At 70.0% G+C, this 52,567-nt stretch carries 67 protein-coding genes, 1 tRNA gene and 1 pseudogene (2 of these 69 only partly in view); 38 read left to right on the top strand and 31 right to left on the bottom strand.

The window, feature by feature from the left end; translation table 11 throughout:
* The 3 genes from Q5762_RS22780 to Q5762_RS22770 all read right to left on the bottom strand — a co-directional run.
* Window positions 1-1,346 carry the 5' portion of a polyamine aminopropyltransferase gene (locus tag Q5762_RS22780; protein WP_399495234.1) on the bottom strand. The gene continues 412 nt to the left of window position 1, outside the view, so 1,346 of the gene's 1,758 nt are visible here — the first part of the coding sequence; the start codon lies at window positions 1,344-1,346; its stop codon lies off the left edge, out of view.
* Between the two features lie 119 nt (window positions 1,347-1,465).
* Entirely contained in the window at window positions 1,466-1,984 is a 519-nt protein-coding gene (locus Q5762_RS22775) for a DUF2617 family protein (protein ID WP_315894055.1), read from the bottom strand.
* 305 nt (window positions 1,985-2,289) lie between these two features.
* Window positions 2,290-2,496 carry a hypothetical protein gene (locus Q5762_RS22770; RefSeq protein WP_315894054.1) on the bottom strand — a complete coding sequence of 69 codons (207 nt, stop codon included), beginning with the start codon at window positions 2,494-2,496 and terminating at the stop codon, window positions 2,290-2,292.
* Between the two features lie 91 nt (window positions 2,497-2,587).
* Between Q5762_RS22770 and Q5762_RS22765 the strand changes: the two genes are divergently transcribed.
* Entirely contained in the window at window positions 2,588-3,769 is a 1,182-nt protein-coding gene (locus tag Q5762_RS22765) for a pyridoxal phosphate-dependent aminotransferase (RefSeq protein ID WP_399495233.1), read from the top strand.
* 133 nt (window positions 3,770-3,902) lie between these two features.
* Complete coding sequence (locus Q5762_RS22760; protein WP_399495239.1) at window positions 3,903-5,081, top strand: glycosyltransferase family 39 protein; 1,179 nt, start codon at window positions 3,903-3,905, stop codon at window positions 5,079-5,081.
* A 48-nt stretch (window positions 5,082-5,129) separates the two neighbouring features.
* On the opposite strand, the gene Q5762_RS22755 is transcribed toward Q5762_RS22760, so the two are convergent.
* A complete protein-coding gene (locus Q5762_RS22755; RefSeq protein WP_315894051.1) occupies window positions 5,130-5,669 on the bottom strand; it encodes a YbjN domain-containing protein in 540 nt (179 codons plus the stop codon).
* A 189-nt stretch (window positions 5,670-5,858) separates the two neighbouring features.
* Between Q5762_RS22755 and Q5762_RS22750 the strand changes: the two genes are divergently transcribed.
* Complete coding sequence (locus Q5762_RS22750; RefSeq protein ID WP_315894050.1) at window positions 5,859-6,242, top strand: hypothetical protein; 384 nt, start codon at window positions 5,859-5,861, stop codon at window positions 6,240-6,242.
* 13 nt (window positions 6,243-6,255) lie between these two features.
* Here Q5762_RS22750 and clpB read toward each other — a convergent pair whose 3' ends face one another.
* Window positions 6,256-8,841 (bottom strand): ATP-dependent chaperone ClpB, encoded by a 2,586-nt coding sequence (gene clpB / locus Q5762_RS22745; RefSeq protein WP_315894049.1) that lies wholly within the window; start codon window positions 8,839-8,841, stop codon window positions 6,256-6,258.
* A 124-nt stretch (window positions 8,842-8,965) separates the two neighbouring features.
* On the opposite strand from clpB, the gene Q5762_RS22740 reads away from it, so the two are divergent.
* On the top strand, window positions 8,966-9,379 hold the full coding sequence (locus Q5762_RS22740; RefSeq protein WP_315894048.1) for a pyridoxamine 5'-phosphate oxidase family protein: 414 nt from the start codon (window positions 8,966-8,968) through the stop codon (window positions 9,377-9,379).
* A gap of 125 nt (window positions 9,380-9,504) precedes the next feature.
* On the opposite strand, the gene Q5762_RS22735 is transcribed toward Q5762_RS22740, so the two are convergent.
* Both Q5762_RS22735 and Q5762_RS22730 read right to left on the bottom strand, forming a co-directional pair.
* On the bottom strand, window positions 9,505-9,822 hold the full coding sequence (locus Q5762_RS22735; protein WP_315894047.1) for a (2Fe-2S)-binding protein: 318 nt from the start codon (window positions 9,820-9,822) through the stop codon (window positions 9,505-9,507).
* A complete protein-coding gene (locus tag Q5762_RS22730; RefSeq protein WP_315894046.1) occupies window positions 9,819-10,043 on the bottom strand; it encodes a hypothetical protein in 225 nt (74 codons plus the stop codon). The genes Q5762_RS22735 and Q5762_RS22730 overlap by 4 nt, the downstream gene beginning before the upstream one ends.
* Window positions 10,044-10,171: 128 nt before the next feature.
* Between Q5762_RS22730 and Q5762_RS22725 the strand changes: the two genes are divergently transcribed.
* The 3 genes from Q5762_RS22725 to Q5762_RS22715 all read left to right on the top strand — a co-directional run bounded on the left by Q5762_RS22725 (window position 10,172) and on the right by Q5762_RS22715 (window position 12,484).
* Window positions 10,172-11,152: a helix-turn-helix transcriptional regulator gene (locus Q5762_RS22725; RefSeq protein ID WP_315894045.1), complete on the top strand. Its 981-nt coding sequence runs from the start codon at window positions 10,172-10,174 to the stop codon at window positions 11,150-11,152.
* Window positions 11,153-11,154: 2 nt separating this feature from the next.
* On the top strand, window positions 11,155-11,664 hold the full coding sequence (locus Q5762_RS22720; RefSeq protein ID WP_315894044.1) for a hypothetical protein: 510 nt from the start codon (window positions 11,155-11,157) through the stop codon (window positions 11,662-11,664).
* 61 nt (window positions 11,665-11,725) lie between these two features.
* Complete coding sequence (locus Q5762_RS22715) at window positions 11,726-12,484, top strand: hypothetical protein (protein ID WP_315894043.1); 759 nt, start codon at window positions 11,726-11,728, stop codon at window positions 12,482-12,484.
* 67 nt (window positions 12,485-12,551) lie between these two features.
* Here the strand turns inward: Q5762_RS22715 and Q5762_RS22710 are convergent, their stop codons facing one another.
* The 4 genes from Q5762_RS22710 to dnaK are packed head-to-tail and all read right to left on the bottom strand — an operon-like array spanning window position 12,552 to window position 16,742.
* Complete coding sequence (locus tag Q5762_RS22710; RefSeq protein ID WP_315894042.1) at window positions 12,552-13,007, bottom strand: heat shock protein transcriptional repressor HspR; 456 nt, start codon at window positions 13,005-13,007, stop codon at window positions 12,552-12,554.
* Between the two features lie 4 nt (window positions 13,008-13,011).
* A complete protein-coding gene (gene dnaJ, locus Q5762_RS22705; protein ID WP_315894041.1) occupies window positions 13,012-14,211 on the bottom strand; it encodes a molecular chaperone DnaJ in 1,200 nt (399 codons plus the stop codon).
* 30 nt (window positions 14,212-14,241) lie between these two features.
* The gene (grpE, locus tag Q5762_RS22700) at window positions 14,242-14,886 is read right to left on the bottom strand and encodes a nucleotide exchange factor GrpE (RefSeq protein WP_315894040.1); all 645 of its coding nucleotides are present in this window, start codon (window positions 14,884-14,886) and stop codon (window positions 14,242-14,244) included.
* The gene (dnaK, locus tag Q5762_RS22695; protein ID WP_315894039.1) at window positions 14,886-16,742 is read right to left on the bottom strand and encodes a molecular chaperone DnaK; all 1,857 of its coding nucleotides are present in this window, start codon (window positions 16,740-16,742) and stop codon (window positions 14,886-14,888) included. Before dnaK ends, grpE begins: the two co-directional genes overlap by 1 nt.
* A gap of 248 nt (window positions 16,743-16,990) precedes the next feature.
* Between dnaK and Q5762_RS22690 the strand changes: the two genes are divergently transcribed.
* Window positions 16,991-17,509 (top strand): sugar transferase, encoded by a 519-nt coding sequence (locus Q5762_RS22690; RefSeq protein WP_315894038.1) that lies wholly within the window; start codon window positions 16,991-16,993, stop codon window positions 17,507-17,509.
* 156 nt (window positions 17,510-17,665) lie between these two features.
* Window positions 17,666-19,918, top strand: coding sequence for a (Fe-S)-binding protein (locus tag Q5762_RS22685; protein WP_315894037.1), 2,253 nt, complete (start codon window positions 17,666-17,668; stop codon window positions 19,916-19,918).
* Between the two features lie 75 nt (window positions 19,919-19,993).
* Here Q5762_RS22685 and Q5762_RS22680 read toward each other — a convergent pair whose 3' ends face one another.
* On the bottom strand, window positions 19,994-20,425 hold the full coding sequence (locus Q5762_RS22680; protein WP_315894036.1) for a hypothetical protein: 432 nt from the start codon (window positions 20,423-20,425) through the stop codon (window positions 19,994-19,996).
* A gap of 186 nt (window positions 20,426-20,611) precedes the next feature.
* Between Q5762_RS22680 and Q5762_RS22675 the strand changes: the two genes are divergently transcribed.
* Complete coding sequence (locus Q5762_RS22675) at window positions 20,612-21,463, top strand: Yip1 family protein (protein WP_315894035.1); 852 nt, start codon at window positions 20,612-20,614, stop codon at window positions 21,461-21,463.
* A 74-nt stretch (window positions 21,464-21,537) separates the two neighbouring features.
* Here the strand turns inward: Q5762_RS22675 and Q5762_RS22670 are convergent, their stop codons facing one another.
* The 3 genes from Q5762_RS22670 to Q5762_RS22660 form a co-directional block, all read right to left on the bottom strand.
* On the bottom strand, window positions 21,538-22,035 hold the full coding sequence (locus tag Q5762_RS22670) for a phosphoribosyltransferase (protein WP_315894034.1): 498 nt from the start codon (window positions 22,033-22,035) through the stop codon (window positions 21,538-21,540).
* 4 nt (window positions 22,036-22,039) lie between these two features.
* A complete protein-coding gene (gene dcd / locus Q5762_RS22665; protein ID WP_315894033.1) occupies window positions 22,040-22,615 on the bottom strand; it encodes a dCTP deaminase in 576 nt (191 codons plus the stop codon).
* Between the two features lie 65 nt (window positions 22,616-22,680).
* A complete protein-coding gene (locus Q5762_RS22660) occupies window positions 22,681-22,866 on the bottom strand; it encodes a hypothetical protein (RefSeq protein ID WP_315894032.1) in 186 nt (61 codons plus the stop codon).
* 153 nt (window positions 22,867-23,019) lie between these two features.
* Between Q5762_RS22660 and Q5762_RS22655 the strand changes: the two genes are divergently transcribed.
* Together Q5762_RS22655 and Q5762_RS40020 are read left to right on the top strand one after the other, a co-directional pair.
* Window positions 23,020-23,090, top strand: a tRNA-Gly gene (locus Q5762_RS22655).
* Window positions 23,091-23,180: 90 nt separating this feature from the next.
* Entirely contained in the window at window positions 23,181-23,459 is a 279-nt protein-coding gene (locus tag Q5762_RS40020) for a YdeI/OmpD-associated family protein (protein WP_399495238.1), read from the top strand.
* Here the strand turns inward: Q5762_RS40020 and Q5762_RS22645 are convergent.
* Window positions 23,345-24,436 (bottom strand): VCBS repeat-containing protein, encoded by a 1,092-nt coding sequence (locus Q5762_RS22645; RefSeq protein WP_315894031.1) that lies wholly within the window; start codon window positions 24,434-24,436, stop codon window positions 23,345-23,347. The genes Q5762_RS40020 and Q5762_RS22645 overlap by 115 nt on opposite strands.
* A 10-nt stretch (window positions 24,437-24,446) precedes the next feature.
* Here Q5762_RS22645 and Q5762_RS22640 point away from each other — a divergent pair, with 10 nt between their 5' ends.
* The 7 genes from Q5762_RS22640 (at window position 24,447) to Q5762_RS22610 (ending at window position 29,474) form a co-directional block, all read left to right on the top strand.
* A complete protein-coding gene (locus Q5762_RS22640; protein ID WP_315894030.1) occupies window positions 24,447-24,623 on the top strand; it encodes a hypothetical protein in 177 nt (58 codons plus the stop codon).
* Between the two features lie 309 nt (window positions 24,624-24,932).
* Window positions 24,933-25,280, top strand: coding sequence for a transcriptional regulator (locus Q5762_RS22635; RefSeq protein ID WP_315894029.1), 348 nt, complete (start codon window positions 24,933-24,935; stop codon window positions 25,278-25,280).
* Window positions 25,277-25,948, top strand: coding sequence for a nucleotidyl transferase AbiEii/AbiGii toxin family protein (locus Q5762_RS22630; RefSeq protein ID WP_315894028.1), 672 nt, complete (start codon window positions 25,277-25,279; stop codon window positions 25,946-25,948). Before Q5762_RS22635 ends, Q5762_RS22630 begins: the two co-directional genes overlap by 4 nt.
* Before the next feature lie 746 nt (window positions 25,949-26,694).
* Complete coding sequence (locus tag Q5762_RS22625; RefSeq protein WP_030323642.1) at window positions 26,695-26,898, top strand: cold-shock protein; 204 nt, start codon at window positions 26,695-26,697, stop codon at window positions 26,896-26,898.
* A gap of 252 nt (window positions 26,899-27,150) precedes the next feature.
* Complete coding sequence (locus Q5762_RS22620; protein WP_315894027.1) at window positions 27,151-28,662, top strand: DEAD/DEAH box helicase; 1,512 nt, start codon at window positions 27,151-27,153, stop codon at window positions 28,660-28,662.
* 46 nt (window positions 28,663-28,708) lie between these two features.
* Window positions 28,709-29,113: a CBS domain-containing protein gene (locus Q5762_RS22615; protein ID WP_315894026.1), complete on the top strand. Its 405-nt coding sequence runs from the start codon at window positions 28,709-28,711 to the stop codon at window positions 29,111-29,113.
* A 49-nt stretch (window positions 29,114-29,162) separates the two neighbouring features.
* Window positions 29,163-29,474 carry an SCO5918 family protein gene (locus tag Q5762_RS22610; protein ID WP_315894025.1) on the top strand — a complete coding sequence of 104 codons (312 nt, stop codon included), beginning with the start codon at window positions 29,163-29,165 and terminating at the stop codon, window positions 29,472-29,474.
* Window positions 29,475-29,586: 112 nt separating this feature from the next.
* Here Q5762_RS22610 and Q5762_RS22605 read toward each other — a convergent pair whose 3' ends face one another.
* The gene (locus Q5762_RS22605; RefSeq protein ID WP_315894024.1) at window positions 29,587-29,946 is read right to left on the bottom strand and encodes a hypothetical protein; all 360 of its coding nucleotides are present in this window, start codon (window positions 29,944-29,946) and stop codon (window positions 29,587-29,589) included.
* A 1,156-nt stretch (window positions 29,947-31,102) separates the two neighbouring features.
* On the opposite strand from Q5762_RS22605, the gene Q5762_RS22600 reads away from it, so the two are divergent.
* Window positions 31,103-31,441, top strand: a complete 339-nt coding sequence (locus tag Q5762_RS22600) for a MerR family transcriptional regulator (RefSeq protein ID WP_266893680.1) — start codon at window positions 31,103-31,105, stop codon at window positions 31,439-31,441.
* Between the two features lie 247 nt (window positions 31,442-31,688).
* Here Q5762_RS22600 and Q5762_RS22595 read toward each other — a convergent pair.
* Window positions 31,689-31,817: pseudogene (locus tag Q5762_RS22595) on the bottom strand (GNAT family N-acetyltransferase); the annotation flags it as partial.
* Between the two features lie 580 nt (window positions 31,818-32,397).
* Here Q5762_RS22595 and Q5762_RS22590 point away from each other — a divergent pair.
* On the top strand, window positions 32,398-33,162 hold the full coding sequence (locus tag Q5762_RS22590) for an alpha/beta hydrolase (RefSeq protein ID WP_315894022.1): 765 nt from the start codon (window positions 32,398-32,400) through the stop codon (window positions 33,160-33,162).
* Between the two features lie 10 nt (window positions 33,163-33,172).
* On the opposite strand, the gene Q5762_RS22585 is transcribed toward Q5762_RS22590, so the two are convergent.
* Entirely contained in the window at window positions 33,173-33,310 is a 138-nt protein-coding gene (locus Q5762_RS22585; RefSeq protein WP_315894021.1) for a hypothetical protein, read from the bottom strand.
* Between the two features lie 325 nt (window positions 33,311-33,635).
* Between Q5762_RS22585 and Q5762_RS22580 the strand changes: the two genes are divergently transcribed.
* Complete coding sequence (locus Q5762_RS22580) at window positions 33,636-34,835, top strand: PP2C family protein-serine/threonine phosphatase (protein WP_315894020.1); 1,200 nt, start codon at window positions 33,636-33,638, stop codon at window positions 34,833-34,835.
* Between the two features lie 63 nt (window positions 34,836-34,898).
* Here the strand turns inward: Q5762_RS22580 and Q5762_RS22575 are convergent, their stop codons facing one another.
* Window positions 34,899-35,393 (bottom strand): DUF5994 family protein, encoded by a 495-nt coding sequence (locus Q5762_RS22575; RefSeq protein ID WP_315894019.1) that lies wholly within the window; start codon window positions 35,391-35,393, stop codon window positions 34,899-34,901.
* Window positions 35,394-35,688: 295 nt separating this feature from the next.
* Between Q5762_RS22575 and Q5762_RS22570 the strand changes: the two genes are divergently transcribed.
* From Q5762_RS22570 to Q5762_RS22555, 4 genes are all read left to right on the top strand, one after another.
* Window positions 35,689-36,243, top strand: coding sequence for a DUF5994 family protein (locus Q5762_RS22570; RefSeq protein WP_315894018.1), 555 nt, complete (start codon window positions 35,689-35,691; stop codon window positions 36,241-36,243).
* A 4-nt stretch (window positions 36,244-36,247) separates the two neighbouring features.
* Window positions 36,248-36,457: a hypothetical protein gene (locus Q5762_RS22565; protein WP_315894017.1), complete on the top strand. Its 210-nt coding sequence runs from the start codon at window positions 36,248-36,250 to the stop codon at window positions 36,455-36,457.
* 107 nt (window positions 36,458-36,564) lie between these two features.
* On the top strand, window positions 36,565-36,720 hold the full coding sequence (locus Q5762_RS22560) for a hypothetical protein (protein WP_315894016.1): 156 nt from the start codon (window positions 36,565-36,567) through the stop codon (window positions 36,718-36,720).
* A 38-nt stretch (window positions 36,721-36,758) separates the two neighbouring features.
* Entirely contained in the window at window positions 36,759-37,031 is a 273-nt protein-coding gene (locus Q5762_RS22555) for a hypothetical protein (RefSeq protein ID WP_315894015.1), read from the top strand.
* 171 nt (window positions 37,032-37,202) lie between these two features.
* Here the strand turns inward: Q5762_RS22555 and Q5762_RS22550 are convergent, their stop codons facing one another.
* Together Q5762_RS22550 and Q5762_RS22545 are read right to left on the bottom strand one after the other, a co-directional pair.
* Entirely contained in the window at window positions 37,203-38,036 is an 834-nt protein-coding gene (locus Q5762_RS22550) for a hypothetical protein (protein ID WP_315894014.1), read from the bottom strand.
* Window positions 38,037-38,471: 435 nt separating this feature from the next.
* The gene (locus Q5762_RS22545; RefSeq protein WP_315894013.1) at window positions 38,472-39,071 is read right to left on the bottom strand and encodes an ABATE domain-containing protein; all 600 of its coding nucleotides are present in this window, start codon (window positions 39,069-39,071) and stop codon (window positions 38,472-38,474) included.
* A gap of 85 nt (window positions 39,072-39,156) precedes the next feature.
* On the opposite strand from Q5762_RS22545, the gene Q5762_RS22540 reads away from it, so the two are divergent.
* Window positions 39,157-39,945 carry an MBL fold metallo-hydrolase gene (locus Q5762_RS22540; RefSeq protein ID WP_315894012.1) on the top strand — a complete coding sequence of 263 codons (789 nt, stop codon included), beginning with the start codon at window positions 39,157-39,159 and terminating at the stop codon, window positions 39,943-39,945.
* A gap of 149 nt (window positions 39,946-40,094) precedes the next feature.
* Here Q5762_RS22540 and Q5762_RS22535 read toward each other — a convergent pair whose 3' ends face one another.
* Complete coding sequence (locus Q5762_RS22535; RefSeq protein ID WP_315894011.1) at window positions 40,095-40,394, bottom strand: hypothetical protein; 300 nt, start codon at window positions 40,392-40,394, stop codon at window positions 40,095-40,097.
* 167 nt (window positions 40,395-40,561) lie between these two features.
* Entirely contained in the window at window positions 40,562-41,086 is a 525-nt protein-coding gene (locus Q5762_RS22530) for a MarR family winged helix-turn-helix transcriptional regulator (RefSeq protein WP_315894010.1), read from the bottom strand.
* Between the two features lie 125 nt (window positions 41,087-41,211).
* Here Q5762_RS22530 and Q5762_RS22525 point away from each other — a divergent pair, with 125 nt between their 5' ends.
* Window positions 41,212-41,787, top strand: coding sequence for an NAD(P)H-dependent oxidoreductase (locus Q5762_RS22525; protein WP_315894009.1), 576 nt, complete (start codon window positions 41,212-41,214; stop codon window positions 41,785-41,787).
* Between the two features lie 212 nt (window positions 41,788-41,999).
* On the opposite strand, the gene Q5762_RS22520 is transcribed toward Q5762_RS22525, so the two are convergent.
* The 3 genes from Q5762_RS22520 to Q5762_RS22510 form a co-directional block, all read right to left on the bottom strand.
* Window positions 42,000-43,481: a UDP-N-acetylmuramoyl-L-alanyl-D-glutamate--2,6-diaminopimelate ligase gene (locus Q5762_RS22520; protein ID WP_315894008.1), complete on the bottom strand. Its 1,482-nt coding sequence runs from the start codon at window positions 43,479-43,481 to the stop codon at window positions 42,000-42,002.
* Window positions 43,482-43,610: 129 nt separating this feature from the next.
* Window positions 43,611-43,763, bottom strand: a complete 153-nt coding sequence (locus Q5762_RS22515; RefSeq protein WP_315894007.1) for a hypothetical protein — start codon at window positions 43,761-43,763, stop codon at window positions 43,611-43,613.
* Window positions 43,764-44,024: 261 nt separating this feature from the next.
* Window positions 44,025-44,519, bottom strand: a complete 495-nt coding sequence (locus Q5762_RS22510) for a DUF5994 family protein (protein ID WP_315894006.1) — start codon at window positions 44,517-44,519, stop codon at window positions 44,025-44,027.
* 296 nt (window positions 44,520-44,815) lie between these two features.
* On the opposite strand from Q5762_RS22510, the gene Q5762_RS22505 reads away from it, so the two are divergent.
* The 5 genes from Q5762_RS22505 to Q5762_RS22485 all read left to right on the top strand — a co-directional run bounded on the left by Q5762_RS22505 (window position 44,816) and on the right by Q5762_RS22485 (window position 47,073).
* Entirely contained in the window at window positions 44,816-45,397 is a 582-nt protein-coding gene (locus tag Q5762_RS22505) for a DUF5994 family protein (protein WP_315894005.1), read from the top strand.
* Window positions 45,398-45,401: 4 nt separating this feature from the next.
* Entirely contained in the window at window positions 45,402-45,611 is a 210-nt protein-coding gene (locus tag Q5762_RS22500; RefSeq protein ID WP_315894004.1) for a hypothetical protein, read from the top strand.
* A 102-nt stretch (window positions 45,612-45,713) separates the two neighbouring features.
* A complete protein-coding gene (locus Q5762_RS22495) occupies window positions 45,714-45,995 on the top strand; it encodes a hypothetical protein (RefSeq protein ID WP_399495232.1) in 282 nt (93 codons plus the stop codon).
* A gap of 37 nt (window positions 45,996-46,032) precedes the next feature.
* Window positions 46,033-46,305, top strand: a complete 273-nt coding sequence (locus tag Q5762_RS22490) for a hypothetical protein (protein WP_315894003.1) — start codon at window positions 46,033-46,035, stop codon at window positions 46,303-46,305.
* Window positions 46,306-46,770: 465 nt separating this feature from the next.
* Window positions 46,771-47,073 (top strand): hypothetical protein, encoded by a 303-nt coding sequence (locus Q5762_RS22485; RefSeq protein ID WP_315894002.1) that lies wholly within the window; start codon window positions 46,771-46,773, stop codon window positions 47,071-47,073.
* A 195-nt stretch (window positions 47,074-47,268) separates the two neighbouring features.
* On the opposite strand, the gene Q5762_RS22480 is transcribed toward Q5762_RS22485, so the two are convergent.
* Both Q5762_RS22480 and Q5762_RS22475 read right to left on the bottom strand, forming a co-directional pair.
* Complete coding sequence (locus Q5762_RS22480; RefSeq protein ID WP_315894001.1) at window positions 47,269-47,727, bottom strand: hypothetical protein; 459 nt, start codon at window positions 47,725-47,727, stop codon at window positions 47,269-47,271.
* A 117-nt stretch (window positions 47,728-47,844) separates the two neighbouring features.
* Entirely contained in the window at window positions 47,845-48,804 is a 960-nt protein-coding gene (locus Q5762_RS22475; protein WP_315894000.1) for a WYL domain-containing protein, read from the bottom strand.
* 93 nt (window positions 48,805-48,897) lie between these two features.
* Here Q5762_RS22475 and Q5762_RS22470 point away from each other — a divergent pair, with 93 nt between their 5' ends.
* The 4 genes from Q5762_RS22470 (at window position 48,898) to Q5762_RS22455 (ending at window position 50,966) form a co-directional block, all read left to right on the top strand.
* Window positions 48,898-49,617, top strand: coding sequence for an NAD(P)-binding domain-containing protein (locus Q5762_RS22470; RefSeq protein ID WP_315893999.1), 720 nt, complete (start codon window positions 48,898-48,900; stop codon window positions 49,615-49,617).
* A gap of 2 nt (window positions 49,618-49,619) precedes the next feature.
* On the top strand, window positions 49,620-50,015 hold the full coding sequence (locus Q5762_RS22465; RefSeq protein ID WP_315893998.1) for a VOC family protein: 396 nt from the start codon (window positions 49,620-49,622) through the stop codon (window positions 50,013-50,015).
* A 122-nt stretch (window positions 50,016-50,137) separates the two neighbouring features.
* A complete protein-coding gene (locus Q5762_RS22460) occupies window positions 50,138-50,626 on the top strand; it encodes a DUF1772 domain-containing protein (RefSeq protein ID WP_315893997.1) in 489 nt (162 codons plus the stop codon).
* An 82-nt stretch (window positions 50,627-50,708) separates the two neighbouring features.
* Window positions 50,709-50,966: a hypothetical protein gene (locus Q5762_RS22455; RefSeq protein ID WP_315893996.1), complete on the top strand. Its 258-nt coding sequence runs from the start codon at window positions 50,709-50,711 to the stop codon at window positions 50,964-50,966.
* Window positions 50,967-51,062: 96 nt separating this feature from the next.
* On the opposite strand, the gene Q5762_RS22450 is transcribed toward Q5762_RS22455, so the two are convergent.
* Together Q5762_RS22450 and Q5762_RS22445 are read right to left on the bottom strand one after the other, a co-directional pair.
* Window positions 51,063-51,275, bottom strand: coding sequence for a hypothetical protein (locus Q5762_RS22450; protein ID WP_315893995.1), 213 nt, complete (start codon window positions 51,273-51,275; stop codon window positions 51,063-51,065).
* Between the two features lie 215 nt (window positions 51,276-51,490).
* Window positions 51,491-51,790, bottom strand: coding sequence for a hypothetical protein (locus Q5762_RS22445; protein WP_315893994.1), 300 nt, complete (start codon window positions 51,788-51,790; stop codon window positions 51,491-51,493).
* Between the two features lie 192 nt (window positions 51,791-51,982).
* Between Q5762_RS22445 and Q5762_RS22440 the strand changes: the two genes are divergently transcribed.
* A protein-coding gene (locus Q5762_RS22440; RefSeq protein ID WP_315893993.1) for a hypothetical protein crosses the window boundary here: on the top strand, window positions 51,983-52,567 show its 5' portion. The gene runs 213 nt beyond the window's last position; the window shows 585 of its 798 coding nt (coding positions 1-585); it begins with the start codon at window positions 51,983-51,985; its stop codon lies off the right edge, out of view.

Below are 52,567 nucleotides of genomic sequence, written 5' to 3'. Positions count from 1 at the left end.
GCGAGGCCGTAGAACTCCTCGGAGTACAGCTTCGCGCCGGTCGAGATCCCCGGGTCGGGGAGGTCCGAGATCATCACGTCGTACCGCTCACGCGGCCCCGCACCCGCACCCTTCGCCCCCGTCCCCTCCAGCCCCGTCGCCGCCGCCCCGCGCAGCCAGCGGAAGGCGTCCGCGTAGGCGATCCGGACGCGTGGGTCGCTCAGCGCGTTGCTGTTGAGCGCGGTGAGTTCGGGGTGGGTCCGGGCGAGCCGTACGACTCCGGGGTCGATCTCCACGACGGTGACCGACCGGACCCCGGGGTGGCGCAGCACCTCCCGCGCGGCGAGGCCGTCGCCGCCGCCGATGATGAGCACGCGCGCGTGCGGCCCGTTCATCGCCGGGTGCACCAGCGATTCGTGGTACCGGGAGGCGTCCTCGCCGCCGGCCCGCAGCCGGCCGTCCACGAAGAGGTCCGGCGGGCTGCCGCGCTCGCCCGTCACCACCACTTCCTGGAGGTCGGTCTGCACGGCGATCCGGACGTCGTCCCCGTACACCGCGCGGCGCGCGGCCGCCTCGAAGTCGTCGACGAGGACGGTGGCGGTGGCGAGGACGGCGAGGACCGCCAGGTTCGTACCGATCAGCAGCGCCCGGGCCCGGCCGGTCAGGTCGCGCCGGAACAGCCACAGCACCAGGCCGCCGCCCGCCACCGCGTTGACCGCGCCGGTGACGAGCGCGCCGGTGAGCTGGCCGAGCCAGGGCAGCAGCAGGAACGGGAAGGCGAGGCCGCCGACCAGCGCGCCCACGTAGTCGGCGGCGAAGAGGTCGGCGACGGTCGCGGCCGGATCGGCGGCACTGTCCCCCTCCCGCACACCGGCCTCCCGCACACCGGAGACACCCGCCTCCCGCACACCGGGGGTACGCGCCGGCTCCGCCCGCTGGATCAGCGACATGAGCAGCGGGATCTCCGCCCCGATGAGGACCCCGATGGCGAGCGAGAACGCCACCAGGACGTACCGCGCCTCGCCCAGCCAGGCGAACGCGGCGTACAGCACGAGGGCCGAGCAGCCGCCGATCAGCGCGAGGCCGCCCTCGACCAGGCCGAAGCCGACGGCGGCGCGGCAGCGCAGCCGCTTGGCGAGCAGCGAGCCGACGCCCATCGCGAAGACCATCGTGGAGAGCACGACGGAGGCCTGGGTGACCGAGTCGCCGATCAAGTACGAGGCGAGGGCGACCAGTTCCAGTTCGTAGACGAGACCGCAGGCGGCGCAGACGAAGACGACGACCAGGACCGGATACCGCACCGTGCTCGGCCGCGCGGGCGGCCGCGTCACCCTCTTGGGTGGCATGGTCAGGGGCGGATCGATCATGTTCGTAACGCTACGTCACACATCTGTTGCCGCTTGTCACCCACACGAGTGCACCTGAAGCTTCAGGGCGGCGCATTACAGCAGTGCGGGGTTAACGGCGGTGCCGAGCACAAGCGGGACTACAGCGGTGCCGGCATCCGGACGCCGATCTGGGTCCGGGTGGCCACCAACTGCCCTTCCTGCGGGTACGCGTGCCAGGTGCGCCACCGCACCTGGCCTTCGTGGCGCTGCGCCAGCATCGCCGTGAAGGCGTGCGGGGAGCCGGGGAACGTCCCCGCGAGGCCGTTGGGATGGTCGGCGACGAGCGCCAGCAACTCCTGGGCGCGGCCCGCGAAGGAGCCGTGGTTGAGCTTCTCGACGCGGGCGGCGAATTCGTACTCCCACCCGCCGATCCGCTTGGAGACGCCCAGCGGCAGCGGCGTACTGCTGCCGGGCATGCAGGCGACGGTCTCCGAGCAGCGGTGCTCCTCTTCCTCCAGAAGCACCTGGTGGGAGGCGCCGAGCAGCCGCAACTGCAGCTTGGCACCGGTCAGTTCGAGGTCGAGCACGGCGAGGGCGGGCAGCGGCTCGCGCCCGAGCGCCCAGGCCAGATCGGCCGCACGGGTGTCGGTGTAGGAGGTCTTCAGGGTCGTGAGCATGGGTCGGCTCCGCAAACACGGTTTGACGGGTGGGCCGGGGGCGCCCCGGAGAAAGGGTTCAACGGGATGGGGGATCGCCGGCTCGGGTCCACACACGGTCCGAGGGCTGGTATCAACAGCGAGGGAATCACGGACTTCGAGCGACTCGCAGCGTTTTTACCCAACTTGCCGTGGTTTCCATCCCCTTCGGGGACCCAACAGCTCAATTGTTCAAACAAACCTGGTTTCGTGGCTCCAACACGAAGGCGCCCGGCGGATGTTGCACCACCGAGCGCCTGGTCGATCGCGTGGCCGACTGCCCCGTGTCAGTCGCCCCCGCCGCCACCACCGCAGCCGCCGCCACCGCCACCGCCGCAGGACGAGCCGCAGCCGCCACCGCCGCCGCTGTCGGACCAGCCACCGCGCCGCCTGCCGCCACGCCCGCCACCGCCGCCGCCACCTCCACCGCCACCGCGCACGATGGCGATCAGGACGATCAGGACGATGAATCCGGCGAAGATTACAAATTCCATCTGTGACACCCCCGTAGGTCTGTGCGAGGGGGATTCCCGGCCCCGCGCGCCCCCAAAGCGCACTTGAGGAAGTCCAGAGCTTCGGCCCAGGATGACGGGCATGACACGACCGCTGCTCAACCGCCGGCTCGCCGAGTTCGGGACCACGATCTTCGCCGAGATGTCCGCGCTGGCCGCCAGGACCGGGGCGATCAACCTCGGGCAGGGCTTCCCCGACACCGACGGCCCCGAGGAGATCCGCGAGGCGGCGGTCCGGGCGCTGCGCGACGGCCGCGGCAACCAGTACCCGCCCGGCCCCGGCGTACCCGAACTGCGCACCGCGATCGCCGAGCACCAACTGAAGCGGTACGGCCTGACCTACGACCCCGACACCGAGGTCCTCGTCACCGCGGGCGCCACCGAGGCCATCGCCGCCGCGCTGCTCGCCCTCGTCGAGCCCGGCGACGAGGTGATCGCCCTGGAGCCGTACTACGACTCGTACGCCGCCTGCATCGCGATGGCGGGCGGCACGCGCGTACCCGTCACGCTCCGCCCGCACGAGGGCGCCTACCACCTCGACCTGGACGAGCTACGGGCCGCCGTCACCGACCGGACCCGGCTGATCCTGCTCAACACCCCGCACAACCCCACCGGCACCGTCCTCACCCGCGCCGAACTGACCGCGATCGCCGAACTCGCCGTCTCCCGCGACCTGCTCGTGGTCACCGACGAGGTGTACGAGCACCTGGTCTTCGACGACGCCGAGCACCTGCCGATCGCGAGCCTCCCGGGCATGCGGGAGCGCACGGTCACCATCGGCTCGGCCGGCAAGACCTTCTCCTTCACCGGCTGGAAGGTCGGCTGGATCACCGCGACGCCGGAGCTGACGACCGCCGTCCGGTCCGCGAAGCAGTTCCTCACGTACGTGACCTCCGGCCCGTTCCAGTACGCCGTCGCCGAGGCGCTGCGGCTGCCCGACACGTACTTCGACTCCCTGCGCGCCGATCTCAGGGCCAAGCGCGACCTGCTGAGCGACGGCCTCGTCCGGGCCGGCTTCGACGTCTACCGCCCGGCCGGGACCTACTTCGTCACCACCGACATCCGGCCGCTCGGCGAGTCCGACGGCTTCGCCTTCTGCCGGGCCCTGCCCGAGCGCGCGGGGGTGGTCGCCATCCCCAACGCCGTCTTCTACGACCACCGCGCGGCGGGCGAGCCGTTCGTCCGCTTCGCGTTCTGCAAGCGCGTCGATGTGCTGGAGGAGGCGGTGTCCCGACTGAAGGGCCTGGCGGGGTAGGCGGCGACCCCGCGCGGGGTTTTTTCACCCGGGCGGCCCCCTCGCCCGCGCGCGCCCCCTCCGTGCCACGCGGATTGTCGGGTAGACCGATTTGCCGGGCCGATCCCGATTCCCGCGCGCACGGAGGTGCACCCTGTCCGCCGAGACTCTCGACCGCCCGGCCTCGACCGCCGGAGTCCGGAGCGTCCCCCGCTGGCGGGCCTCGCTGTACCGGGCCGCCCCCGCGCTCGGGCTCTTCGCCGCCGCGCGGCTGACCGGGATGCTGGTGCTCGCGGCCTGGGCCTGGCACATCGGGCGCTCGCCCCGGGCGCTGCTCGCGACGTCCTGGGACTCCGGCTGGTACACCCGGATCGCGGCGCACGGCTACGGCCACACGCTGCACTGGCCGGACGGCGTCGTCCAGTCCGACCTGGCCTTCTTCCCGCTCTACCCGGGCCTCGTACGCGCCGTCACCACCGCCCTGCCCGTCGAGGGCGGCACGGCCGGGCTGCTGGTGTCCTGGCTGTCGGCGGGCGCCGCCGCCTGGGGGATCTACCTGATCGGCGAGCGGCTGTACGGGCGGCCCACCGCCGTCGTGCTCGTCCTGCTCTGGGGGCTTCTGCCGCACTCGGTCGTGCTGTCGATGGCGTACACCGAACCGCTGATGACGGCGCTGGCCGCCTGGTCGCTGTACGCGCTCCTCACCCACCGCTGGCTCTGGGCGGGCGCGCTGGCCGCCCTGGCCGGGCTCTCCCGCCCCAACGGGATCGCCGTCGCGGCGGCGGTCCTGGTGGCGGCGGCCTTCGCGCTGGGGCGGGGGCGCGGCCGGGCCGCCCCGCGGGTGTGGGCGGGGGCGGCCCTCGCGCCGGCCGGCTGGATCGCGTACGTGCTCTGGGTCGGCGCGCACCGCGGCGACCTGCTCGGGGGCTACTTCGCCGTCCAGGACGGCTGGACCTCCCGCTTCGACCTCGGGAAGGGCGCGCTGGTCTTCGTACGGGAGATGCTGCGGGGGCCGACGCAGTTCGGCTTCGCGACGGCGCTGCTCTTCACGGCCGCCGGGGTGCTGCTCTTCGCGCTGCTCGCGCTCGTGGACCGGCCGCCGCTGCCGCTGCTGGTCTACGCGGGCGTCCTGGTGCTGATCACGGTCGGCGGCTCCGGCTTCTTCGAGTCCAAGCCGCGCTTCCTGCTGCCCGCGTTCCCGCTGCTCTTCCCGCTGGCCCGGGCATTGACGAAAGCCCGGCCGAGGGCGGCGATCGTGGTGATCGCCGCCCTGGCCGGGCTCTCGTTCAGCTTCGGGGTGTACGCGCTGACGCTCGCGCGCATGGCCCTGTGAGGAGGTCCTGAAGCGGACTCAGGCCTCGGAGGAGGGTCCTCCTCGGACTCAGGCCTCGTCGCCGTTCTCGGAGGACTTGTCCTCCGGGGCCTCCAGGCCGAACTGCTCCACGAGCCACTTGTCGAACTCGATCGAGGCGCGGACCCAGCTGACGGTCGAGGACACGAAGTGCTCCAGGGCGACGCCGGTGCCGATCAGCATCTGCGCCTCGCCGATGAGACGGAGGGTGGCGGAGCCGTCCTCCTCCTCGTGCAGGTGCGTGTAGACCTTCGGCCACAGGGTGCGGCGGTTCCAGTCGTCGATCGCGTCGAGGATCCTGGCGCGGTCGTCGGCGGAGTGCGGGCGGTCGTAGAACGTCCGCACGGAGAAGACACGCTGGTCTTCCTCGCCGCGGAACATGAAGTACGTCCGGAATTCCTCCCACGGCGCCGCGAGGTCACCCTCGTCGTCGACGACGTACTTCAGCTCCATCTGGTCGAGGAGCTGCTTGACCAGGTCCTGGTCGGGGACGACGGGGCCCGCCGGTCCTGCGGCCTGAGGCTGGGGCTGGCCCCCGAAATTCGGAATCGAGGACGGGTCGATGCTCACCGTGAATATCCCTTCGTACGGTTGCCGCCATCCTCCCCCATGGCGGGCGGTCCGGCGCAAGCCCCACCTCCCGCGATCCGCTGCGGGCTGACAAACTCTGGGCCCATGGGGGAAAACACGAGGGATCACACGGGGACAGTGCCGCCCGTACGGCCGCGGGCATGGACCTGGGTCTGGGTTTCGGCACTCGTGACGGTGCTGTGCGGGGTGCCGCTGGCCCTGCTGGGGTGGGGCGCGATGGCCTGGGACGAGATCGGGGAGGCGAAGCCGGTCGACTGCGCGGACGCGATGGAGTTCGCCCGCGGATCGCTGCCGGCCGGCGTCCAGGGCCCGGTGTGCAGGGCCGCGTACTGGCAGGACACCCAGGTCACGGTCGAGTTCCGGATGGAGCGGGCCGGGTACGAGCCGTGGCTCGACGCCGTGTATCCGACCCGTAAGCCGGCCCTGACCTGCGATCACGGGCTCGCCGCCTGCTCGGAGGTCTCGTTCGACGAGACCCTGTTCGTGGACGTGGGCGTGGCGTACGAGTACGGCGACACCATCCTCGTACGCCTCAAGGCCTTCGACCTCTGACCGGGCAGCAGGTCTACTGCGCCGCGCCCACGATCAGGCCGTCCTCGAAGCGGTCGACGCGGACCGTGTCGCCGTCGCGGACCTCGCCCGCGAGGATCTCCTTCGCGAGCCGGTCGCCGATCGCCGTCTGGATCAGGCGGCGCAGCGGGCGGGCGCCGTACGCCGGGTCCATGCCCTCGTCGGCGAGCCAGGCCACGGCCTCGGGAGTGACCTCCAGGGTGAGGCGGCGGTCCGCGAGACGCTTCGCGAGCCGGTCGATCTGGAGCTGCGCGATCCGGCCCAGCTCGGTCTTGTCGAGGGCGGAGAAGACCACCAGGTCGTCCAGCCGGTTGAGGAACTCCGGCTTGAAGCTGGCCCTGACCACCTCCAGGACCTGCTGCTTCTTCTCCTCCTCCGAGGTCAGCGGCTCGACCAGGTACTGGCTGCCCAGGTTCGAGGTCAGAATCAGGATGGTGTTGCGGAAGTCCACCGTCCGGCCCTGCCCGTCGGTCAGCCGGCCGTCGTCGAGGACCTGGAGCAGGATGTCGAAGACCTCCGGGTGCGCCTTCTCCACCTCGTCCAGGAGCACCACGCTGTACGGGCGCCGGCGCACCGCCTCCGTGAGCTGGCCGCCCTCCTCGTAGCCGACGTAGCCGGGGGGCGCGCCGACGAGCCGGGCGACGGAGTGCTTCTCGCTGTACTCCGACATGTCGATACGGACCATGGCCCGCTCGTCGTCGAAGAGGAAGTCCGCGAGCGCCTTCGCCAGCTCGGTCTTGCCGACGCCGGTGGGGCCGAGGAAGAGGAAGGAGCCGGTGGGGCGGTCGGGGTCGGCGATCCCGGCGCGGGTGCGGCGCACGGCGTCGGAGACGGCCCGTACGGCCTCGCTCTGGCCGATGAGCCGCTTGCCGAGCTCGTCCTCCATCCGCAGCAGCTTCTGCGTCTCGCCCTCCAGGAGGCGGCCCGCCGGGATGCCGGTCCAGGCGCCGACCACGTCCGCGATGTCGTCGGGGCCGACCTCCTCCTTGACCATGGTGTCCTTGGAGACCTCCTGCTCCGCCTCGGCGGCCTCCTCCAGCTCCCGTTCGAGGGTCGGGATCTCTCCGTAGAGCAGCTTGGAGGCGGTGTCGAAGTCGCCGTCGCGCTGCGCCCGCTCGGCGCGGCCGCGCAGCTCGTCCAGCTGCTCCTTGAGCTCGCCGACGCGGTTGAGGGACTGCTTCTCCTTCTCCCAGCGGGCGGTCAGGCCGCGCAGCTCCTCCTCGCGGTCGGCGAGGTCGCGGCGGAGCTTCTCCAGGCGCTGCTTGCTCGCCTGGTCGGTCTCGTTCTTGAGCGCGAGCTCCTCCATGCGCAGCCGGTCCACCGAGCGCTGGAGCTCGTCGATCTCGACGGGCGAGGAGTCGATCTCCATGCGGAGCCGGGAGGCCGCCTCGTCCACGAGGTCGATGGCCTTGTCGGGCAGGAAGCGGGAGGTGATGTACCGGTCGGAGAGGGTCGCGGCGGCGACGAGCGCGGAGTCGGCGATCTGGACCTTGTGGTGGGCCTCGTACCGGCCCTTGAGCCCGCGCAGGATCGCGATGGTGTCATCGACGCTCGGCTCGGCGACCAGGACCTGCTGGAAGCGGCGCTCCAGGGCCGGGTCCTTCTCGATCCGCTCGCGGTACTCGTCCAGGGTCGTCGCGCCGACCATGCGCAGCTCGCCGCGGGCCAGCATCGGCTTCAGCATGTTGCCGGCGTCCATGGCGGAGTCGCCGCCGGCGCCCGCGCCGACGACGGTGTGCAGCTCGTCGATGAAGGTGATGATCTGGCCGTCGCTGGCCTTGATCTCGGAGAGGACGGTCTTCAGGCGCTCCTCGAACTCGCCGCGGTACTTGGCGCCGGCGACCATCGCGCCGAGGTCGAGCGAGACCAGGCGCTTGTTGCGGAGGGACTCCGGGACGTCGCCCTTCACGATCCGCTGGGCGAGGCCCTCCACGACGGCGGTCTTGCCGACGCCGGGCTCGCCGATGAGGACCGGGTTGTTCTTGGTGCGGCGGGAGAGGACCTGGACGACCCGCCGGATCTCCTGGTCGCGCCCGATGACCGGGTCCAGCTTTCCTTCGCGGGCGGCGGCCGTGAAGTCCGTACCGAACTTCTCCAGCGCCTTGTACTGACCCTCCGGGTCGGGTGTGGTCACCCGGCGCCCTCCCCTGCTCTTCTCGAACGCGTCGAGCAGCCTCTTGGCGCCGGCCCCCTGCTGGGCCAGTACCTCGCCCGCCTGCCCGCCCTTCGCCGCGATCCCGATGAGCAGGTGCTCGGTGGAGATGAAGTCGTCCCCGAGCTCCTTCGCGTGCCTGGCCGCGTCGGCGATGACGGCGAGCAGCTCGCGGTTGGGCTGCGGCGGCGCGACCGTGGAGCCGGTCACGCTGGGCAGGGCGGCGAGCAGCCGCTCCGCTCCGGACCGTACAGCGGCCTGGTCGGCCTCGACGGCGGCGAGCAGGTCGATGATGTTCTCGTTGTCCTGACCCGCGAGGAGCGCGAGCAGAAGGTGGGCGGGGGTCAGGTCGGCGTGCCCCTCGGACACGGCGCGGCTGGTGGCCGCGTTGATCGCGTCCCGGCTCCTGTTGGTCAGTTCGGCGTCCACTGCGCTGTCTCCTCCTCGGCGTGCTGTCGTGCATGCATGGCCTATGACTGATCCAGCGTACACAAAGTTGAGTCCATTCCGCTCAAGGTGTCGCGCAGGGCTCCGCCACGGGTAGGTTCCGGGCATGGCGACTGACCCGCGGAACCCGGACGACTCGTATCTCAGCTTCTGGCGCGAGTACCACATGTGCACCCTGACCACCCCGCGCGCGGACGGTACGCCGCACGTGGTGGCGGTGGGGGTGACGTACGACCCCGAGGGCGGCGAGAACGGCATCGCCCGGGTGATCACCAACAAGCACAGCCACAAGGTCGCCAACGTCCTGGCGGCCGGCGCGGACGGCGCGCGGGTGGCGGTCTGCCAGGTCGACAAGGGCCGCTGGGCGACGCTGGAGGGCGTGGCCCGCATCCGTACGGAGCCGGAGGTCGTCGCGGACGCCGTGGACCGCTACGCGTCGCGCTACGGCCGGGTCCCGGCGCCGAACCCGGAGCGGGTGGTCATCGAGATCGCGCTGACGCGGGCGATGGGCCGGGCCTGAATCGTCGCGTGATGCCCGCGGGGAACTTACGGGGACAGCACAGCGGCGCCATCGCGTTTCAGGTCCGCGATGGCGCCGCTGTGTGGGGGAAGTACCTGAGCGATCTTGAACGACGGGGGAACCGCTCAGGCACTGCGGGGGGTGGCGGTGATGGTCTCTGGCTCGACGAGCTGGTGGTCACGCTGGTCGAGATTGACGAAGATCATGCCGTACCGGATGGCACAGCGGACGGGCTGAGGGGCGCCACGGGGCTTCCGGAGACATCGGTAGGCGCGAATATCCTCATCGGACCCACGCGTGATGATGATGGGCTCACCGAAGAGGGTGACCATCAACGAATCGCCACCGTGCGGCACGGCTGTGACGAGGTCGATGAAATGCCACCCGGAACGGTAGGCAGCCGCCATCTCACGGCGGAATCGAGGATCTTCGGGAACCGTCATGCCCCCACGGACCCCCAACCAGGGTCGGAGACGGCCGCGGGCGCAACGCCCCAGCCCGGGTCACTCGCCTTGATGGCTCCCCAGCCCGGGTCGCTCGCCTTGGCGACGACCTGCTGCGGAGCGAGGCCCCAGCCCGGGTCCTCGGTCGCCGCCACCGCGCCGACCGCGGCAGCAGCTATGAACGCGACACCAACTACGGTGCGTATGAGCTTCTTGGCCATGACCGAGCAACCTCACTTGGTGTGTATCTCCTGCTCCCCCGCAGCCACGACGATGGCTCACTCCTCACGTTTCCACCACTGGCTCAATGCATCATGTTCCTGTATCGGAAAAGCCTGGGGGTGTACATATGCGAATAGAACCGGATAAGACGGAGCATCCTCATACGCACGCCGAGCTGTGCGAAGCGGGCACACGGGCCTATAAGGAGGCCCTGCGAACGGGCCGGATATGCCGTTCGGACATCGAGGACACGCCCTGCCTGATGGACCTCGACCTCCTCAGGCCCGACCCCGATGACGGCCAGTGGCTCCGGCCGGTTCCCCCCTCGGCCGCCCTGGCCCGGCTCCTGCTCCCGATCGAGAAGGAGATCCAGGAGCGCAGACGCCTCAGCATCGAACTCTCCGACGCGTTCGAGCCATTCATGTCCGTCAGCGCCCGGGACCCCTCGACGACGCACGCGATCACCGTCCTGGAGGGCCTGACGCGGATCAACACCTCCCTCGACCGGGTCGTGGCCGAGTGCGCCTCGGAGCTGCTGACCGTGCAGCCCGGCAGCGGCCGCAGCGAGCACACCTTCGGCGAGGCGCTCCGCCGCGTACGGCCCCTCCTCGGCCGGGGCATCCGGATGCGCACGCTCTACCAGCACACGGCCCGGCACCAGCCGATCACGCTGGCCTATCTGGAACGCATCGGCCCCGAGGTCGAGGTCCGCACCCTCGAAGAGATCATCGACCGCCTGATCATCGTGGACCGCAAGGTCGCCTTCGTACCCGCCAGCCGGGACCGCCAGGTCGCCCTGGAGCTGCGTCACACCGGCCTGGTCGAGTATCTCGTCGGCGTCTTCGAGCAGTTCTGGCTCCAGGCCACCCCGCTGGAGAACCCGGTCACCTACCAGCCCCCGCTCGACGGCATCAGCGGCATCCAGCGCTCCATCGCCAAACTCCTCATCGAAGGTCTCGTCGACGAGGCCATCGCCCGCCGGCTCGGCATGAACGTACGGACCTGCCGGGCCCACATCGCCAAGCTCGCCTCCGCGCTCGGCAGCGGCAGCCGCGCCCAACTCGGTTACCTCATCGCCCAGTCCGGCCTACTGGAGCAGGAAAACTGACCTTGTACGTACAGATCGACCTCGACGGCCCCGCGGGCACCCTGCGCGTCTCGGGCCACGAGCTGCCCACCGTGGAGCTGGTCCGCGGCCCCGGCGACGAACCCGACCCGCTGATCCCCATCGGCACCCGGGCCGCCGGCCGGCTCACCCTCACCGTCGACGGCGCGCCCGCCGTCCTCCGGCCCGCGCGTGGCCGGATCCTGCGCCGCTCGTACCGCGTCGACGCCACGGTGGCCGGCACGCGCTACCGGCTCGTCCCCTGCTCGTACGGCGAGAGCCGGCTGCTCCGCGACGGCCGCGTCCTCGGCACCCTGGAGTCCACCGGAGACGGCACGGTCGACGCCGACTGGGCGCCGGGGACGGAGACCGGCGCGGGGACCGGGGCGGAGACCGGCGCGGCCCCCGAGCCGCTGGACCGCGTCGTCGGCACGGCCCTCGCCGCCGCCTTCGGCACCGGAGCCGCGCCCTGGTGGGACACGACGCTGAACATCGCGGCCGAACTGATCCCGTAGATCGGCGACTTCGCCCGGAATCCACGGGCTTTCACCCGGCCGCCCGGCGATGATCAGGTCCATGACCTCAGCCCAGATACTCCGCGGCGACGGAGTCCAGGCTTCCTTCGAGGACGGCGTGCTCCACGTGGTCCGCGGCGGACAGCACACCGCGATCCCCCTCCTGGCCGTCCAGGAGGTACGCGTCCCCACGCCGCGCCGCCTCGACGTCGTGCTCACCGACGGCGCCGTCCACCCCGTGGAGGGCGCCGACCCGACCGCCACCGCCGCCTTCGCCGGCGCCCTCACCGGGGCGCTCCCGGCGGAGCGGGGCCCGGAGGCGAGCGCGCTCGTCGTCGTCGAGACCCGGCCGGACGACAGCATCGACTGGGGCTGGGTCGCGGCCCTCCTCCTGCCGGTGCTCGGCTATCTCGGATACGCGGTCTGGGTCGGCGTCACCCACGGGGTGCGGGTGGTCGGTGTGATCGTCGGGGCGGTGCCGCTCGTGTTCGGGGCGCTCCTGGTCTTCGCCTTCGCGCAGGAGACGTACCGCCGGGTCGTCCTGAGGCGGCGCGGCATCACCGTGCCCGCCCACGCCGTCGGCAAGGGCACCAAGAAGTCCACGCGGTACGTCTACGCCGACGCCGGGGGCGCCGACCACCCGTACAGCTGCACGCGGAAGACCCCGGACATCCTCGTCGCCTACGACCCGCTCAAGCCCGCGCGGGCCGCGCACGCGGCTCCGGTGATCGAGGTCCTGGGGCGGCTCTCCGGCTATCTGCTGGTGGCGTCGGGCTGCCTGTGGCTCGGCGCGAGGATGGCCTTCGGCCTGCTCTGGTAGGGACGACGAAGGCCCCCTCCGCCGGCGAACCGGAAACGGAGGGGGCCTTGTCGTACCGAGTGGGCGGCTACTCGCCGGGGCGCTTCGGGCGCCAGACCACCAGGGCGCTCGCCTGCTGGACGTCCTGGTACGGGACCAGGTCGCGCCGGTACGAGGCGTGCACCTGGGCCTCGCGCTGGCGCATCGCCGAGGCGGCGCCCTCGACGGCCGCCGACAGCTCGGCGATCCGCTGCTGGAGCGCGGCGACCTGGTTCTCCAGCTCGATGATGCGCTTGATGCCCGCCAGATTGATGCCCTCGTCCTGCGACAACGCCTGCACCGTGCGGAGCAGTTCGATGTCACGCGCCGAGTAGCGCCGGCCCCGGCCCGCTGTGCGGTCGGGCGAGACCAGGCCGAGGCGGTCGTACTGACGCAGGGTCTGCGGGTGCAGGCCGGAGAGCTGGGCCGCCACCGAGATGACGTACACCGGGGTCTCGTCGGTCAGTTCGTAGGGGTTACGGCTGCGTCCCGGTCGAGGGTCCATCGGGTCAAGCTCCCTTCGCGGCCTGGAACAACTCTGCCCTGGGGTCCTCGCCCGCCGTCGCCTGACGGTAGGTCTCAAGGGCCTCGCGGGCCTTGTCGTCGAGCTCCTTGGGCACCGCGACCTCCACCGTCACCAGCAGATCGCCGCGCGTCCCGTCCTTGCGGACCGCGCCCTTGCCGCGGGCGCGCATCGTCCGGCCGTTGGGGGTGCCGGCCGGAAGCTTCAGGGTCACCGCCGGGCCGCCCAGCGTCGGCACCGGGATCTCGCCGCCGAGCGCCGCCTCGTCGAAGGTGACGGGCACGGTGACGGTCAGGTTGTCGTCCTTGCGGCCGAAGACCGGGTGGGCGTCGACGTGGACCACGACGTACAGGTCGCCGTTCGGACCGCCGCGCTCGCCCGGCGCACCCTTGCCGCGCAGCCGGATCCGCTGACCGTCGGAGACCCCGGCGGGAATGCGGACCTGCATGGTGCGGGAGGACTTGGCCCGTCCGCTGCCCTTGCAGACCTCGCAGGGGGTCTCGGCGATCAGGCCGCGGCCCTTGCAGTCCACGCACGGGTCGGTGAGCGAGAAGCCGCCGCCGCTGCCGCGCGAGACCTGGCCGGTGCCGACGCACGTCGGGCACACGCGGGGCGTGCCGTTCTTGTCGCCGGTGCCCGAACAGGCCTTGCAGGGCGCCTGGGAGGACATCCGCAGCGGCACCGTCGCGCCGTCCACGGCCTCGGTGAAGCTGAGCGTCACCTCGGACTCGATGTCCTGGCCGCGGCGCGGCTGCGTACGCGTCCCCGCGCCGCCGCCCGCGCCCCGGTTGAACAGTCCGCCGAAGACGTCGCCGAGGCCGCCGCCGAAGCCGCCGGCCCCGCCAGGGCCGCCCGCGCCGCCGGGGCCCTGGGCGCCGCCGAAGAGGTCGCCCAGGTCGAAGTTGAACGAGCCGCCCTGCCCGCCGGGACCGGCGCGGAAGCCGCCGTTCCCGAAGAGCGCGCGGGCGTCGTCGTACTCCTTGCGCTTCTTGGGGTCGCCGAGGATGTCGTTCGCCTCGGAGATCTCCTTGAAGCGCGCCTCGGCGCTCGTGTCGCCCTTGTTGGCGTCCGGGTGGTTCTCGCGGGCGAGCTTCCGGTACGCCTTCTTGATCTCGGCGTCGGTGGCGTCCTTGGGGACGCCGAGAACCTTGTAGTAGTCCTTCTCGACGAAGTCCTTCGTGCTCATCGACGTCCCTCCTCTCGGACGATCTTCGCGTCAGCCCTCTTCGGGGCCACCGCTCTCCTCGTCTGCCGACTTCTCTTCCTTCGCGGCCGGCGTCGCCCCGGGCTGGGGCTCGGCCACCGCCACGCGCGCGGGCCGGATGGTCCGCTCGCCGATCCGGTACCCCGGCTGCAGGATCGCCACGCAGGTCGTCTCGGTGACATCCGGCGCGTACGAGTGCATCAGGGCCTCGTGGATGGTCGGGTCGAAGGGCTCGCCCTCCTTGCCGAACTGCTGCAGACCCATCTTGGCGACGACGGTCTCCAGCGACTCGGCGACCGACTTGAAGCCGCCCACGAGCTCGCCGTGCTCACGGGCCCGGCCGACGTCGTCGAGCACGGGCAGGAGCTCCGTCAGGAGGCCGGCGACCGCGATCTCCTTGACGGTGACCCGGTCACGCTCCACGCGGCGGCGGTAGTTCTGGTACTCGGCCTGAAGCCGCTGGAGGTCCGCGGTGCGCTCGCCGAGCGCGCTGCGGAGCTGGTCCAGCTGCGCCGTCAGACCGGCCGTCTGTGCGGCGTCCCCGGCCGGGGCCGCCGAGCCCTCCTCCGTGGAGGGGGTCTCGGCGGCTTCGGCGGCGTCGTCGGCGCCGGAGGGGACGTCGGGCTTCTCCTCGAAGCCCGGGGTCTCCTCCGTCATCAGACCGCGCCGCCCTTCGCGTCACCGGGCTTCTCGTCGTCGACGATCTCGGCGTCCACGACGTCGTCTTCCTTGGACATGTTCGGAGCCTCGGCACCCTCGCCGCCGGCGGCCTGCGCGGCCTGGGCGTCGGCGTACATCGCCTGGCCGAGCTTCTGGGAGACGGCGGCGACCTTCTCGGTGGCCGTACGGATCTCCGCGGTGTCCTCGCCCTTGAGCTTCTCCTTCAGCTCGGCGACGGCCGTCTCGACCTCGGTCTTGACGTCACCGGGGACCTTGTCCTCGTTGTCCTTGAGGAACTTCTCCGTCTGGTAGACGAGCTGCTCGCCCTGGTTGCGGGACTCGGCGGCCTCGCGGCGGGCGTGGTCCTCGTCCGCGTACTTCTCGGCCTCTTCGCGCATCCGGTTGACCTCGTCCTTCGGCAGCGAGGAGCCACCGGTGACGGTCATCTTCTGCTCCTTGCCCGTGCCGAGGTCCTTGGCCGTGACGTGCATGATGCCGTTGGCGTCGATGTCGAAGGCGACCTCGATCTGCGGGACGCCACGCGGGGCCGGCGGCAGACCGGTCAGCTCGAACATGCCGAGCTTCTTGTTGTACGCCGCGATCTCGCGCTCGCCCTGGTAGACCTGGATCTGCACCGACGGCTGGTTGTCCTCGGCCGTCGTGAAGATCTCGGACCGCTTGGTCGGGATCGTGGTGTTGCGCTCGATGAGCTTGGTCATGATGCCGCCCTTGGTCTCGATGCCGAGGGACAGCGGGGTCACGTCGAGGAGCAGGACGTCCTTGACCTCACCCTTCAGGACACCGGCCTGCAGGGCGGCGCCGATGGCGACGACCTCGTCCGGGTTCACACCCTTGTTGGCCTCCTGGCCACCGGTCAGCTCCTTGACGAGCTCGGCGACGGCCGGCATACGGGTGGAGCCACCGACGAGAACGACGTGGTCGATCTCGGACAGGTTGATGCCCGCGTCCTTGATGACGTTGTGGAACGGCGTCTTGCACCGGTCCAGAAGGTCGGCCGTGAGCTGCTGGAACTGAGCCCGGGTGAGCTTCTCCTCCAGGTGCAGCGGACCCTCGGCGGAGGCGGTGATGTACGGCAGGTTGATCGACGTCTCGGTGGAGGACGACAGCTCGATCTTCGCCTTCTCCGCGGCCTCGCGGAGACGCTGGAGAGCCATCTTGTCCTTGGCCAGGTCGACGCCGTGGCCGTTGGCGAACTGCTTCACCAGGTAGTCGACGACGCGCTGGTCCCAGTCGTCACCACCGAGGTGGTTGTCACCGTTGGTGGCCTTCACCTCGACGACGCCGTCGCCGATCTCCAGGAGGGACACGTCGAAGGTGCCGCCACCGAGGTCGAAGACGAGGATCGTCTGGTCGTCCTTGTCCAGGCCGTAGGCCAGGGCGGCCGCGGTCGGCTCGTTGACGATACGCAGGACGTTGAGGCCCGCGATCTCACCGGCCTCCTTGGTGGCCTGACGCTCGGAGTCGTTGAAGTACGCCGGGACGGTGATGACCGCGTCGACGACCTTCTCGCCCAGGTACGCCTCGGCGTCGCGCTTGAGCTTCTGCAGGATGAAGGCGCTCATCTGCTGCGGGTTGAAGCTCTTGCTGTCGATGTCGATCTTCCAGTCGGTGCCCATGTGGCGCTTGACCGACCGGATGGTCCTGTCGACGTTGGTGACCGCCTGGCGCTTGGCGACCTCGCCGACGAGCACTTCACCGTTCTTCGCGAAGGCGACGACGGACGGCGTGGTCCTGGCGCCCTCGGCGTTGGTGATGACGGTGGGCTCGCCGCCTTCGAGAACGCTGACGACGGAGTTAGTCGTGCCCAGGTCGATGCCGACCGCACGTGCCATTTCAATTCCTCCAGCTGACTGACTTGAGTGGAACTGACTCAAGGATGCACGACGAGATCGCGTGCGTCAACAGACCTGAGTGGAGGCGGCTCAACTCTTCACCCTGAGGCTCACTCAAAGGGGCGCCGCTGGCGCGTCATTCCCGGCCCGGACGCCTCTCCGCGTGAGAGAGTCCGGGGTGCCCCTGCCGGGCATAGCGGGCATATCCCACGAATATCCCATGAATGTCACTCGAAAGGGTGTGGGGAATGACGGCCAAGCGCGCACTCGACCTCCTCGGCGGACTCACCCTGCTGACCGTCCTGTCCCCGCTGATCGCGGCCGTCGCCCTCTCGCTCGCACTCGCGACGGCCGGCGCGGGCGGGGTGACGCGCCGCCGGACGGTCTCGGGCCGGGGCGGAAACGCCTTCACGATGGTCACGTTCCGTACGAAGAGCACGCTGGCCGGACTGCCCCTGCTGCTCCATGTCGTACGGGGAGAGATGTCCCTGGTCGGCCCCTGCCCCCTCACCCCCGGACACCGGGAGTGCGTGGGAGAGGCACGGCGCCGGCTCACGGTGCGCCCCGGGATGACGGGGCTGTGGCAGATCAGCGGACGTTCGGAGCTGCCGTGGGAGGAGCGCGAGCTGCTCGATCTCCACTATGTGGACCACCACTGGCTGGGGATGGATCTGGCGATCCTGGCGCGTACGCTTCCAGCAGTCCGCAGGCGTCGTGCGGCGAGCGGTTCGACGGCCGGGCAGACCCGGCCGGCAAGGCTTGCCTGAGCGACACAGATCACCGCGGGCGCCGCTACAGAGCGGTGCCGTGACGGGGTAATCTCAGCACGGACTGAATAAGTTACCGCTTAGTAGCGCCTCGCTCGGGTGTCACACTCGACAGTGCGGGCGCTCCGCCTCGCAGGCCCGCCCGAGGAGCCCCTCATGCAACTCGCCGCGATCATCGTGTCGATCGCCATCACGGTGGTGGCCGTCGCGCTGTTCGGCCGCGCCACCGCGCAGATCTACCGCTTCGTGAAGCTCGGCCAGCCCGTGCCCGCAGGCTCGCGCACCGGCGACCCCAAGCAGCGCACCATCACGCTGGCCAGGGAGTTCTTCGGCCACACCCGGATGAACCGCTGGGGTGTCGTCGGCGTGGCGCACTGGTTCGTGGCGATCGGCTTCTTCGCGCTGCTGCTCACGATCGTCAACGCCTTCGGCCAGCTCTTCCAGGCCGACTGGCTGATCCCGTTCATCGGCGACTGGCTGCCGTACGAGATTTTCACCGAGTTCCTCGGTCTGATGACCGTACTCGGCATCGTCACGCTGATCGTGATCCGGCAGCTCTCCAAGCCGACCAGGGCCGGCCGCAAGTCGCGCTTCGCGGGCTCCAAGACGGGCCAGGCGTACTTCGTCGAGGCCGTCATCCTGATCGTCGGCCTCTGCATCATGTCGCTGCGCGCCCTCGAAGGCGTCCAGCACCACGTGACGAGCTGGGAGCCGGGCTTCTTCGCCTCGTACCCGCTGATCGCGCTGCTCGACGGCCTGGACCTGAACACGATCCAGAACATCACCTACCTCGTCGCGGCGCTCAAGATCGTCACGTCCTTCACCTGGATGATCACGGTCTCGCTCAACACCAACATGGGTGTGGCCTGGCACCGCTTCCTCGGCTTCCCGAACATCTGGTTCAAGCGCGAGTCCGACGGCTCCACCGCCCTCGGCGCGCTCCAGCCGATGACGACGGCCGGCAAGGAGATCGACTGGGAGGACCCGGCCGAGGACGCCGTCTTCGGTGTCTCCCAGGTCGAGCAGTTCTCCTGGAAGGGCATCCTCGACTTCTCCACCTGCACCGAGTGCGGCCGCTGCCAGTCGCAGTGCCCCGCCTGGAACACCGGTAAGCCGCTCTCCCCCAAGCTCCTGATCATGTCGCTGCGCGACCACGCGCACGCCAAGGCGCCGTACCTGCTCGCGGGCGGCGGCAAGGACATGGAGGGCAACGAGAAGGCGACGCCCGAGCAGCTGAAGGACGTCCCGGCCGCCGCCCTCGCGGAAGCCGAGCGCCCGCTGATCGGCACCGCCGAGGAGAACGGCGTCATCGACCCGGACGTGCTGTGGTCCTGCACCACCTGCGGTGCGTGCGTGGAGCAGTGCCCGGTCGACATCGAGCACATCGACCACATCGTCGACATGCGCCGCTACCAGGTGATGATCGAGTCCGCCTTCCCGTCGGAGGCCGGCACGATGCTCAAGAACCTGGAGAAGAAGGGCAACCCCTGGGGCCTGGCGAAGAAGCAGCGCGTCGAGTGGACCAAGGAGGTCGACTTCGAGGTCCCGATCGTCGGCAAGGACGTCGAGGATCTGACGGAGGTCGACTACCTCTACTGGGTCGGCTGCGCGGGCGCCCTGGAGGACCGGGCCAAGAAGACCACGAAGGCCTTCGCCGAGCTGCTGCACATGGCGGGCGTCACGTTCGCGATCATGGGCGGCGAGGAGAAGTGCACCGGTGACTCGCCGCGCCGCCTGGGCAACGAGCCGCTGTTCCAGCAGCTCGGCCAGGAGAACGTCGCGATGCTGAACATGGCGTTCGGCGAGGACGACGAGGACGAGTCGACGAAGAAGCCGAAGTCGGCCAAGAAGATCGTCGCGACCTGCCCGCACTGCTTCAACACGATCGCGAACGAGTACCCGCAGCTGGGCGGCGAGTTCGAGGTCATCCACCACACGCAGCTGCTCCAGCACCTCATCGACGAGGGCAAGCTGATCCCGGTGACGCCGGTCGACGGCCTCATCACGTACCACGACCCGTGCTACCTGGGCCGCCACAACAAGGTCTACACGCCGCCGCGCGAGATCATGTCGGCCGTCCCGGGCCTGCGCCAGCAGGAGATGCACCGCCACAAGGAACGCGGCTTCTGCTGCGGCGCCGGTGGCGCGCGGATGTGGATGGAGGAGCGGATCGGCAAGCGCATCAACAACGAGCGCGTCGACGAGGCCCTGTCCCTGAACCCGGACATCGTCTCCACCGCCTGCCCGTTCTGCCTGGTCATGCTGACCGACTCGGTCAACGGCAAGAAGAACGACGGCAAGGCGAAGGAGTCCGTCCAGGTGGTGGACGTGGCGCAGCTGCTGCTCGACTCGGTGAAGACGAAGCCGGAGGACGCTGAGCCGGAGCCGGAGCCGGTGTCGGCGGAGTAGTACCCAGTACGTACGGAGAGGGCCGCCCCGCGCGAGTTGCGCGGGGCGGCCCTTTTTGCCGTTCCCCGGCCGTTGTCAGCCCTCCTGGGAACGCCGGTGGTTGAGGGCGAACCCGAGCCCGGCGGCCCCGAGGGCGGCGAGCCCGCCGCCGGCGCCGATGAGGGCGGCCTGGCCGGAGGAGCCGGCGACGTTCTCGGCCCCGGCCTTGACGGCGCCCTTGGGGACGACGGTGGTGGTGGTCTTCCAGCTGTTGCCACCCTGCTTGGGGGTGTCGATGACGACGAACGTGCAGGCGGTGGGCTTGGGGGTGCCCTCGACCCAGGAGGTGCCGGTGCCGTCGGGCTGCAGGACGACGTGGAGGCCGTTGTTCTGTCCGTAGGAGGGGCTGCCGGTGATGGTCAGGGTGTCGATCAGCGTGCCGCCGGCCCATATCTCGGCGGCGTACTCGTCCGTCCCGGTCTTGTAGACCTTGGCGACGGATCCGTCGGCGAGCTCGAAGGACTTCACGAAGGCACGCTCGACAGGCGGATCGACCTGCGGCTGGCCAGGGCGGCGATCGTGCCGGTGGCGATCGCTGCGGTACGGATGGAGCGACGGGTGACGCGCCTGAGACCCCCTAGGGGATGTCACAGCTCAGTGGCAGCTCAGGGGCAAATGAGCGGAGCCACAGCGGGAACGGGTACGTTCAATGACGTGGCTGGATTCAGGAACGGACGCGGCCGGGACAACCGCCCCCCGCAACAACAACCGCAGCAGGCGCCGTACGGGTACAACGCGGCCCCGCCGCCCCACCCGCAGCAGCAGTGGCCCCAGCAGGCCCCGCAGCAGGGCGGCGGCGGATACGGGGAGCCGGAGTACTTCGGGGACCCGTACGGGGCGCAGCAGCAGCACCACCCGCAGCAGCACTACGCGGCCAACACCCCGGGGCACACGCAGATGTTCAGCGTGAACGAGGACCCGTACGGCGCCGGCGCCGGCTACGAGGCGCCCGCCGCCCCGACGGGCCCGCGGCTGCACTGGAAGCCTCTGCTGAGCGGCATCGTGCTGCGCCCGGGCCCGACGTTCCTGCAGATGCGGGACCACGCGGTGTGGGGCCCGGCGCTGACCGTCACGTTCCTCTACGGCCTGCTGGCCATCTTCGGCTTCGACAAGGCGCGCGACGAGGCGATCAACGCGACGCTGTCGACGGCGATCCCGTACGTCCTGATGACGGGCGTGGGCTTCGTGGTGGCCGGCCTGATCCTGGGCGCGGTCACGCACACGCTGGCGCGTCAGCTGGGCGGCTCCGGGAGCTGGCAGCCGACGGTCGGCCTGTCGATGCTGATCATGTCGATCACGGACGCGCCCCGGCTGGTCGTCGCGGTCTTCCTGGGCGGCGAGAACGGCCTGGTGCAGGTCCTCGGCTGGCTGACCTGGCTGGCGGCGGGCGCGCTGTTCACGATGATGGTGAGCCGCTCGCACGACCTGCCGTGGCCGAAGGCCCTGGGCGCGTCGGCGATCCAGCTGGTGGCGCTGCTGTCACTGATCAAGCTGGGCATGCTGTAAGTACGTACTACGTATAGAAGGAGAAAGGCCCCCGCCAGGAAAGAGGACGGGGGCCTTCGTCGTGCATAAGTGCCTCAGGCGTCGAGAACCTGACCCTCGCGCCGGACGACGGGTGGTTCGACGGACCAGGGGAAGTTGATCCACTCGTCGGTCTTCTTCCACACGTACTCGCACTTCACGAGGGAGTGCGACTTCTCGTAGATGACGGCGGAGCGGACCTCGGCGACGTGGTCGACGCAGAAGTCGTGGACGAGCTTGAGCGTCTTGCCGGTGTCGGCGACGTCGTCCGTGATCAGGACCTTCTTGTCGGAGAAGTCGATCGCGTCGGGCACGGGCGCGAGCATGACGGGCATTTCGAGCGTGGTGCCGACGCCGGTGTAGAACTCCACGTTCACGAGGTGGATGTTCTTGCAGTCGAGGGCGTAGGCGAGGCCGCCGGCGACGAAGACGCCGCCGCGGGCGATGGAGAGCACGATGTCGGGCTCGTAGCCGTCGTCGGCGATGGTCTGCGCGAGCTCGCGGATCGCCCGCCCGAAGCCCTCGTAGGTGAGGTTCTCCCGTACGTCACTCATTGCGTCACACCTGGGTCCGATGGAAGTTCATGAAGGAACGCGAAGCGGTCGGCCCGCGCTGGCCCTGATACCTGGACCCGTACCGCTCGCTGCCGTACGGGAACTCGGCGGGCGAGCTCAGCCGGAACATGCACAGCTGCCCGATCTTCATCCCCGGCCAGAGCTTGATGGGGAGGGTGGCGAGGTTCGACAGCTCAAGGGTCACGTGCCCGGAGAAGCCGGGGTCGATGAAGCCGGCGGTGGAGTGCGTGACGAGCCCGAGGCGCCCGAGGGAACTCTTCCCTTCGAGCCGCGAGGCGATGTCGTCAGGCAGCGAGATGACTTCGTACGTCGAGGCGAGCACGAACTCGCCGGGGTGGAGGATGAACGCCTCGTCCCCCTCGGGCTCGACCTCGCGGGTCAGGTCCAGCTGCTCGACGGCGGGGTCGATGTGGGGGTAGCGGTGGTTCTCGAACACCCGGAAGAAGCGGTCAAGCCGCACGTCGATGCTCGAGGGCTGCACCATGAATTCGTCGTACGGGTCGATGCGCACCCGGCCGGCATCGATCTCGGCCCGGATGTCCTTGTCTGAGAGAAGCACGCCCCCACGATACGCAGAGGGCGCGGACCTGCCCCAATCGGGACGGTTCCGCGCCCGGCCGGCCATCAGCGCTGCTCAAGCTCCGCGGCCACGGCCACAGGCACCGCGTGCCGCAACCGCGCACACCGTGGACACCGAATGAGCCGCCCTGGCCCGATCCGCCCGGACCCGAGCTGCTGCAACGGGAACGAAGCGGTACTGAACACATGCCCTTCGGCACAACGGACGACGGTGCGCTCCATCGAACCCATCAAGTCCCTTCCCCGACAAGTGGTGGACGAGACAGCCACATTAGGGGATCAACAGGACACCACTCCAGGCGGCACTCCGCCACGGGGCCGCACGTCGCACCTGGTCGATGGGGTACAGTGTCCGAGTCTGCGGTACCGATCAACGACCGCCAGGCGGATGTAGTTTAATGGTAGAACATGAGCTTCCCAAGCTTATAGCGCGGGTTCGATTCCCGTCATCCGCTCTTGAACGAAGCCCCAGGTCAACGACCTGGGGCTTCGTCATTGTCTAGACCCGGCCGCAGCGGCCGTCTTCGAGACCCTCGACCGCCCGAATCGCTACGCGATCCTCTATCGCGTCCGACGCCAAGAGGCCCGAGACCCGCGCCCGCCGCATCGAAATGTTCGTGGCGATGGCGGCGAACGGGGAGAAGCCGCACCTGCGAAGGAAGGGGGAGACCGGTTGTTTCGGCGGCCTCCCCTCCGCGGTGCGGCGAGGTCAGAACACGAGGTCCGACGCGTTCGCGCTGACCTGCTCCAGGTACATGACCTCGCCGGTCCGGAACGGGACCCTCCAGTCACCGGTGCTCCTGTACAGCTTCGGCGTCTGGTAGGTCACGCCGAGGCCCATGAGGTCGGGGCGCCCGTCGCCGTCCGCGTCACCGGCGGCGATCAGTGGACGGAACGCGTTCCAGCCGCCGCCGATCTTCATGCGGGGCGCGAACGTGCCGTCGCCCTTGCCCAGGTGGACCCAGAGGACGCCGTCCTTGTCACGGGCGACGAGATCGCCGGCGGTGCCGCCCGCGATGTTGCCGACGGCCGTGATGTCGTTGTAGACCCCCCAGCCGGTGCCGATCTTCTTGCCGGGGAGGAACGGCTTCGTGGCGCTGCCGGTGCCGGGGTAGAGCCAGTGTCCCCCTGACTTGTCGGTGGCGACCACGTCCACGCGGCCGTCGTTGGTCAGGTCGCTGCCGGACGTGATCTTGTCGTAGACCTGCCAGCCGCCGCCGACCTGGACCCGGGTGGCGAAGTCGCCGGTGCCCTTGCCCTGGTACAGCCAGAGCACGCCGGACTTGTCGCGGGCCAAGAGGTCGCCGACCGGCGTACCGCCCAGGTTGCCGGCGGACTCGATCCGGTCGTAGACGCCCCAGCCCGAACCGAGGTAGGTCCTGGCCCCGGCCTCGTTGATGCCGCGCCGCTCGTCGATCGGACGGTAGAAAAGGTCCGTGCGCCACAGGCGGCCGGCGGAGTCCCGGCTGAGCAGGTCGGGGCTGCCGTTGTCGTTGAAGTCGTGCGGCTGGGCCTTGCGGACGACCTTGAACGCGCCCTTGGCGGTGACGGCCGGGCCGATGCCGTTGACCGGCGCGCCGATCAGCTCCCCGGTGTAGTCGCCGTTGGGGACGTTCTCGTCCCAGTTGTTGTCGACCCAGGCGAACACCGGCGTACCGGTGGTGGGCTGCCAGCTCAGGGTGTGGGTCTTCCCCGTCCGCACATGACGGACGGTGAGCTTCGGGTTCGTTACCCCACGGGACAGCGTCCACCTGAAGGTGAACCCGTTGACCTGGTCGAGGTCGAGGACCGCCGGGGGCACGGTGGAGTTCGTGGCGACGACCTCGGTGGGCTCGCCGGTCGTCGCGACCAGCTCGGCCTTCAGGGTGTCGCCGCCCGTGGCCGCGCCCGTCTCCGGGACCCGGCAGGACCAGCTGGACGCGACGCGACCCCGTACGTCAGTCCGCCGTCACGGCCCAGTAGCCGAGCTCCGAGGGCTCGCCGGCTGATCCAGGTACGAGCGATCTTGCTCGGCTCCATGAACCGAGAGCAGGCGGCGAAGCCGGGGCGCACCGGGGCAACGGTCTTCGGTAGAACGCGTGGTTGCGTTTGCCCTCTGGTGTCGACTCGTGGTCATGCGGTGTGCCACGTGCGCCCACAACCTCTGCACCACCTAGGACCGTCTCGCCGGAGGCCCCGCATGAGCCCTCTGGCCGCTCTACGTCATCATCGCCATCACTGCAGCCCGGCAGAAGCCCTGAGCCGTCCTCTGTGCTGGAATCACCCGGCAGCCCGCACTCCTGCGGAATAATCAACGCATGGAAGCTACGCCCAGCGTCCCCGAACTCCGCCGCGCCAAGGTCGCCAGGCGGCTTCCCGTCGAGCTCTCGGAGCTCGACGGGCCCGACCACGGCCGCGTCGACCTTCCACTGCGCCTCGCGTGGTCCGGCCTGTCACGGTTCGACCTCGACCAGCCCCGATTGCGGATGAGCTGTTATCGGATCGTCCTGGCCGAGGGACAGCACGATGACCTGGTCCGTTACCTGAACCGGGAACTGCTCGTCGCCATGTGGCCCGTCCTGCGCACACTGATCAGCCGGGACATCCGCGACGTCTGGGAAAACGCCTTCGACGAGCTGGCTCCCCACTCCCAGGCCGCCGCGTGAACCTGACAGACCTGCACCGGCGGCTCCTCGCGGATGTCCTCGCCGTGGGTGACGTCTACCCGCTCGTGCTCACGGGTGGCTACGCCGTCCAGGCACACGGACTGGTCAACCGGATCAGCCAGGATCTCGATGTCGCCACCGAGAACCCGGAGCCGATGGAGAAGATCGCCGCCACCGTGCGCGCCGGGCTCGAACAACGCGGCTGGCAGGTGGAGGCGTTGGAAACCGATCCACTGTCCGCACGGCTGATCGTCACCGACACCGCAACTGGCGACGAGTGCGAGGTTGACGTCCTCAAGGAAGCGCTCTGGCGTCCGCCCGTGAAGACTCAGCATGGCTTGGTGCTTTCGCTGGAGGACGTGGTCGGCACAAAGGTCCGGGCGCTGGCAGACCGTGGCCTGGCGCGTGACCTGATCGACGTCCGGGCGGCGGCGGATCGCTGGGGTCGCATCGAACTCGAAGAACTCGGCCGCCGCCACGCCCGTGACACCTTCGACCTCTCCGATCTCCATGCCCGGCTTGCCGGCACGGATTGGATCGATGACACCGAATTCGCCGCGTACGGACTCAGCGACCACCAGACCTTCGAGCTGCGGCAGTGGGCTCAGGAGTGGGCCGACGACATCGCCGAAAGACTCCAGGAAGCGGAAGGTCCACCCGACGACTGATCACCGGGCACCGCGCACGGCAAGGAAGCGCCGCATCTCCAAGGAGGCTGGCCGTGCCCCAACCGTGCCCTTGGGGTCGGTCAACTGCGGTCAACACAGGTATCGCCGAGCTCGCGAGAGAGACTACATCGGAGACTGTTTTCGCAGGTCAAACACAAGATGATTGAGATTGGCGTCAGTGATTCCCAAGCTTATAGCGCGGGTTCGATTCCCGTCATCCGCTCTTGAACGAAGGCCCAGGTCAAGCGACCTGGGCCTTCTTCGTGATCTGGACCTGTCGGGCCCACTCGCGCACTCCTTGTGCCAGCTGGTGAAACGGCCCCTTCGGGGCGGCCCTTCGCATAGCCCCTGTGAGCTGCGGGGAGGACTCCCCGGACTCCGACCCGCAGACGCACGTTGCGATGACCTGCCGACGCCGTAGCTGGTTGACCGCCTTGCTTCCTGAACGCCGCGTTCGGAGAAATGAATACCTGTGTTCGCGGCCTGAGATTTTAACGGCCATCGCAGAGAGAGTTTTTGCCAGCGACACACAGGGGGAAATATTCGACGCACACAGGGCTGCGGTGACGTGCTACTGTCGAACTCAGTTGCAGTTTTGGTACCCAAAAACTTCAAGCGCCTCCCGTCGGCCGCGTGCCGCACGGAAGCGCTTTGTATTTCCGGTCATTTTCCGGGCAGGGCATCATCGCGGCGACACGGCGTCCGTACGGTACGGATTCCGTCGTACTGCCCCAAGGAGATATGACATGGCTACTGGCACCGTGAAGTGGTTCAACGCGGAAAAGGGTTTCGGCTTCATCGAGCAGGACGGTGGCGGCCCTGACGTGTTCGCCCACTTCTCGAACATCGCCGCCCAGGGCTTCCGCGAGCTCCAGGAGGGCCAGAAGGTCTCCTTCGACATCGCGCAGGGCCAGAAGGGCCCGACGGCCGAGAACATCGTTTCCGCCTGACGCTGACGCGTAACACGTAGCTGGGGCCCGCATCCCTCGGGGTGCGGGCCCCAGCTGCATGCATTTCGCAGGATTTTCACGTGTACCTGCGTCTTTCGCATTTCTTTCGCTCGCCCGCTTGCGCCGACAATTCCTTTGTCCTGAGCCAGGCTGCTTGCTTTCGCATTTCATTCGGCCCGTGCCTGTGATTCCCAACGCTGTTCATCCGCTGCCGGAATTCCTCGATACGCGCCGTATCAAGGAAGGTTCTGTATGAACCCCACACGCACGAACGGCCGTTCCGCCCGCACCCGCCGCAACGGCGGCCACGCGTACGACTCCTCCGCCGGAACGGGCCGGGGCGGTCGCCCCGGTTCGTCCGCCGCGAGCCGATCGGGAGGTCCGAGCCGGTCGGGCGGATACGGCAGGCGTCCCGCCGCCGTTCAGGGGGAGTTCGCCCCGCCGAAGACGATCACACCGGCGCTGCCCGCCGTCGAGACCTTCGCCGACCTGGCCCTGGACCGGCGCCTCCTGGCCGCGCTCACCGCAGAGGGCGTGTCCGTCCCGTTCCCCATCCAGGGCGCGACCCTGCCGAACTCCCTGGCGGGCCGCGACGTCCTGGGCCGCGGCCGGACCGGCTCCGGCAAGACCCTCGCCTTCGGCCTGGCCCTGCTGGCCCGCACCGCCGGACAGCTCGCCGAGCCCCGTCAGCCGCTGGCGCTGGTCCTGGTCCCCACCCGGGAACTCGCCCAGCAGGTCACCGACGCGCTCACGCCCTACGCCCGCGCCGTGAAGCTGCGCCTGGCCACCGTCGTCGGCGGGATGCCGATCGGCCGGCAGGCGAACGCGCTGCGAAGCGGCGTCGAAGTCGTCGTGGCCACCCCCGGCCGCCTCAAGGACCTCATCGACCGCGGCGACTGCCGGCTGAACCAGGTCTCCATCACCGTCCTGGACGAGGCCGACCAGATGGCCGACATGGGCTTCATGCCCCAGGTCACCGCGCTCCTGAACCAGGTCCGCCCCGAGGGCCAGCGCATGCTGTTCTCCGCGACCCTGGACCGCAACGTCGACCTCCTGGTCCGCCGCTACCTCACCGACCCCGTCGTTCACTCCGTGGACCCCTCCCAGGGCGCGGTCACCACGATGGAGCACCACGTCCTGCACGTGCACGGCGCTGACAAGCAGCGGCTGACGACCGAGATCGCGGCACGCGAAGGCCGGGTGATCATGTTCCTGGACACCAAGCACGCCGTGGACCGCCTCACCGAGGACCTCCTCCACTGCGGTGTCCGGGCCGCCGCCCTGCACGGCGGGAAGTCGCAGCCGCAGCGCACCCGCACCCTCGCCCGGTTCAAGACCGGGCACGTCACCGTCCTGGTCGCCACGAACGTCGCGGCGCGCGGCATCCACGTCGACAACCTCGACCTCGTCGTCAACGTGGACCCGCCGACCGACCACAAGGACTACCTCCACCGCGGCGGCCGGACCGCCCGGGCCGGCGAGTCCGGCAGCGTCGTCACCCTGGTCACCGCCAACCAGCGCCGCGACATGACCCGCCTCATGGCGACCGCCGGCATCGTGCCCGAGACCACCCAGGTCCGCTCCGGCGAGGAGGCCCTCGCCCGGATCACCGGCGCGCGGACTCCCTCCGGCATCCCCGTGACGATCACCGCACCGCCCGCCGAGCAGCGCAAGCGCAGCGCGACCTCCCGCGGTCGACGCGGTCCCGCCTCGGCAGCGAGGCGCGCCGGCGGACGGCGTTCCGCCGCCGACGCGGCGGCCTGAGCCGTACGTGATCCGGAAGCTGACCCATCTCTTCAGGAGGCACGTTGTGACGCTGGTCCAGATGCAGCCCTGCCCGACGCACCCCGCCCCCGCGCACCTGACGGCGGGCGACGCCGTGGACACGGACGGACCGCAGGTCTGCGACGACATGACCGTCGAGGTGGCCCTCTCGGTCATGGCCGGAGCACGCACCGGGCACTTGCTCGTCTGCGACAACGACGGCCTGTGCACCGGCCTGGTCACCCGGGCCCAGCTCACCACCGTCCGCGACAGCCCCGCCTACACGGACCGGCTCCAGCTGCGCGACCTCTTCGGCGACGGCGGGCCGCTCACCTCGGCCACCGCCATGACGATCGGGCGGGCCGTACGTCCCCGGGTCGTCACCTCGTCCGTCGTGGGCGAACAGGACGACACTCCGGGCGCCCCCGCGCCCACCCTCGTCCTCGCGTGAACCGCCTCACCACGGCGGAACCATCCCCTTCCTCTCCCTGTGAGGCATCGTGCGCTGTGTCATCGCCCGCTTCCCCTTCGACCTCACCAAGAGCGGCGTCCTGGACTCCATGAAGGGCGTCAAGCCCGAGGAGGTCGTCGGCGAGTCCGTGATCATCGGCCGCCGCACCTACCCCGTGATGCAGGTCGGCCAGGTCATCACCCGCCAGGACCGCCGCGATTTCACAGCCGCCGAAGTCATACGGGCCATGACCAAGCTCGGCTTCACCTGCCGCGGCCTCCCCCAGAACACCGCGCCCACCCACGCCCTCAACCCCCTCCAGCACGCCTCCGCGCTGCTCGGCGCCCCGGCGGCGGCCTGACCGTGAACGGGCGAACGTGAGCTGACACCCGAACAGCCAAGAGGGCCCGACCGGCACCCGCCGGTCGGGCCCTCTCGCGTATCGGTGGGTAGGTGTCTCTACGGGCGCGAAGTCAGTGATCGGAGTAGCTGAAGTCACCCATGGTCCAGGCGCTGACGTCCGCGATCGAGACGCGGTACATCCCACCTGTCTCCGGGATCCCCACCGTGCCCTGAAGGATCCGCGCCATGTGGAAGTGCAGATGCGCGGGCGGCCCGTCCCTCCGTGTCGTAGCGGTGAAGACGGCGGAGAACCCTCCCAGGCGGGCGGAGTCCGCCAGGACCTCCGAGACCCGCTTCTTCCACACCGCTTCGGGCGCCAGCCGACCGGTGATGACAGCGCCACCGGTGACCACGGTCAGCGACATCTGATTGCTCTGCCCGGACTCCACCAGCATGGCAACGTCGACGAGCAGCTCGTCAAGCTTCGACATGAGAGCCGATCCTATTCACGGGTCGTCCGGTCCCTCAACCGGTCGTGCTACCGGGCGAGAAGGGCAGTCACCGTCTTCCCACCAGAGGCACGCCGCGTGATCGAAAGTCTTCCGACACAACGAGGATCACGGTGTCGGCCGGCTCGGACACGGGCGCCGGAACGAGGCCCTCAAGAAGATGCCGGGCGCTGTCGCGTGCGACGGCGACAGGACCCGCAGAGCGGCCGACCGCGACGCCGACGCTCATGGTGTCCATCAGATCCCCTCGTCTGTGATCGTCGGAACCCGTCCCCAGCTGTCCGTGGCTTGCGCCCAGATATGCGGTGGTCACCCGACGGGGACCGCTCCGCGACCCTCCGCGTCACTGTTCGACGTCGATTACCTACCCACCGGACACACGGAAATCTATGTCGACCGGAGTAGACATTGGGCGGTGGCGTAGTTATGGTTTCTCTCGTAGCCAGAGAGACAGCAGGGCCTGGCAGAGACGAACTGCCGGCAAGCAGTACCAGCGGTACAGGTAGTTGCAGTGAGCAGGACGGTGCGGCAGTGGAGTTTCGAAGCCAGAGTTTTCGCAGGACGGCGACGGGACTGGCGGCCGGACCGGGTGGCCCGCAGTGATCAGGGGCCGCCGTGAGCGGTACCGCTGTCATGGCAGTCGCGGTACCCGTAAGTGCAGTACGCAGTACCCAGCAGTGAGGTGGTGAGCAGTACCCCTGGTGAAGGCGTCGGCTGCGGACGCGCGCACCGGGAAGTTCGGCAGTGGGGTTCTAAGCCAGAGCAGACGCAGGACGGGCAACGGGGCTGGCTGCCGAAGAGTGGCGCTGTCACAGGCCACTGAGCAGTTCGCATCACCAGCAGTACCCGCAGTACGCAGTACCCCGTAGTAGTTGATCACCGAGGAAGAACGGAGGAACCCGCGCCATCAGGATCGCCCGGGCGGAAGTCTGAGCCCGGGTACCGCAGGACATCGATAGTGAGGTGGTCTCCGGTCAAGCAACCGCGATCCCCGCACCCCCGACAGCAGCCAGGTCGGGTCTGCGGACACAGAACGCCGGCGCAGTATCAGGGCCGGCAGGTGGTGTAGTAGTTCCTTCGGGGCCCTGGTGCCAGTACGGCACCAGGGCCCCTCAACGCGTTTCCCAGAGAGGTGCAAATGACAGCAGATGACTCGTACGGCCGTCTCGACGACGACGACTACCCCGCCTACACGATGGGCCGGGCCGCCGAGATGCTCGGCACCACCCAGGGCTTCCTCCGGGCCATCGGCGAGGCCCGCCTGATCACCCCGCTGCGCTCGGAGGGCGGCCACCGCCGCTACTCCCGCTACCAGCTGCGCATCGCCGCCCGCGCCCGGGAACTCGTCGACCAGGGCACACCGATCGAGGCCGCCTGCCGCATCATCGTCCTCGAAGACCAGCTCGAAGAGGCCCAGCGCATCAACGCCGAATACCGCCGCGCCGCCACATCCGACGCGCCACCAGACTCGGCTTGAGGTGAGTTCGCCCGCCGTCGGCATCGACCGCCGGGTGCAACCCGAGGGCTTGGCGGAGGATTACTCACGAGCAGATGCCCGCGCGAGGTCCGCCCCCATGTCGGCACGACGAGTGGCCTGGTAAGCGCCGTACGCCCGGCATGCGCGGAGCACTGACGAGTTCCTTCCGGCACGTTGAGCGTCAGTCAGCGCTGTTGGCGCCGGCCGGAGAGTTCATGTCGGGAGTTGCACATCAGGCCGTCGACGCCTATCGAGACTGCTCCCACTCGGTCCGGGAGAGTTCGTACTCGACTTCACCGTGCTCGGAGCCCTCGATCTGCTCCGGCCAGTCCCCGGTGAAGTTCCGGACGATGGACAGGCCCGACTTTTCCATGGACTGGGAGTGCCGCGACTGCGGAGCCCAGGTCGGAGTCGCCTGCCAGACAGCTGGCGGCAGGCCCAAGAAGGAGCCCCACTTCCTACGAGCCACCGACGCTGAGCTGCCCTACCTCCGCGCTTACTGCCTTCGCCGAACAACTCCGGGGGGCTGGGACGTGCGATGACGTCCCAGCCCTCCGACTTCAGGCGCGCCGGGCCGTGCCACAACGTGCCAGTAGGGGCGGTAAACAGCGGTCAGCAAGGGACCCTGCGAAGCATCCAGGACGAGGTCATCCGCGCGCGTTCCTGCAGGTCAGGCGCCATGCGCACGTCCAAGTGCCGGGTGATTCCCAAGCTTATAGCGCGGGTTCGATTCCCGTCATCCGCTCTTGAACGAAGGCCCAGGTCACGCGACCTGGGCCTTCTTCGTTGCCCTCGGGCTGCATTCCGGCAGCAGCTCCTTCCCCTGCTCTTCAGGTTCGGCTCGACGCGAACGCCTGCGGCGCGGGGTGTCGCGTTGCCCGGCCTGACGGAGATCGCAAGACTTGATCGCCGGTGACCACCGGCCATACATGACCACCTGATGAGCAGGGGATGTTGTGACAGGACAGGTCATTCCGCACGACGTACTGGGAGCCGGCTCCGAACGAGCCCTCCTGCTCCACAACTGGTTCGGCGACCGGTCGAGTTTCGACCCGATGCGCGAGCACTTGAACGGGGACACGTTCAGCTACGCGTTCGTGGACTGCCGCGGGTACGGCGAGGCGATCGACACCGACGGCGCGTTCACGATGGACGAGGTCGCCGAGGACTCCTTGGCCGTGGCCGACCATCTGGGCTGGGAGTCCTTCTCGGTCATCGGCCACTCAATGGGCGGCAAGGCGGCCCAGCTGATGCTGCTGGAGGCCCCGGAGCGGATCCGCTCGATCATCGGCATCTCGGCGGTGCCCGCGTCCGGTTTCCCGCTCGAGGATGAGATGTGGGAGCTGTTCGCCGGGGCCGCGAAGCATCCCGGCAACCGCAGGGCGATCATCGACAACACCACCGGCGGGCTGCGCGACGACGCCTGGCTGGACGCGATGGTGAGCCGCTCGGTTGGACGTTCCTCGGCGACGGCTTTTCGCACGTACCTGGACTCCTGGGCGTGTGTCGACTTCCACGAGCGGGTGAAGAACAACCCAGCCCCGGTCCTCCTCCTCGCCGGTGCGAACGACCCCGCGCTGGGGCCCGAGGCCATGCGGGCCACCTGGATGCAGTGGTACCCGAACGCCCAGCTCGAGGTGCTCCCGAACACGGGGCACTATGCACCGGAGGAGTCCCCCGAGGCCGTCGCCGCGGCCATCGAGCGGCACCTCGGCCGCTGAGGCTTCAAGATCAGGCTGCCGGGTCGGTGGCACCGCTGTCTACGGGCTCGGGTGCGGTGGCGATGAGGATCTGAGCGGCCTGGGTGACTGGCCTGTTCCAGGGGCACTCGGCCTCCACGCACCCGCGGATGAGGCCCGTCGCGGCCATCTCCATGACGATGTGGGCGTCGGCAAGGGTGGCGCCGACGGAGCCCGGCTCGCCCTACACGGCGCGGAGACCGGCGTGGGTATCTGGCCATCCCCGACGGCCGGCGACCGGCGCCCCGGACTCGGTCAATCCCCTCAAGCCGCGGTGCCCTTGCCCCGGCGACAGCCTGTACAGAGGCGACCTTCGACGGCACCCGTGTGGCGTGCCGTGCCGTCGAGGCGCATCCTGGTGGCGAGATCGCCGGTAACGGGCCTGGCTCCCGTGCCCGCCGGGCAGCAGCGCAGGCGCTGCGCAGCACGTCCGTCGCCCTGCGGAAGGGAACGGGATGACAGTCGGATCGCCCGGGGGCCCGGCTCGCTCGGAGAGCTTCGGAGAGGGGCTGCTGGGCGGGCTCCTGGACCGGGCCCACGAGCTGCCGCCCCATCTGGTCGGGCCGGTCCTCGCCGACACGGTGGCGCGGCTGGGGGGACGGGATCCGCAGATCCTGCTCCAGGACTACGGGCAAGAGAGGCTGGTCCCCCTGCCGGGCGAAGGACTGGCGGGCGGCGAACCGCAGTCCATCGACCGTTCCGAAGCCGGCCGGTGTTTCCTGAGCTCGCACCAGGTCGAACTCGTGCTGCCCGACGGCGTACGGGTCCTGCTGCCGTTGCTGGACGGGGGCGACCAGGCGGGCGTCCTGGCCGTCACCCTGGACGCCGTCGATGACGACGACCGCCGCCTGCTGCGCAGGATCGCCGGTCTGATCGCCGACATGATGCAGTCCAAGAACGGCCACACCGACCTCTTCTTCCGCACCCGTCGCAGCGAACCGATGAGCGTCGCCGCCGAGATCCAGTGGTCGCTGCTGCCGCCTCTGTCGATGGTGACGCCGCGCGTCACCATCGCCGGCGTACTTGAACCCGCCTACGACGTGGCGGGGGACAGCTTCGACTACGCCCTGAACAGGGACACCTTCCACCTCGTCATGATCGACGCCATGGGCCACGGTCTGGACGCGGCCACGATGGCCACCGTGGCCATCGGCGCTTACCGGCACGCCCGCCGGATCAGCATCGAACTGTCAGAGATCTACCTCTTCATGGACCGGGCCGTGGCCGAGCAGTTCGCACCCGACCACTTCGTGACCGCGCAGATGATGCGGCTGGACACGGGCACGGGCCGCCTCCAGTGGGTCAACGCCGGGCACCCCGCCCCCATGCTGATCCGCAGGCACCGCGTCGTAGGCCGCCTGGACAGCCCCACGACCCTGCCTGTCGGCTTCGGAGGAGCACAGCCGCAGATCAGCGGAGTGACGCTCGAACCAGGGGATCGTGTCCTCTGGTTCACCGACGGGCTGATCGAGGAACACGAGAGCGGACAGGAGCAGTTCGGCGAGGAACAGCTGATCGACTGGGTGAACCAACTGGAGCGGGCGGACCGAGAGGTCCGCGCGGTGGCGCGGGACCTCTCCCACACCCTCAAGCGGGCACGCGGCGAAGCCACTTCGGACGACGCCACGCTCGTCCTGGTCGAGTGGCGCGGATGACGGATGGACGTACCGCGAGGCGCCGGTGAGGCAGCATGCAGGGCGGCAGGAGCGCCATCCAGATCACGCCGGCTCCGGGCGGTGTGTCACCGGCTCGGGAAGCGTGGCGACAAGGATCTCGGCGGCTTGGGTGACGTTACCGGCGTCGACCGCACGGGCCATGGCGTCACGTGCCGCGTCGCGTGTCGTGTCCGGGGGCACCACCAGGAGGGCGAAGTGGTCGTTGTCGCCACGGGTGATGAGGACGGTGTCGTCGCCGACGGGGAAGGAGTCGAGGTGCACCACACGGTCGTCGACGACCACACGAGTCGGAACCTCCTCCCAGGTGGCGGTATCGAGGCCGACCCTCGCGATGGGGCCGAGGTGCGCGGTGAGCACCTCGATCAGGGCGGGCAGCTCGGCCGTGATATTACGGGAGCGGGGCCACCAGGCGCCGTCGAGGACGCCTTCGCGGGAGTGCGTCGTCTGCAGCCGGAGGAGGGCCGTGCCGGGCTTCACCGCTTTGTGGATCTCGTCCGGAAGGAGCTTCCGAGGGGTGGGAGTGTCGGATTCGGCCATGGTGGTCCGCCTGCCTGCGCGGGGACGCCGACGCCTCATAGCCAGCGAGATACCGCCGTGGTCTCACGGTACTCCGCGTGCCTGCGATCACGCCCGCGAGCATCGGCCGCGAGCATCGGCCGGGCGGTGTTCCCGGTCGGAAATCACCTGGTCAGAAACCGCTTGTCCGACCACGGGGCGGAGTACGCTGAAGGTACCGGGAGTAACTCGAGCACCCGCTCCCACGCGGACGTCGTTTCCGGCGATCAAGACACTGGGCCGCCCTGCAGGGCGGCCCGGAGACGGGTCCGCGACCATGACCGCCACCCTCGCACCCCCGCTTTCGGCGCGCCTGTCGCTGACACCGAAGACCACACTCGCCGGCCTCTTGGACGGCGCCTGGTGGCCTCGTTCGCGTGACCTCACCGCCGAACTTCCGCCCCTGGTCGACGCGCTGGAGGGGCGTTTCGGACGCATCACACGCGTCATGGTGAACCCCACCCGTTGGCCCGTCATCCCACACAAGGTTCCCGTCACCGGGCACACCGTGCATGTCGGCTGGTTCACCGAACAGGATCCCGACAAGATGATCCTGCTCTCCTACACCGTCGGCCGCTGCGACCTGCTGGTGATCCCGCCCGAGACCGAACCCGCCGCAGCCGCCCGGCTCATGGCCGCCGCCGCCATCCCCGGCAGCGTCCTCACCGCCGGTGTCCTGATGTCCGACGAAGCCGCGACCGGCCGCCCTATCCGGGACGCCCGAAGCAGCGAGGACGCCTGGGAGACCGACGGCGGGTCCGCCCCGCCGCCCCTCCGGCACCCGGTCGTCGGCGCGCGGATGATCCCGATGCCGGGAAACCCGAGGAGGTGAGGACATGGAGACCCTGATCGCGCTCGCGGCAGGCGCCCTCCTGATCGCGCTCGGCATGCGCCTGATCCACCGGCTCAACGCCCAGCATGACGAGCGCATCGCGGCCCACCACTTCAGCGACCCCTACCCGGCCATCATCCGGCCGCCCGGCCACAGCCACCACCCGTCGACAGGGCAAGCCTCCCGCCGCCGGGTCACGGGCACCTGGCCCTGACCACCACCTCAGACCACTCCTCCGACCGAAGGCCGCGGGTGGGGCACCCGACACCCGGGACAACCCACCCGCCGGCCTCTCGCTCGCCCCTGAGGGGACCACGCCCCTTGCGCCCCACCGACACCGCGACCCTGCCCTCGGCCGGACCCGCCGAGATCCGCATCGTCGCCGCCACCGCCGAAGCCGCCGAAAGACCCGCCCTCTCCTGGCTCACCACCAGCAGACCGTCCACTCGCACCGGCACCCACGTCGACGAAGTCTGAGCAGCAGCGGGCCTTCACATGAACCAAAGGACTCGATCATGGCGACACTCCGCGAGCGACAGGTCTACCGCGAACGGGTCCTGACCGCCCTCTACGAAGCCACCGAAGGCAACCGTCTCCTCGGAGTCCCGGGGCGGAAGCTGCGGAACGACCTGCGCATCCCGGAGGAAGACCTGGCCGCCGCCTGCACCTACCTGGCCGGCGAGGAGTTGATCACCGTCGACTGGGAACCGGGCAACACACCCGCGATGGTCTCCCTCACCCACCGGGGAATCAGGCGCATGGAGACCGAAGAGGAAGAACGCGGCTGAGCCGGGCTGTCCGATGGCCCGCTCGCCCTCCCGGCTTGTCCGGCCCACAGTCGTACAATTGAACATGGATCGAGCACTCTCACGTGTGGCGATCCGGAAGGGCGGCCTCGGCGGAGTGAATGCGCTGGGGCCGTTGTGACGACTGCCGCCATGAGGCCCGCGCACCCGACATCATGTCGCCGCCCGGTGCTGATGGCCCACCTCGCGGGCGAGGTCGAGACCGAGGACGCGGTCGAGAAAGGCGAACGTCTCGAACTTGGCCCCGGACGGCACGTCGTCGCGCGTCGCCACGCCACCCAGCAGATCCAGGACGGCGGGGACATCGAGATCGTCGGCGAGCGCGGCATGTGCCTGCCGCAGCGCGTCGGCGGGGATCGGCCTGGACGGCTCCTGCGCCCAGTCGGCCACCTGCTGCCGCCAGTGCCTCAGTAGCTGCCGGGCCTCGGCAAGCCCCGTATCGCTCACCGCGACCTGCGTGCGGTGGCCGTGGCCGAGCAACAGCATCCTCACAGCCAGCGGATCGGTCCCCTCCGGGGCGTACACGTCGCCCGGGAGACCGGAGGCGAGGAGGTGGCCCCGGTCCGGGACGCGCCCGGCCGGTGGTGCCGCGCCGAGCTCGCCCACGTCGATCCGGACCCCGCCGACGGCGTCCGGTGCGGCGGTGCCGTACGCGAGGATGTGCACGTCGGCAGTGGCGCACGGCGTCTCGTTCAGACGGTGAACGCCGACCCGGGAGGGCGGGTGGATGCCGAGATCGGCCATCGCGCGTTCGAGCGCCTGGGCTTGCTCAGGCGGCAGGTCCGGTGTGAGGAGGACCGTGACAGCCTGCAGCCCCTGCAGTTCCGCGGTGCGCGCCAGTACGTCGGCGACGAGTGGCGCCCGCAGGTGCGCCAGACCGATCCCCGTGTCGATGACCGGCAGGTGGACGCAGATGCGCAGCAGGTGTCGGTGCGCGTAGGGAATCTCCACGAAACGGCCGGTGCGGGTGTCGGCGATACGCAGCATGATGCGGAGGCTAGTCGTGGAAGCCCCCGATGCCGGGGAGGACCGACCGGAAGGCCGACGTCGCGGAAACACACGCGGTCGCGCCACTGCCGGGACCGCACCCTCTGCGTCACCTCCGCGGGGCGGCTCGGCTTGGCGCCGGGAGCGGGGGCACGAGCCTGCGGACGGTGGCGGCCGTGCTGTCGTCCCGCCCCCGGTCCACGCGCGTGCGCGACTCGCCTCGATCGAGAAGGAATTCGGCCTGCACTGGTACGCGCGCGGTGACCGTACCGCCGCACCATGCCCCACCCGCGCGGAGCAGGAGCAGGCTCAACTGGCACCAAGCCGCCGCCGCGTCGGCTGCCCTGCCGTACGAGCTCGGCGGCAGAGCCCCGCACAGGGCCGGCGACGATCGCCCCCGTATCGGCACCACCCTCCCGCGCGGCGCGGGATGCGTCAGTCTGCTTTCGGCCGGGTGCGCCGGGCATAGGCGCGGGCGGCGCGGGCACGGTCGCCGCAGCGGGTGGAGCACCAGTGGCGGCGTCCGTGGCGCAGCAGGTAACGGCTGCAGGGGGTGGACCCGCAGCTGGTGAGGCGGTCGGCGTCGGGGCTGGTGAGGAGGTCGGCCGTGTCGGCCGCGAGGGTCGCGAGAGCGCGGGCGAGGATCTCGTCCGTGGGACACGGCGCCGCGCGGTAGGGGCCGGTCAGCTCGTCCCAGTACAGCAGGGCGGCCGTGGGGGCCCCGCTCAGCGCGTCGTTGACGGCGGACAGTGCCACGGGCGGGGCGGGCAGCCCGCCGACGCGGGCGGCGAACAACGCCCTGATGTGTTCGCGCAGGGTGCGGAGCTGCGCCGCGCACCTCTCCCGCACCCCGGCATCGGCCGGCGCGAGGCCGTGTTCGGTGAGCCACCGATTCGCGCTCTCGGGGGTGTCGAGGAAATCGATGAAGTGTCCTCCAGGCAGCGCGATGGCGCTGTTGACGAAGTCGAGGGCGAGGTGGTCCTCCGCCCCCGGCGCGGGCGGTGGAACGGACTCGACGGCTGGGGCCTCACTCATGATTGTCATGGTACGGGTTGCATCCATCCGTGAGTCACCGGCTACGATCATCACGGATAAACCGCTTCCCATTCGTGAGGTTCTGATGGCTGACACCAGCGCGCCCGTTGAGCAGTTCCCCGTCCGTGTCCTCGGCGGCCCGACCGCGCTTTTCGAATACGGCGGGCTGCGATTCCTGACCGACCCCACCTTCGACGCGCCCCGCGAGTACCCCGTGCCGGGCGGCCGACTGAGCAAGACAGCGCCCGCCTCCGCCGCCCCGGCCGGCCTCGGCCGCATAGACGTCGTCCTGCTCTCCCACGACGAGCACCCCGACAACCTCGATGACTCCGGCCGGGCGCTGCTCGCCGACGTCCCGCTGACCCTGACCACGCCGGGCGGCGGCCAGCGCCTGGGGGCAGAAGCCAGGGGGCTGGCCGACTGGGAGTCGATCGACCTGGACCGCGCCGACGGCGGCACCGTCACCGTCACGGGTGTGCCCGCCCTCCACGGGCCCGGCACGCGCGAGGAGGTCGAGCCGGTCACCGGCCAGGTCGTCGGTTTCGTCCTGACCGGGCCGGACCTGCCCACGGTCTACGTCAGCGGCGACAACGCCTCGCTCGGCCTGGTCGAGGAGATCGCCGAACGGTTCGGCCCGGTGGGCACCGCCATCCTGTTCGCCGGGGCTCCTCGCTTCCCCCAGCTCTTCGACGGCGCGCCGATCGTCCTCGACAGCGCGCAGGCCGCCGACGCCGCCAGGATCCTCGGCGCCCGCCGGGTGGTTCCCGTCCACTACGACAGCTGGGCACACTTCACCGAGGGACGCGACGAACTGGTCGCCGCCTTCACCGACGCCGGGCTGATCGACCGCCTGGACCTGGGTGACCGGAACTGACCCTGCAGCCAGGCGGACCGGTCTCCGACCGACACCTTCCTGGACCCCCACCTCCCGCGCTCCCAGGCGCGGGAGGTGGGGGTCCACACCGATCCCCCGTCGCAGGCGGCGCGCAACGCCTGTTCAGCGTCGCGCACCCGGCAAACCGCTCAGCCGAGGTCGCAGCCGATGACCGCGCGGGCGTAGGCGCGCAGAGCGGCGACGACCTCGCTCCTCGTGCGGCGACCGGACAGGACCTCCATCTGGTAGCCGTCCTCCATCGCGACGAGGTTCGCCGAGAGCAGCCGCGGCGGATCCGCGAGCGTGAAGTACCCCTGCGCCTGTCCGAGAATCAGAATGCTCTGATAGAGACTGATTTGACGTTCCGTCAGTAAACTGTCCAGGGATGCGGCCTTCGGATCGCGCAGGCAGCGCGGGACTCCGCACTGGGCGACCGAAAAGCGGGGCACGAACCATGACTGTCCGAGCGTCGTCGAGGGTGGCTCCGAGGGAGCCGCGGGTCCGCTCCATGCGCACGCGTGTCTCCGACGGAGCCGCGGGTCCGCGGGTCCGCGCCATGCGCACGGACTGCCCGGGAGTCTCGTTGCCGACCGCGGCGAACGGGCGACCACCGTCCTCACGAGGACTGCTGACCGGGCTCGGCGTCGTCGCAGCGGTCGGTGTCGGCGTCGCACGGCTCGACGTCGCCGAGGCTGCGAGCGACTCGTCGTAGCAGGGTCCGGAACAGCTCGCGGTCGTCCTCGTCGATCGCGGAGAGAAGCCCGTCCTCCGCCTCTCGCACCCGCCGTTGCAGCTCCCGGGCGGTATCGATGCCGTGGGCTGTCGCGACGATCTTGCGTCGGCGCCGGTCGGCGGGGTCGAGCCGGCGCTCGACCAGCCCGGCGGCCACGAGCTCGTCGATCAGGTAGGTCATCACAGTGCGGTCGATCCGCAGATAGCGGGCCAGGGCGAGCTGATTGGGCTCGTCGCCCTCCACCACGGCGGCGAGCGTCTGGTATCCGCGCGCACCCTGCGGGACGCTCCCGAGCACCGAGGAGACGGCGGTGCGGTACGCGTGCGCCACCGCCATCAGGGAGAACCCGAAGTCCTCGGTGAGGTCGCCGCACCCGACGACCGGTGCGCTCGGCGGCCGGCTGCCCATGCCAGGAATGGTATCAATCGTCCCGTTGTTACACAGATCGTCTGCCTGGCAGACCATCTGTGGGGCAGCAGACATCCACAGGTGCCGAACAACAAACACCGCGTACGAGGAAGGTCAGGCCCGTCATGCTCAAGATCGGCATCATCCTCGGCAGCACCCGCCCCAACCGCATCGGTGAACAGGTCGCCCGCTGGGCGCTCGACATCGGATCACGCCGTACCGATGCCGCGTTCGAACTTCTCGACCTCCGCGACTACCCGCTGCCGCACCTCGACGAGCCCATGCCGCCGTCGCTCGGCCAGTACCAGAACGAGCACACCCGGCAGTGGGCGGAGAAGATCGCATCGTTCGACGGGTTCGTCATCGTGACGCCGGAGTACAACCACGGCATCCCGGGCGTGCTGAAGAACGCCCTCGATTTCCTCTACGCCGAGTGGAACAACAAGGCGGTCGGCTACGTGTCCTACGGTGCCGCGGGCGGAGTCCGCTCGGTCGAGCAGCTGCGCCTGGTCGCCGGCGAACTCCAGATGGCGGACGTACGCCAGCAGGTCCCACTGTCGCTGCACACCGAATTCGAGAACTACCAGGTCTTCAAGCCCGGCGACTACAACCTGCCCACCCTGAACACGATGCTCGACCAGGTCATCGCCTGGAGCACCGCACTCGAGCCCCTGCGCACGGCCGCGACGGTCGCAGCCTGACCGGGCCCGCCCCTGCCCCGAAGGCTCTCCCGCCGGCCCGGCTCGCCAGGGCCCGGCGCCGGCCCCGGCACACGCGACGGTCCACCAAGAGCTGCGCGAGCGGGCAGCCCGCGTCGCGGCCCGGAAGCGCGTCGACCGACAGCCTTTCCCGTCAGGGACATTGCTGACACCGGCGGTGGTCCGGCCGTCGGACGCCCGGTACTGCGCGCTGCCTAGGTCTGGGCCAGTTCGCGCACCGTGGCCATGTCGCTGAAGGGGAGCAGCTTCTCGCCGACGATCTGGTGCGGTTCGCTGCCCTTGCCTGCGATCAGGATCGTGTCGTCGGGGCCCGCCGCGGACAGGGCGAAGGCGATCGCCTGGCGGCGGTCGGCGTAGCGCCGGAAGGGGGTGCCGGTCGCCGTGAGGCCGGGGGAGACCTGGTCCAGGATGGCCTCGGGGTCCTCGTTGCGGGGGTTGTCCGAGGTCAGGACACAGAGGTCGGAATGGGTCCCGGCGATCTGGCCCATCTCGGCCCGTTTGGTGGTGTCGCGGTCCCCGCCGCAGCCGAAGACCGTGATCACCCGACCGCGGGCGAAGCCCCGGATGGTGGTCAGGACCTTGTCCAGGGAGTCCGGCGAGTGGGCGTAGTCCACGATCACCGACGTGCCCAGCGGGGTCCGGAAGCGTTCCAGCCGGCCCGGGACCGGCGACATCCGGTCGAGCGCGGCGACCAGGGGGCCCAGCTCGTGCCCCAGCAGGTGGCAGGCTGCCACGGTGGCCAGCGCGTTGGCCACCGAGAACCGGCCGGGGACGGGGATCGAGGCCGGGTAGGCGCGTCCGTCGTGGTGGAGGGTGAACCGGGTACCCGAGGCACTCACCACCAGGTCGGTGGCCCGGTAGTCGGCCGGGCGGTCCAGGGCGTACGTGGTCACCGCACCCGGCATCATCGACACGATGGACGCGCCCACCGGGTCGTCGGCGTTGACCACCGCGCGCCGGCACAGGCCCTGGAAGAGCCGCAGTTTGGCGTCCCGGTAGTCCTCCATCGTCCCGTGGTCGTCCAGATGGTCCTGCGTCAGGTTGGTGAAGACCCCGACGTCGATGAACGTACGGTCCACCCGGTGCGTCAGCAGCGCCATCGACGTGGCCTCCAACACCACACCGGCGGCCCCGCGGTCACGCATGTACCCCAGGAGGTACTGCAGGTCGGGAGACTCCGGCGTGGTCAGTACCGAGGGGGGCATGGGGATCGGCTCGTCGCCGATCCTGCTTCCGGCGGTCCCGATCACGCCCACCCGGCAGCCCTCGGCGATCCGCAGCACGGACTCGACCATGTACGAGACGGAGGTCTTGCCGTTGGTTCCGGTGATCGCCACCATGTCCATCTGCCGCCCCGGCTCGCCGAAGTAGCGGGAGGTCACCACCGCGGCGGCCGTCCGCGTGTCGGGTACCCGGACGGCGCACGCGCCCGGGGGCCACGCCTCGGCCGGCAGGTCGGGTTCCCTTCCGTCGACGAGTACGGCGGCGGCGCCCCGGGCCAGGGCGGGCGAGACGGAGCCGGGGCCGCCTGCCCGGTGTCCGGGGACGGCGATGAAGAGTGCGCCCGGCGTCACCCGGTCGGCGTCGAAGGTGGTCCCTGCCGAGATCAGCGTCGTGTCCGGATCACCCTGGAGAACGTGGTGCTCCTGCCCGGCCAGCAAGTCGCTCAGCTTCACAATGATCCCTTCGAGGGGGCTCGGGCCCGGGCGTGCGGCCGTAGCCAGGCGGCAGCGCCCGGCGGCATGCCGGGAAGCTGCTGTGGTGATGTGGAGCGGAGAAGCCGGAGGAGCCGGAGGCGCGAAGCGCTAGCCGTGGCCGTGCAGGACGGTACGGCGGGTCTCGGGCGCCGCGGCGAGGGCCGCGCGGGCCGGGTCGACGACGGTCGGAACACCGGCGGCCGGGCGCATCCCGGAGGCGGCCTGCTGCAGGCACTGCCTCGAGGAACGTGTGCGAGCCATGGGCCGAGTGTACGGCCCGCTCAGTGGCCCGAGGACCGCCGCTGCCGGCGCGTGAAGGCCACCTCCGTCTACGACGGCGACCAGCCGTCCCCGTACGTGGATGCTTGGAGGGAGCGATGGCTCAGGTGGAGGGGCGCTCGTCCTGGCGCGCACGGATCACGGCGTGATCCCGACGGCGATGCGGACCGGCCGGTCGGCGACCGCACCGTCGCGGACCTTCAGCCCGATCGCGTCCATCATCACGGATGTCCGCCCTCGGGATCATCCCGGCTCCTCGCGGTCGGTCACCGGGTCGGGAAGCGTGGCGACAAGGATCTCGGCGGCCTGGGTGACGTTGTCGGCGCGGACCGCTCGGGCCATGGCGCCACGTGCCGCATCGGGTGTCGTGTCCGGCGGTACCACCAGCAGGGCGAAGTGGTCGTTGTCGCCGCGGGTGATGAGGACGGTGTCGTCGCCGACGGGAAACGAGTCCAGATGGACGACCCGGTCGTCGATGACCAGGCGCGTCGGGACCGGCCCCCAGGCATCGGTGTCCAGGCCGACCCTCGTGACGGGGCCGAGGTGTGCGGTGAGCGCCTCGATCAGGGCGGGCAGCTCGGTCACGACGTCCCGGGAGCGGGGCCACCACGCGCCGTCGAGGACACCTTCGCGGGAGTGCGTCGTCTGCAACCGGAGCACGGCCGTGCCGGGCTTCACCGCTCGGTGGATCTCGTCCGGGAGGAGCTTCTGAGGTGTGGGGGTGTCAGATTCGGCCATGGTGGTCCGCCTGCCTGCGCGGGGCCGCCGACGCCTCATGGCCGACGAGAAACCGCCGTGGTCTCACGGTACTCCGCGCGTCTGCGATCCCACCCGCGAGCATCGGCCGCGAGCATCGGCCGGGCGGTGTTCCCGGTCGGAAACCACCTGGTCAGAAACCGCTTGTCCGACCACGGGGCGGAGTACGCTGAAGGTACCGGGAGTAACTCGAGCACCCGCTCCCACGCGGACGTCGTTTCCGGCGATGCAAGACACTGGGCCGCCCTGCAGGGCGGCCCGGAGACGGGTCCGCGATCATGACCACCATCGCTCCCCCGCATTCGGCGCGCCTGGCGCTGACACCCACCACCACGCTCGCCGGCCAGTTGGACGGCGCCTGGTGGCCGTACTCGCGCGATCTCGCAGCCGAGCTTCCACCACTGGTCGACGCGATGGAGGGGCGCTTCGGACGTATCACACGCGTCACGGTGAACCCCGCCCGTTGGCCCGTCGTCCCGCACAAGGTTCCCGTCACCGGGCACACCGTGCATGTCGGCTGGTTCAGCGAACAGGATCCCGACAAGATGATCCTGCTCTCCTACACCGTCGGCCGCTGCGACCTGCTGGTGATCCCGCCCGAGACCGAACCCGCCGCAGCCGCCCGGCTCATGGCCGCCGCCGCCATCCCCGGCAGCGTCCTCACCGCCGGTGTGCTGATGTCCGACGAAGCCGCGACCGGCCGCCGCATGCGGGACGCCCGGAACAGCGAGGACGCCTGGGAGACCGACGGCGGGTCCGCCCCGCAGCCTCTCCGGAACCCGGTCGTCCGGCACACGGTCGTCCGGCACCCGGTCGTCGGCGCGCGGATGATCCCCCTCCCGGGGAACAGGCGGAGGTGACGACATGGAGACCGTGTTCGCGCTCGCGACGGGCGCCCTCCTGATCGCGCTCGGCATGCGCCTGATCCACCGGCTCAACGCCCAGCACGACGCACGCATCGCGGCGTACCTCTTCAGCGACCCCTACCCGGCCATCGCCCGTCCACCCGGCCACGGGCACCACGGGCAGACAGGGCAAGCCCCCAGCCGCAGGCTCACGGGCACCTGGCCCTGACCTCAGACCACTCCTCCGACCGAAGGCCGCGGGTGGGGCACCCGACACCCGGGACAACCCACCCGCCGGCCTCTCGCACGTCGCCCGAAGGGACCAAACGCCTTGTACCCCACCGAGTTGTACCCCACCGAGCACGAGACCCTGCCGCAGGCAGGACGTGCCGAGATCCGCATCGTCGCCGCCTCCCCCGAGGCCGCCCGCGCGGTCGCCGAAGCAATCCGCCGCTCCTTCGCCGGGACGGAACAACGCAGCTACCCGGCCCCCGACGGCGGCACCCGGCTCCACCTCACCGTCGACACCGGGTCCGCCGCCGGACCCGCGCGGTCCTGGCTGACCACAAGCAGGCCGCTCACCGGCGCCGGCGCCCACGTGGACGAGGTCTGAGGAGCAATCAGCCCCGTACGCACGAAAGGACTCGGCCATGGCGACACTCCGCGAGCGACAGGTCTACCGCGAACGGGTCCTGACCGCCCTCTACGAAGCCACCGAAGGCAACCGTCTCCTCGGAGTCCCGGGGCGGAAGCTGCGGAACGACCTGCGCATCCCGGAGGAAGACCTGGCCGCCGCCTGCACCTACCTGGCCGGCGAGGAGTTGATCACCGTCGACTGGGAACCGGGCAACACACCCGCGATGGTCTCCCTCACCCACCGGGGAATCAGGCGCATGGAGGCCGAAGAGGAAGAACGCGGCTGAGCGCCGATCTGGAGTCGGCCGCCAGTCGGCCGCCCTCGGCGCGGCCTTCGTGGGCGGCTCCGTCGGGCTTTCGACGTCAGGACCGCCTCGCCGAAGGATGGCGACAGGACCGGGGAGCCGTGTGCGAGCACCAGGCGGGAGAAGGTTGCCGCACAGTCGGCCGAGACGTGCGGCGGCACCTGACGAGTGCAGCGCCGCCGGCCCGCCCGCCCGGACAGCTTGGGGACCCGGACCGCTCCGAGAGCTTCGGGGAAGAGCTGTTGGGTGTGCTCCTGGACCGAGCACATGTCCGGGCGATCAGGTTCGAGGCGTACGCCTCCGCATGGCGGCGCGCCAGCCCTCCCTGCCGCGGGGCGACCTGCTCCGAATGGCTGCTCCGAGGTGCCCGGCCGGCCTGACCTGCTTAGCGTCGTACTGCCGTGCCGCACGTGCTGCGGCGCACCGAGGCGATTGAGAGGAACTGCCATGGCAGTCGTGATGACCTTTGTGTGGCCCGAGATGACGCCAGAGGTGTACGACGCGACGCGTGCCCGGGTGGGCTGGGAAGACGACTCTCCGGACGGGTTCGTGATGCACATGGGCTGGTTCGCCGACGACGGCTTCCACGTGGCCGACGTCTGGGAGACGGAGGAACACTTCACGCGCTTCATCGCCGACAAGATCGCACCCGTGGTCAAGGGGGAACTGGGCATCACGACCGAGCCCCAGGTGACGTTCGCCCCCCTCTACCGGCGCTTCATCGCCCCGGACGCCAGCGGCGCCGCCTGAACGGACCTCGAACTCGCCCGGGGTTCGAGGGCGTCGAAGGACCCGGTGTGCGAGCGGTCCCTGGCCATCTTCCACTTGCCGGCGACGGGGTCTTGTCCCAGCCGGTCCGCCCCCGTCCGGTCTCGTCGACGCCCAGCACCTCGACGTCGGGCGGCGGAGCCTCGACGACCTCACCGGCAGCGGTGCGGAAGGCGTTCATCTGCTCCCTTCGCCGACCTCTTCGGCGACGTCCTCGATCAGAGTTCGTGGATCATCGATGTCAACTGTGATCTCGATCCCCGAGGTTGAGCTGAAGGTGGCGACGTTTTCGGACAGTTGGATCCGATCGAATGGATTGGATTCCATGAAGAAGATCGCCCAGACGAGCGCACGATCGACAGTCAACCGTGCGATGAACCCCTCCGAGCCGTACGAACCCTCGCCACCCCACAGCAGCCCATTACTCCCCAGGTCTACTGCGGCCAGCCCATCGACCGAAGCCACCCAAGACGGATCGCTCTCCAGCATCTCGTCCAGGTCGAACGGGGCGAGCACCCTCAAACCGCTCGGCACATCGGAGTCGAGGGCGACATCACAGGAGTGCGCGTCGGCGAAGTGCAGTGCGTCTCTGATGGGAAGCTGAAAGGCTTCCCAAAGGCGTTCGATCGCGGTCATTTGCGCTTGCATTTTCCGTTGCGCACGTGCCGTGGCCTCTCCTGTAGTCCTGTCGGGGGGACCGTTGTTGCCCCAACAGCTTGGGGCACATCGCGTCCTCCACGTGCTCCCACGCGGTCAGTTCATGGCGCGCAGCGTGCGTTGGGCGGTGCTGGTGAGGTGGGCCAGGACGTCGGGGGCGGCGTCGAGGGTGTAGTCGGTGTCGAGGGCGGCGAGGGTTTGGGCGATGCGGGGGAGGTGGTCGTCCGAAGCGTCGAGGCGGCAGGTGTGTGCGTCGATGGGGGTCAGGCGGGTGGCCAGGCCGCGGGTGTGGGCGCGGACATGGTCGGCTGGGGCGTGGACGGTGGCGACGGCGCGGTGGCGGGTGGGGGCCGCGGACAGGCGGCTCGCGACGAAGGCGGCGGGGTCGTCGCCGGGTACGGGGCGGGGTGGGACGCGTCGGCCGGTGGGGGTGGGGTCGGTGGTGCGGTCGAGGCGGAAGAGGCGCCAGTCGTCCTTGTCGGTGTCGTGCGCGAGGAGGTACCAGAGGCCGCCGGAGTCGACCAGGTGGCACGGCTCGGCGCGACGCCGGGTGACGGTGCCCTGCCGGCCGGTGTAGTCGAAGGTGATGATCTCGTGGTCGCGGCAGGCGACGGCGAGGGCGGCCAGCAGGGCCGGGTCGACGCGCGGTCCCCGGTCCTCCCAGGTGATGCCGGCGAGGGCGGCCTGCAGGGCGGTGACCTGGCCGCGCAACCGGCCGGGCAGGACCTGTTCGAGCTTGGCCAGGGCCCGTAGGGCGGTCTCCTCGATGCCGGTGAGACCACCGGCGGCGGTGCGCAGGGCGACGGTGATGGCGACGGCCTCCTCGTCGTCGAGGAGGAGCGGCGGCAAGTCGCTGCCGGAGGTGAGGCGGTAGCCGCCGGCGTGGCCTCGGGCGCTGTCGACGGGATAGCCGAGCTCGCGCAGGCGGTCGATGTCGCGGCGGACGGTGCGGACGGTCACGTCGAGACGTTCGGCCAGGTCGGCGCCGGACCATTCGCGCCGGGTCTGGAGCAGGGACAGCAGTCGCAGCATGCGGGCGGTCATGTCGCTCGTCATGTATTCCATGATGCCGCTGTCAAAGGACACCACCTGTCCTGAAAGGCCTCTACGGTGGAGACGTCCACACGGAGCAAATCGGGAGGATTCCCCATGAAAATCGCTGTTCTCGGTACCGGCGGCGGCGCGCGCGCCCACATCGCCAAGCTCGCCGAGCTGGGCCACGAGGTCCACGTCGGCACCCGCGACCCCGAGGCGACCCTGGCCCGGACCGAGCCCGACATGATGGGCACCCCGCCCTTCAAGGAGTTCCTCGCCGAGCACCCCGGCATCGAGCTGCACTCCTTCGGCGACGCCGCGGCCGCCTCCGACGGTCTGGTGATCAACGGCATCGACGGCCACAACGCCGTCGCCGCGCTGTCCGCCATCGCCGACCAGCTCGCCGGCAAGACGCTCGTCGACTACGCCGTCCCGTTCATCTACCAGCACACGCCGGAGCACCCCTGGCCGACGCCGTGGGGGATCATGCCGAAGCTGGACCCGTGCGACAGCGACAGCCTCGGCGAGCAGATCCAGCGCGCCCTGCCCGAGACCAAGGTCGTGAAGTCCTTCGTCACCCAGGAGCAGAGCACGGTCGTCGACCCGACGAGCGTCGGCGGCGGGGACCACACCATGTTCGTCGCCGGCGAGGACGCGGCAGCCAAGCAGCAGGCCACCGACCTGCTGAAGTCCTACGGCTGGACCGACATCCTCGACCTCGGCCCGATCGTCTGCGCCCGGGGCATGGAGATGTACGCGCACATGCACTCCGCCATCGGCTTCGGTCTGGGCCAGCAGTTCGGCGGCCACTTCGGCATCAAGGTCGTCCGCTGACCATGGCCACGAACACCGACAGCCCTCTGCGCGGCACGATCATGTGCCATGCGATGTGGGCCCGCGACGGCCGGCAGCTCGCCGACTTCTACGCCACCGCCCTCGGCACCGAGGTCTCCCAGACCTACCCCGACGAGAACGGCGACGACGCCGCCTGTGCCTTCTACGTCGACGGGGCGATGTACCTCTTCTACACGTCCGTTTCCTTCGCGGCACCCCGGTGGCCGGAGGAGGAGCTGCCCTTCCACATGGACTTCTCCTTCCCCGACGTCATGGCGGCCGAGAGGCGGCTCCTGGAACTGGGCGCCACCAAACCCGGCCACCAGCCCGGCGGAAAGCACTGGACGGTCCTGCTCGACCCCTCCGGCCAGCCCTTCTGCATCCACGGACGCCATTAGGGACGTCGTAGAAGGGCCGGTGGGGCGAGGTGCCGCCTCACATTCTGGTGCCGTGCTCCGTCGAAGGGGTAAGAGCCGACCGCACCTGGCCCCGCCACCACACCTTCTTGGAGCCGACACCCATGCGCATCCGACTCCTCCACGGGCTCGCCCTGCTCGCCACCGGCCTCCTCGCGGGCGCGTTCGGCTACGGCGCGGCCAATCTCGTCCCCACCTTCAACGCGGTACCGCTCGACATGCGGCTGTCGTTCCACGCCGAACTGATGAAGATGAACGGCATCACCGTGCAGGGGGCGATGGCCGTGGCCGCGCTGGGCTCCCTCGCTCTCGCGACCCTGACGCGCGGCCGCGCCCGGCTGATCGCGGGTGCGGCAGGTCTGCTGACCCTCGCGTCCTTCCTGATCACCCGGCTCGGCAATGTGCCGATCAACGGCCGGATCAAGGAATGGGCCCTCACCTCGACCCCGGCCGACCACGCGGAGATCCTGCGGCGCTGGGAACTCTTCAACAACCTGCGCACGCTCACCGCCCTCGCCGCGTTCGTGCTGCTGGTCATACTCGCCCTCAGGCAACCGCAGCCAGGCGTGAGGCGGTTGCCGACGCCGGCCTGACGGTCCTGGAGCGGATGAACGACCCGCGTCGCCATGCGGGTGAACGGGCGCACCGCCGATTCACGTGGGTCGTTCTCAGACCATGAAGAAGATCATTTCTGCCGCTGTGCTGGTCCTCGCCGGTGTTGCCATGGCAGCACCCGCCCACGCCGACGACGACTCCAACGTCGGCAGCGGCGTCAACGCGGCCAACAACTGGAACTTCACCGCCGGTGACGTGTGCATCCAGGAACTGGCCGTGGTGCCCGCACTCAGCGACTGGACGGGGAACCACAAGAACAACTGCTCCAACGGCAACGTCATCGACCCCTCGGGGGCGGGGACTCCGTCCGCGCCCTGAGCGCGGATTCGAATCCCGTCATCCGTTCTTGAACGAAGGCCCTGGTCGGAGACCAGGGCCTTCTGGCTGGAGTCCGTCTCGCGCGGGGGCCCCAGGTCAGGCCGCCCGGCGGTTGCCCTTGTCGTCGCAGGGGAGTTCGGAGGCCGGGTGGTTGGTCGTGAAGTCGCGGGTGGCCCGGCGGTTGCTCACGCAGGCCCGGGCCGCGCTCGGGCCGATCGCGGGCGCCGGATCAAGCCGTGGCAGCGGGCCATACTGCTCGCCTTCGAGGCCGTCGCCGGTACCGCCCTGGGCCTGCCGCTGCCCCGGCACACCCTGGCGGCGTGGGAGCGGGCGCAGTCACCGGGCGGCTCGTTCTACGGGATGCCGCTGGTGACGGGGATGCCGCAGCTCGCCCTGGTCCGGGCGGCCCCGGACCACCGGGTGACGCGACGGTGCCTCGACAGACGTCCCGTGAAGCACGGCGTGGCCGCCCGGCCTCGACCCGGACGTCGGTCTTCGACCGGTTCGAAGTCTTCTACGCCGGCCTAGTCGTCCTCGTCCTCGAAGCTCCACCGGAGGTCTACCCGTGCGGCCGGAGCCACCGCTCGTACGGTGTCGTGAGCGGCCTGCTCGATCCTGTCGGCCCAGGCGCCGAAGCGGGTCACGATGATCGGGTACTCGCTCCACGCGGAGACCTCTTCCGGCGACGCACCCCGTCCCACCACCACGTCCCTCTCGAGATCGTGCTTGATCAGGAACTCGTTCAGTGCCTCGGTGACACGCGCCGTCTCTTCTCCCGGCTGCAAACCGGAGACATCGAGGCTGAGGCCCACAGATATCGACATGCGCCCAAGGTACCGACCACCGCCGGGCCCACACTCCCGGCCCCCAGGGGCAGTTGATGTCTCGCCCTGCAGGGAATCCCCACACGAGCCTCACATTGACTGCGCACAGTCTTTCGAAAGCTTAGTTAGCGTTGCTGGCCGCTCGATTCCCTTTGCGAACGTGACCGAACCGCCGCCCGGCGGGTCGACGGCATGTCAACTCAGGAAGACCGGGAAATGGACTACTGCTCCTCGTGTCGGCGGCATCTCAACGGCGCGTTGGTGTGCCCCGGATGCGGCGCCTACGCCCCGGACATAGCCCCGGCCGTCATCGGCGGGCGCCTCGCGCCGGCCTCGGCCACCATGGCTGCCGTCGCACCCACCGCCGCCACGACGGAGGCCGACGTCGTCGACCTCGCGGATGTGCCGACCGTGCCCGAAGGGCGGGCGGCGCGGCGGCGCCAGCGTGACCGGTGGCGGAAGAACCAGCGCCGGGCCGTCGTCGCGACCGCGTTCGCGCTCGTGGGCGGCGGTCTGACCGTGTCCGCGATGGACCGGCAGTCCGGCGACCAGGCGCAGGCGGCCACGGCGCCGCAGAATCCGGGTCTGGGCGCCGTCGAGGAACAGGCCGAGGACCCCTCCTCGGAGCAGGACACCCGCCCGACGTCCGTACCGCCCGCCACACACCGCTCCTCGCCCCCGCCTCCCCCGCGGTCCCTCCCGGCCGAACGCACGAGCCCGCGCCACGCGGCCGCGTCCCTCCCCACCACACCGGCGCCGCCCGCCCCGCCTCGTACG

Source organism: Streptomyces sp. P9(2023) (assembly GCF_032436795.1).
Taxonomy (GTDB): Bacteria; Actinomycetota; Actinomycetes; order Streptomycetales; family Streptomycetaceae; genus Streptomyces.
The sequence above is the reverse complement of the archived record's forward strand: the minus strand, read 5'-3'. Positions and strand labels throughout refer to the sequence as shown.

Bases quoted from the DNA above. Each gene is read 5' to 3' on its own strand.
- Q5762_RS22775 (WP_315894055.1), bottom strand. From the start codon at position 1,984: ATGCTCACGACCCTGAAGACCTCCTACACCGACACCCGTGCGGCCGAT.
- Q5762_RS22770 (WP_315894054.1), bottom strand. From the start codon at position 2,496: ATGGAATTTGTAATCTTCGCCGGATTCATCGTCCTGATCGTCCTGATC.
- Q5762_RS22765 (WP_399495233.1), top strand. From the start codon at position 2,588: ATGACGGGCATGACACGACCGCTGCTCAACCGCCGGCTCGCCGAGTTC.
- Q5762_RS22740 (WP_315894048.1), top strand. From the start codon at position 8,966: ATGGCGACTGACCCGCGGAACCCGGACGACTCGTATCTCAGCTTCTGG.
- Q5762_RS22735 (WP_315894047.1), bottom strand. From the start codon at position 9,822: ATGACGGTTCCCGAAGATCCTCGATTCCGCCGTGAGATGGCGGCTGCC.
- Q5762_RS22730 (WP_315894046.1), bottom strand. From the start codon at position 10,043: ATGGCCAAGAAGCTCATACGCACCGTAGTTGGTGTCGCGTTCATAGCT.
- Q5762_RS22725 (WP_315894045.1), top strand. From the start codon at position 10,172: ATGCGAATAGAACCGGATAAGACGGAGCATCCTCATACGCACGCCGAG.
- Q5762_RS22715 (WP_315894043.1), top strand. From the start codon at position 11,726: ATGACCTCAGCCCAGATACTCCGCGGCGACGGAGTCCAGGCTTCCTTC.
- Q5762_RS22710 (WP_315894042.1), bottom strand. From the start codon at position 13,007: ATGGACCCTCGACCGGGACGCAGCCGTAACCCCTACGAACTGACCGAC.
- dnaJ (WP_315894041.1), bottom strand. From the start codon at position 14,211: ATGAGCACGAAGGACTTCGTCGAGAAGGACTACTACAAGGTTCTCGGC.
- grpE (WP_315894040.1), bottom strand. From the start codon at position 14,886: ATGACGGAGGAGACCCCGGGCTTCGAGGAGAAGCCCGACGTCCCCTCC.
- dnaK (WP_315894039.1), bottom strand. From the start codon at position 16,742: ATGGCACGTGCGGTCGGCATCGACCTGGGCACGACTAACTCCGTCGTC.
- Q5762_RS22690 (WP_315894038.1), top strand. From the start codon at position 16,991: ATGACGGCCAAGCGCGCACTCGACCTCCTCGGCGGACTCACCCTGCTG.
- Q5762_RS22685 (WP_315894037.1), top strand. From the start codon at position 17,666: ATGCAACTCGCCGCGATCATCGTGTCGATCGCCATCACGGTGGTGGCC.
- Q5762_RS22670 (WP_315894034.1), bottom strand. From the start codon at position 22,035: ATGAGTGACGTACGGGAGAACCTCACCTACGAGGGCTTCGGGCGGGCG.
- Q5762_RS22660 (WP_315894032.1), bottom strand. From the start codon at position 22,866: ATGGGTTCGATGGAGCGCACCGTCGTCCGTTGTGCCGAAGGGCATGTG.
- Q5762_RS22635 (WP_315894029.1), top strand. From the start codon at position 24,933: ATGGAAGCTACGCCCAGCGTCCCCGAACTCCGCCGCGCCAAGGTCGCC.
- Q5762_RS22625 (WP_030323642.1), top strand. From the start codon at position 26,695: ATGGCTACTGGCACCGTGAAGTGGTTCAACGCGGAAAAGGGTTTCGGC.
- Q5762_RS22620 (WP_315894027.1), top strand. From the start codon at position 27,151: ATGAACCCCACACGCACGAACGGCCGTTCCGCCCGCACCCGCCGCAAC.
- Q5762_RS22605 (WP_315894024.1), bottom strand. From the start codon at position 29,946: ATGTCGAAGCTTGACGAGCTGCTCGTCGACGTTGCCATGCTGGTGGAG.
- Q5762_RS22600 (WP_266893680.1), top strand. From the start codon at position 31,103: ATGACAGCAGATGACTCGTACGGCCGTCTCGACGACGACGACTACCCC.
- Q5762_RS22585 (WP_315894021.1), bottom strand. From the start codon at position 33,310: ATGGCCGCGACGGGCCTCATCCGCGGGTGCGTGGAGGCCGAGTGCCCC.
- Q5762_RS22580 (WP_315894020.1), top strand. From the start codon at position 33,636: ATGACAGTCGGATCGCCCGGGGGCCCGGCTCGCTCGGAGAGCTTCGGA.
- Q5762_RS22575 (WP_315894019.1), bottom strand. From the start codon at position 35,393: ATGGCCGAATCCGACACTCCCACCCCTCGGAAGCTCCTTCCGGACGAG.
- Q5762_RS22570 (WP_315894018.1), top strand. From the start codon at position 35,689: ATGACCGCCACCCTCGCACCCCCGCTTTCGGCGCGCCTGTCGCTGACA.
- Q5762_RS22565 (WP_315894017.1), top strand. From the start codon at position 36,248: ATGGAGACCCTGATCGCGCTCGCGGCAGGCGCCCTCCTGATCGCGCTC.
- Q5762_RS22555 (WP_315894015.1), top strand. From the start codon at position 36,759: ATGGCGACACTCCGCGAGCGACAGGTCTACCGCGAACGGGTCCTGACC.
- Q5762_RS22550 (WP_315894014.1), bottom strand. From the start codon at position 38,036: ATGCTGCGTATCGCCGACACCCGCACCGGCCGTTTCGTGGAGATTCCC.
- Q5762_RS22545 (WP_315894013.1), bottom strand. From the start codon at position 39,071: ATGAGTGAGGCCCCAGCCGTCGAGTCCGTTCCACCGCCCGCGCCGGGG.
- Q5762_RS22540 (WP_315894012.1), top strand. From the start codon at position 39,157: ATGGCTGACACCAGCGCGCCCGTTGAGCAGTTCCCCGTCCGTGTCCTC.
- Q5762_RS22530 (WP_315894010.1), bottom strand. From the start codon at position 41,086: ATGGGCAGCCGGCCGCCGAGCGCACCGGTCGTCGGGTGCGGCGACCTC.
- Q5762_RS22525 (WP_315894009.1), top strand. From the start codon at position 41,212: ATGCTCAAGATCGGCATCATCCTCGGCAGCACCCGCCCCAACCGCATC.
- Q5762_RS22515 (WP_315894007.1), bottom strand. From the start codon at position 43,763: ATGGCTCGCACACGTTCCTCGAGGCAGTGCCTGCAGCAGGCCGCCTCC.
- Q5762_RS22510 (WP_315894006.1), bottom strand. From the start codon at position 44,519: ATGGCCGAATCTGACACCCCCACACCTCAGAAGCTCCTCCCGGACGAG.
- Q5762_RS22505 (WP_315894005.1), top strand. From the start codon at position 44,816: ATGACCACCATCGCTCCCCCGCATTCGGCGCGCCTGGCGCTGACACCC.
- Q5762_RS22500 (WP_315894004.1), top strand. From the start codon at position 45,402: ATGGAGACCGTGTTCGCGCTCGCGACGGGCGCCCTCCTGATCGCGCTC.
- Q5762_RS22490 (WP_315894003.1), top strand. From the start codon at position 46,033: ATGGCGACACTCCGCGAGCGACAGGTCTACCGCGAACGGGTCCTGACC.
- Q5762_RS22485 (WP_315894002.1), top strand. From the start codon at position 46,771: ATGGCAGTCGTGATGACCTTTGTGTGGCCCGAGATGACGCCAGAGGTG.
- Q5762_RS22480 (WP_315894001.1), bottom strand. From the start codon at position 47,727: ATGACCGCGATCGAACGCCTTTGGGAAGCCTTTCAGCTTCCCATCAGA.
- Q5762_RS22475 (WP_315894000.1), bottom strand. From the start codon at position 48,804: ATGACGAGCGACATGACCGCCCGCATGCTGCGACTGCTGTCCCTGCTC.
- Q5762_RS22470 (WP_315893999.1), top strand. From the start codon at position 48,898: ATGAAAATCGCTGTTCTCGGTACCGGCGGCGGCGCGCGCGCCCACATC.
- Q5762_RS22465 (WP_315893998.1), top strand. From the start codon at position 49,620: ATGGCCACGAACACCGACAGCCCTCTGCGCGGCACGATCATGTGCCAT.
- Q5762_RS22460 (WP_315893997.1), top strand. From the start codon at position 50,138: ATGCGCATCCGACTCCTCCACGGGCTCGCCCTGCTCGCCACCGGCCTC.
- Q5762_RS22455 (WP_315893996.1), top strand. From the start codon at position 50,709: ATGAAGAAGATCATTTCTGCCGCTGTGCTGGTCCTCGCCGGTGTTGCC.
- Q5762_RS22445 (WP_315893994.1), bottom strand. From the start codon at position 51,790: ATGTCGATATCTGTGGGCCTCAGCCTCGATGTCTCCGGTTTGCAGCCG.